The 55,884-nt window shown below is 62.5% G+C and carries 55 protein-coding genes and 2 pseudogenes (1 of these 57 cut by a window edge); 25 read left to right on the top strand and 32 right to left on the bottom strand.

What is annotated here, in order from left to right:
• The 5 genes from RX328_RS27900 to RX328_RS27880 all read right to left on the bottom strand — a co-directional run.
• Nucleotides 1-1,171, bottom strand: partial view of a methyl-accepting chemotaxis protein gene (locus RX328_RS27900; RefSeq protein WP_213247682.1) — the 5' portion only. It extends 938 nt beyond the left edge of the window; 1,171 of the gene's 2,109 nt are visible here — the first part of the coding sequence; its start codon is at nt 1,169-1,171; its stop codon lies off the left edge, out of view.
• Between the two features lie 270 nt (nt 1,172-1,441).
• Nucleotides 1,442-2,230 (bottom strand): carbonic anhydrase family protein, encoded by a 789-nt coding sequence (locus RX328_RS27895; RefSeq protein ID WP_317258516.1) that lies wholly within the window; start codon nt 2,228-2,230, stop codon nt 1,442-1,444.
• Nucleotides 2,231-2,235: 5 nt separating this feature from the next.
• Complete coding sequence (locus RX328_RS27890; RefSeq protein ID WP_213247678.1) at nt 2,236-3,465, bottom strand: HlyD family secretion protein; 1,230 nt, start codon at nt 3,463-3,465, stop codon at nt 2,236-2,238.
• A complete protein-coding gene (locus tag RX328_RS27885) occupies nt 3,458-3,919 on the bottom strand; it encodes a DUF3302 domain-containing protein (RefSeq protein ID WP_213247676.1) in 462 nt (153 codons plus the stop codon). The genes RX328_RS27890 and RX328_RS27885 overlap by 8 nt, the downstream gene beginning before the upstream one ends.
• 207 nt (nt 3,920-4,126) lie before the next feature.
• Nucleotides 4,127-4,363: a hypothetical protein gene (locus RX328_RS27880; protein WP_213247674.1), complete on the bottom strand. Its 237-nt coding sequence runs from the start codon at nt 4,361-4,363 to the stop codon at nt 4,127-4,129.
• Nucleotides 4,364-4,375: 12 nt separating this feature from the next.
• On the opposite strand from RX328_RS27880, the gene RX328_RS27875 reads away from it, so the two are divergent.
• The 3 genes from RX328_RS27875 (at nt 4,376) to RX328_RS27865 (ending at nt 7,572) form a co-directional block, all read left to right on the top strand.
• Nucleotides 4,376-5,482 carry a TRAP transporter substrate-binding protein gene (locus RX328_RS27875; protein WP_213247671.1) on the top strand — a complete coding sequence of 369 codons (1,107 nt, stop codon included), beginning with the start codon at nt 4,376-4,378 and terminating at the stop codon, nt 5,480-5,482.
• A 105-nt stretch (nt 5,483-5,587) separates the two neighbouring features.
• Nucleotides 5,588-6,151, top strand: a complete 564-nt coding sequence (locus tag RX328_RS27870; protein WP_213247669.1) for a TRAP transporter small permease subunit — start codon at nt 5,588-5,590, stop codon at nt 6,149-6,151.
• Nucleotides 6,148-7,572 carry a TRAP transporter large permease subunit gene (locus RX328_RS27865; protein ID WP_213247667.1) on the top strand — a complete coding sequence of 475 codons (1,425 nt, stop codon included), beginning with the start codon at nt 6,148-6,150 and terminating at the stop codon, nt 7,570-7,572. Before RX328_RS27870 ends, RX328_RS27865 begins: the two co-directional genes overlap by 4 nt.
• Before the next feature lie 104 nt (nt 7,573-7,676).
• Here the strand turns inward: RX328_RS27865 and ppx are convergent, their stop codons facing one another.
• From ppx to RX328_RS27845, 4 genes are all read right to left on the bottom strand, one after another.
• Nucleotides 7,677-9,179, bottom strand: a complete 1,503-nt coding sequence (gene ppx / locus RX328_RS27860) for an exopolyphosphatase (protein WP_213247665.1) — start codon at nt 9,177-9,179, stop codon at nt 7,677-7,679.
• A 12-nt stretch (nt 9,180-9,191) separates the two neighbouring features.
• Nucleotides 9,192-11,390, bottom strand: coding sequence for an RNA degradosome polyphosphate kinase (locus tag RX328_RS27855; protein ID WP_213247663.1), 2,199 nt, complete (start codon nt 11,388-11,390; stop codon nt 9,192-9,194).
• 145 nt (nt 11,391-11,535) lie between these two features.
• Nucleotides 11,536-12,213: a DnaA ATPase domain-containing protein gene (locus RX328_RS27850; RefSeq protein ID WP_213247661.1), complete on the bottom strand. Its 678-nt coding sequence runs from the start codon at nt 12,211-12,213 to the stop codon at nt 11,536-11,538.
• A 122-nt stretch (nt 12,214-12,335) separates the two neighbouring features.
• Nucleotides 12,336-12,878, bottom strand: a complete 543-nt coding sequence (locus RX328_RS27845) for a CDP-alcohol phosphatidyltransferase family protein (RefSeq protein WP_213247659.1) — start codon at nt 12,876-12,878, stop codon at nt 12,336-12,338.
• 148 nt (nt 12,879-13,026) lie between these two features.
• Between RX328_RS27845 and purM the strand changes: the two genes are divergently transcribed.
• The 3 genes from purM to RX328_RS27830 all read left to right on the top strand — a co-directional run bounded on the left by purM (nt 13,027) and on the right by RX328_RS27830 (nt 15,546).
• Nucleotides 13,027-14,100 (top strand): phosphoribosylformylglycinamidine cyclo-ligase, encoded by a 1,074-nt coding sequence (purM, locus tag RX328_RS27840; protein ID WP_213247657.1) that lies wholly within the window; start codon nt 13,027-13,029, stop codon nt 14,098-14,100.
• Nucleotides 14,097-14,750 carry a phosphoribosylglycinamide formyltransferase gene (gene purN, locus RX328_RS27835; RefSeq protein ID WP_213247655.1) on the top strand — a complete coding sequence of 218 codons (654 nt, stop codon included), beginning with the start codon at nt 14,097-14,099 and terminating at the stop codon, nt 14,748-14,750. The genes purM and purN overlap by 4 nt, the downstream gene beginning before the upstream one ends.
• A gap of 64 nt (nt 14,751-14,814) precedes the next feature.
• Nucleotides 14,815-15,546: a glutathione S-transferase family protein gene (locus RX328_RS27830; protein ID WP_213247654.1), complete on the top strand. Its 732-nt coding sequence runs from the start codon at nt 14,815-14,817 to the stop codon at nt 15,544-15,546.
• Between the two features lie 63 nt (nt 15,547-15,609).
• On the opposite strand, the gene RX328_RS27825 is transcribed toward RX328_RS27830, so the two are convergent.
• Nucleotides 15,610-15,813, bottom strand: a complete 204-nt coding sequence (locus RX328_RS27825; RefSeq protein WP_171580371.1) for a cold-shock protein — start codon at nt 15,811-15,813, stop codon at nt 15,610-15,612.
• A gap of 539 nt (nt 15,814-16,352) precedes the next feature.
• On the opposite strand from RX328_RS27825, the gene RX328_RS27820 reads away from it, so the two are divergent.
• Entirely contained in the window at nt 16,353-17,312 is a 960-nt protein-coding gene (locus RX328_RS27820) for an autotransporter outer membrane beta-barrel domain-containing protein (protein WP_409410730.1), read from the top strand.
• 134 nt (nt 17,313-17,446) lie between these two features.
• On the opposite strand, the gene rnd is transcribed toward RX328_RS27820, so the two are convergent.
• Nucleotides 17,447-18,595: a ribonuclease D gene (gene rnd / locus RX328_RS27815; RefSeq protein ID WP_213247652.1), complete on the bottom strand. Its 1,149-nt coding sequence runs from the start codon at nt 18,593-18,595 to the stop codon at nt 17,447-17,449.
• 714 nt (nt 18,596-19,309) lie between these two features.
• Nucleotides 19,310-20,782, bottom strand: a complete 1,473-nt coding sequence (locus RX328_RS27810; RefSeq protein WP_213247651.1) for a protein adenylyltransferase SelO — start codon at nt 20,780-20,782, stop codon at nt 19,310-19,312.
• A gap of 193 nt (nt 20,783-20,975) precedes the next feature.
• On the opposite strand from RX328_RS27810, the gene aspS reads away from it, so the two are divergent.
• Nucleotides 20,976-22,751: an aspartate--tRNA ligase gene (gene aspS, locus RX328_RS27805; RefSeq protein WP_213247650.1), complete on the top strand. Its 1,776-nt coding sequence runs from the start codon at nt 20,976-20,978 to the stop codon at nt 22,749-22,751.
• A 12-nt stretch (nt 22,752-22,763) separates the two neighbouring features.
• Here aspS and RX328_RS27800 read toward each other — a convergent pair whose 3' ends face one another.
• Nucleotides 22,764-24,746: a hypothetical protein gene (locus RX328_RS27800; RefSeq protein WP_213247648.1), complete on the bottom strand. Its 1,983-nt coding sequence runs from the start codon at nt 24,744-24,746 to the stop codon at nt 22,764-22,766.
• A gap of 257 nt (nt 24,747-25,003) precedes the next feature.
• On the opposite strand from RX328_RS27800, the gene RX328_RS27795 reads away from it, so the two are divergent.
• Both RX328_RS27795 and RX328_RS27790 read left to right on the top strand, forming a co-directional pair.
• Complete coding sequence (locus RX328_RS27795) at nt 25,004-27,313, top strand: NADP-dependent malic enzyme (protein ID WP_213247646.1); 2,310 nt, start codon at nt 25,004-25,006, stop codon at nt 27,311-27,313.
• Between the two features lie 290 nt (nt 27,314-27,603).
• Complete coding sequence (locus RX328_RS27790) at nt 27,604-28,056, top strand: DoxX family protein (RefSeq protein ID WP_213247644.1); 453 nt, start codon at nt 27,604-27,606, stop codon at nt 28,054-28,056.
• Nucleotides 28,057-28,063: 7 nt separating this feature from the next.
• Here RX328_RS27790 and RX328_RS27785 read toward each other — a convergent pair whose 3' ends face one another.
• From RX328_RS27785 to RX328_RS27775, 3 genes are all read right to left on the bottom strand, one after another.
• Nucleotides 28,064-29,482 carry a TRAP transporter large permease subunit gene (locus tag RX328_RS27785; RefSeq protein WP_213247642.1) on the bottom strand — a complete coding sequence of 473 codons (1,419 nt, stop codon included), beginning with the start codon at nt 29,480-29,482 and terminating at the stop codon, nt 28,064-28,066.
• A complete protein-coding gene (locus RX328_RS27780; protein WP_213247640.1) occupies nt 29,479-30,072 on the bottom strand; it encodes a TRAP transporter small permease subunit in 594 nt (197 codons plus the stop codon). Before RX328_RS27780 ends, RX328_RS27785 begins: the two co-directional genes overlap by 4 nt.
• A gap of 79 nt (nt 30,073-30,151) precedes the next feature.
• A complete protein-coding gene (locus RX328_RS27775) occupies nt 30,152-31,273 on the bottom strand; it encodes a TRAP transporter substrate-binding protein (protein WP_317258515.1) in 1,122 nt (373 codons plus the stop codon).
• Between the two features lie 209 nt (nt 31,274-31,482).
• Between RX328_RS27775 and RX328_RS27770 the strand changes: the two genes are divergently transcribed.
• A complete protein-coding gene (locus RX328_RS27770; protein ID WP_312017951.1) occupies nt 31,483-31,851 on the top strand; it encodes a methyltransferase domain-containing protein in 369 nt (122 codons plus the stop codon).
• On the top strand, nt 31,851-32,303 hold the full coding sequence (locus RX328_RS27765; RefSeq protein ID WP_249726090.1) for a methyltransferase: 453 nt from the start codon (nt 31,851-31,853) through the stop codon (nt 32,301-32,303). The genes RX328_RS27770 and RX328_RS27765 overlap by 1 nt, the downstream gene beginning before the upstream one ends.
• A gap of 60 nt (nt 32,304-32,363) precedes the next feature.
• Here the strand turns inward: RX328_RS27765 and RX328_RS27760 are convergent, their stop codons facing one another.
• From RX328_RS27760 to RX328_RS27745, 4 genes are all read right to left on the bottom strand, one after another.
• On the bottom strand, nt 32,364-32,873 hold the full coding sequence (locus RX328_RS27760; RefSeq protein ID WP_213247797.1) for a dihydrofolate reductase: 510 nt from the start codon (nt 32,871-32,873) through the stop codon (nt 32,364-32,366).
• 66 nt (nt 32,874-32,939) lie between these two features.
• A complete protein-coding gene (locus tag RX328_RS27755) occupies nt 32,940-33,881 on the bottom strand; it encodes a polysaccharide deacetylase family protein (RefSeq protein ID WP_213247637.1) in 942 nt (313 codons plus the stop codon).
• Nucleotides 33,882-34,036: 155 nt separating this feature from the next.
• Complete coding sequence (locus RX328_RS27750) at nt 34,037-34,609, bottom strand: glutathione peroxidase (RefSeq protein ID WP_213247636.1); 573 nt, start codon at nt 34,607-34,609, stop codon at nt 34,037-34,039.
• A gap of 72 nt (nt 34,610-34,681) precedes the next feature.
• The gene (locus tag RX328_RS27745) at nt 34,682-36,247 is read right to left on the bottom strand and encodes a L,D-transpeptidase family protein (protein ID WP_249726089.1); all 1,566 of its coding nucleotides are present in this window, start codon (nt 36,245-36,247) and stop codon (nt 34,682-34,684) included.
• Nucleotides 36,248-36,594: 347 nt separating this feature from the next.
• Between RX328_RS27745 and RX328_RS27740 the strand changes: the two genes are divergently transcribed.
• Nucleotides 36,595-37,143: a CreA family protein gene (locus RX328_RS27740; RefSeq protein ID WP_213247634.1), complete on the top strand. Its 549-nt coding sequence runs from the start codon at nt 36,595-36,597 to the stop codon at nt 37,141-37,143.
• Nucleotides 37,144-37,201: 58 nt separating this feature from the next.
• Here the strand turns inward: RX328_RS27740 and RX328_RS27735 are convergent, their stop codons facing one another.
• Nucleotides 37,202-37,495, bottom strand: a complete 294-nt coding sequence (locus RX328_RS27735) for a hypothetical protein (RefSeq protein WP_213247633.1) — start codon at nt 37,493-37,495, stop codon at nt 37,202-37,204.
• 386 nt (nt 37,496-37,881) lie between these two features.
• Between RX328_RS27735 and RX328_RS27730 the strand changes: the two genes are divergently transcribed.
• The 3 genes and pseudogenes from RX328_RS27730 (at nt 37,882) to RX328_RS27720 (ending at nt 39,133) form a co-directional block, all read left to right on the top strand.
• A complete protein-coding gene (locus RX328_RS27730; protein ID WP_213247631.1) occupies nt 37,882-38,043 on the top strand; it encodes a hypothetical protein in 162 nt (53 codons plus the stop codon).
• Nucleotides 38,044-38,087: 44 nt separating this feature from the next.
• Nucleotides 38,088-38,503, top strand: a pseudogene (locus tag RX328_RS27725) (hypothetical protein).
• Between the two features lie 180 nt (nt 38,504-38,683).
• Nucleotides 38,684-39,133 (top strand): ester cyclase, encoded by a 450-nt coding sequence (locus RX328_RS27720; protein ID WP_213247629.1) that lies wholly within the window; start codon nt 38,684-38,686, stop codon nt 39,131-39,133.
• A 15-nt stretch (nt 39,134-39,148) separates the two neighbouring features.
• Here RX328_RS27720 and RX328_RS27715 read toward each other — a convergent pair whose 3' ends face one another.
• Both RX328_RS27715 and RX328_RS27710 read right to left on the bottom strand, forming a co-directional pair.
• The gene (locus tag RX328_RS27715; RefSeq protein ID WP_213247627.1) at nt 39,149-39,409 is read right to left on the bottom strand and encodes a DUF6719 family protein; all 261 of its coding nucleotides are present in this window, start codon (nt 39,407-39,409) and stop codon (nt 39,149-39,151) included.
• 87 nt (nt 39,410-39,496) lie between these two features.
• Complete coding sequence (locus RX328_RS27710) at nt 39,497-41,002, bottom strand: PLP-dependent aminotransferase family protein (RefSeq protein ID WP_213247625.1); 1,506 nt, start codon at nt 41,000-41,002, stop codon at nt 39,497-39,499.
• 72 nt (nt 41,003-41,074) lie between these two features.
• Between RX328_RS27710 and RX328_RS27705 the strand changes: the two are divergent.
• Both RX328_RS27705 and RX328_RS27700 read left to right on the top strand, forming a co-directional pair.
• Nucleotides 41,075-41,788: pseudogene (locus tag RX328_RS27705) on the top strand (pyridoxamine 5'-phosphate oxidase family protein).
• Nucleotides 41,789-41,842: 54 nt separating this feature from the next.
• Nucleotides 41,843-43,120 (top strand): ArgE/DapE family deacylase, encoded by a 1,278-nt coding sequence (locus RX328_RS27700; RefSeq protein WP_213247623.1) that lies wholly within the window; start codon nt 41,843-41,845, stop codon nt 43,118-43,120.
• Nucleotides 43,121-43,238: 118 nt separating this feature from the next.
• Here RX328_RS27700 and RX328_RS27695 read toward each other — a convergent pair whose 3' ends face one another.
• The gene (locus tag RX328_RS27695) at nt 43,239-44,024 is read right to left on the bottom strand and encodes a cobalamin-binding protein (RefSeq protein WP_213247796.1); all 786 of its coding nucleotides are present in this window, start codon (nt 44,022-44,024) and stop codon (nt 43,239-43,241) included.
• Nucleotides 44,025-44,147: 123 nt separating this feature from the next.
• On the opposite strand from RX328_RS27695, the gene RX328_RS27690 reads away from it, so the two are divergent.
• A complete protein-coding gene (locus RX328_RS27690) occupies nt 44,148-44,546 on the top strand; it encodes a PaaI family thioesterase (protein ID WP_213247621.1) in 399 nt (132 codons plus the stop codon).
• A gap of 1 nt (nt 44,547) precedes the next feature.
• Here the strand turns inward: RX328_RS27690 and RX328_RS27685 are convergent, their stop codons facing one another.
• From RX328_RS27685 to RX328_RS27675, 3 genes are all read right to left on the bottom strand, one after another.
• Complete coding sequence (locus tag RX328_RS27685) at nt 44,548-45,597, bottom strand: phenylacetaldoxime dehydratase family protein (RefSeq protein WP_213247619.1); 1,050 nt, start codon at nt 45,595-45,597, stop codon at nt 44,548-44,550.
• A gap of 32 nt (nt 45,598-45,629) precedes the next feature.
• Nucleotides 45,630-46,643 (bottom strand): carbon-nitrogen hydrolase family protein, encoded by a 1,014-nt coding sequence (locus tag RX328_RS27680; protein ID WP_213247617.1) that lies wholly within the window; start codon nt 46,641-46,643, stop codon nt 45,630-45,632.
• 166 nt (nt 46,644-46,809) lie between these two features.
• Nucleotides 46,810-47,763 (bottom strand): helix-turn-helix domain-containing protein, encoded by a 954-nt coding sequence (locus tag RX328_RS27675; protein ID WP_312017950.1) that lies wholly within the window; start codon nt 47,761-47,763, stop codon nt 46,810-46,812.
• 256 nt (nt 47,764-48,019) lie between these two features.
• On the opposite strand from RX328_RS27675, the gene RX328_RS27670 reads away from it, so the two are divergent.
• A complete protein-coding gene (locus RX328_RS27670) occupies nt 48,020-48,652 on the top strand; it encodes a GNAT family N-acetyltransferase (RefSeq protein WP_213247613.1) in 633 nt (210 codons plus the stop codon).
• 79 nt (nt 48,653-48,731) lie between these two features.
• Here the strand turns inward: RX328_RS27670 and RX328_RS27665 are convergent, their stop codons facing one another.
• Together RX328_RS27665 and RX328_RS27660 are read right to left on the bottom strand one after the other, a co-directional pair.
• Complete coding sequence (locus RX328_RS27665; RefSeq protein ID WP_057851384.1) at nt 48,732-49,034, bottom strand: hypothetical protein; 303 nt, start codon at nt 49,032-49,034, stop codon at nt 48,732-48,734.
• Nucleotides 49,035-49,176: 142 nt separating this feature from the next.
• Entirely contained in the window at nt 49,177-49,863 is a 687-nt protein-coding gene (locus RX328_RS27660) for a DUF2161 domain-containing phosphodiesterase (protein WP_213247611.1), read from the bottom strand.
• A 249-nt stretch (nt 49,864-50,112) separates the two neighbouring features.
• Here RX328_RS27660 and RX328_RS27655 point away from each other — a divergent pair, with 249 nt between their 5' ends.
• Nucleotides 50,113-50,766: a hypothetical protein gene (locus RX328_RS27655; RefSeq protein WP_249726116.1), complete on the top strand. Its 654-nt coding sequence runs from the start codon at nt 50,113-50,115 to the stop codon at nt 50,764-50,766.
• Here the strand turns inward: RX328_RS27655 and fabG are convergent.
• On the bottom strand, nt 50,763-51,443 hold the full coding sequence (gene fabG, locus RX328_RS27650) for a 3-oxoacyl-ACP reductase FabG (protein WP_213247606.1): 681 nt from the start codon (nt 51,441-51,443) through the stop codon (nt 50,763-50,765). The genes RX328_RS27655 and fabG overlap by 4 nt on opposite strands.
• A 257-nt stretch (nt 51,444-51,700) precedes the next feature.
• On the opposite strand from fabG, the gene RX328_RS27645 reads away from it, so the two are divergent.
• Both RX328_RS27645 and RX328_RS27640 read left to right on the top strand, forming a co-directional pair.
• Nucleotides 51,701-51,901 (top strand): hypothetical protein, encoded by a 201-nt coding sequence (locus tag RX328_RS27645; protein WP_028346392.1) that lies wholly within the window; start codon nt 51,701-51,703, stop codon nt 51,899-51,901.
• 82 nt (nt 51,902-51,983) lie between these two features.
• A complete protein-coding gene (locus tag RX328_RS27640) occupies nt 51,984-52,664 on the top strand; it encodes a hypothetical protein (RefSeq protein ID WP_213247604.1) in 681 nt (226 codons plus the stop codon).
• Nucleotides 52,665-52,681: 17 nt separating this feature from the next.
• Here the strand turns inward: RX328_RS27640 and RX328_RS27635 are convergent, their stop codons facing one another.
• Nucleotides 52,682-53,428, bottom strand: a complete 747-nt coding sequence (locus RX328_RS27635) for a tyrosine-protein phosphatase (RefSeq protein ID WP_213247795.1) — start codon at nt 53,426-53,428, stop codon at nt 52,682-52,684.
• Nucleotides 53,429-53,514: 86 nt separating this feature from the next.
• Here RX328_RS27635 and RX328_RS27630 point away from each other — a divergent pair, with 86 nt between their 5' ends.
• On the top strand, nt 53,515-53,832 hold the full coding sequence (locus RX328_RS27630; protein WP_247511479.1) for an MliC family protein: 318 nt from the start codon (nt 53,515-53,517) through the stop codon (nt 53,830-53,832).
• A gap of 93 nt (nt 53,833-53,925) precedes the next feature.
• On the opposite strand, the gene RX328_RS27625 is transcribed toward RX328_RS27630, so the two are convergent.
• Entirely contained in the window at nt 53,926-54,129 is a 204-nt protein-coding gene (locus tag RX328_RS27625; RefSeq protein ID WP_213247602.1) for a DUF2735 domain-containing protein, read from the bottom strand.
• A gap of 567 nt (nt 54,130-54,696) precedes the next feature.
• Here RX328_RS27625 and RX328_RS27620 point away from each other — a divergent pair.
• Nucleotides 54,697-55,734 carry a glutamine synthetase beta-grasp domain-containing protein gene (locus tag RX328_RS27620; RefSeq protein ID WP_213247600.1) on the top strand — a complete coding sequence of 346 codons (1,038 nt, stop codon included), beginning with the start codon at nt 54,697-54,699 and terminating at the stop codon, nt 55,732-55,734.
• Nucleotides 55,735-55,884: the final 150 nt, after the last annotated feature.

The raw sequence follows: 55,884 nt of genomic DNA, 5'->3' as shown, positions 1-55,884 counted from the left end.
CCATCTCGCCAACTTCATCAGCCCGCGCCAGCGCAGGAACGTCGATCGCCAGATCGCCGCCGGCAAGGCGCTGCATGGCGGCCGTCATGGCGGTCAAGGGGCGGATCACGCGCCGGGACAGCACCCAGATCGACCCCATGCCGACAACGATACCGAGCAGCGTGACGAGGGCAACGAGGATGAGTTGAGTTCTTGCCGCCGCAGCCTTGGCGGCCGCGTGGAGGTTGGTGACTTCGACCGCGGCATCCTTGATCCGGACGATGGATTCCAGCGCAGGGTTCGACGCGTCGTACCATTGCTGGACCGTCATCGGATAGCCGGCGCCCGCGATGCCTGCCTTGTAGACCGTATCGGTTTGAATCTTGAAATTGCCGAGGAAGTTTTGCTCGGCCGCGGCAACGGCAGAGACAAGCGGCGACGCCGCACCGGCGGTTAGATCGCGTATCGTCTGCCAGTTCGACTGCACCTGCCCGCGCCAATTGGCGATGTCGCGCTGCTGCTCAGCCGACAGCGCGCGGCCGGCCGAGATGTTGCCGGCATGAACGGCGCGCTCGCGGCCGGCATATTCGCGCATCAGAAACGCGCTCTGCTTGATCATCGTAAGCTCGCCGACAATGGCGTCTTCCCTGCTGATCTCGCGCGAGGCTATGGTCCAGAGCGATTGAATCCGGGTCAGGAAGTCCGAAACAGTCGGGTACCAGGACTTCAGCAATTCGGCATCGCGCTGCTCCTTCGCAGACTGAAGGGCGGAATCGGCGCTGCGGCGGAGCTGCTTGACGCGTTCATAGGCCTGCTCGACTTCGGCAATCAGCTTCTTGCCGTCAGGCGTCGCGGTGGCGGCAATCTGCCGGAGCGCCGGGGCCAGCGCGGCATCGCCTTGCGAACGGCGCTTCTGGATCACTTCGCCGGTCTGAGCATTTGCCGGGGCAGGCGCCTGCAGGGCCGTATTGGTCTGACCACGTTCAAGCTGAATGTTCTCCAATCCTTTGAGCAGGTGATCGGCGTTTGCATTCACCTCGGCAACGCGGACGGCGGCCGTGTAGCTGCGCCAGGCATCTGCGCCCGTAATGGCGCAGGAGATCAGGAGCAGCACCGCGAGCACCCCGACGATGACGGCGAGGGTGGTCTTGACGGTGAGCGTGCCCGAAAGGGCCTCGCGCTTCGAATGCATGAGGATACCTTCCGGCTGGCGGCCCCTTGATGATGGCCTCTCCGTTACTACCAGCCGGCCGTTACCAAGCCGCTAATCCTGGCGCGCCGGGTTGCAATACCAAGGCTCTGTTTCAAAAGCCTTTTCGACATTTTCTGATACCAGTGCGTACGCGCCTCATACTCAAAGTTGCAGGCGCGGGGGCGGGAATGCCGAACTGCAGCGCGGGATAACTTCACAGCTGCGCACGATCCAAGACGGCCCGTATCTCAATGCTAGCTGCCGGAACTCTCAAGCGAAGAACTCCACCGCGCCCGTCTCAAGGTTGTACATCGCGCCAGTCAACTTGATCCCGCCCTTTGCTTCGAGCTCCGCAAGTACGAAGCTGTCCTTTCGGATATCGGCAACGGTCATCTCAACGTTCTTTCGCGCGACAGCATCTACGAAGCCGTAGTTCTTCGCCGAGCGCTCGCCTGTATAGGCCGTCGCCTCTATCGCGGGTCTGATCTTGGCCAACAATCCCGTCAGATTGCCCAACTCGGCATTGTCGATTGCGCCTTTGATGGCGCCGCATGCCGTGTGGCCCATTACGAGCACCACCTTGGCCCCAGCCAATTTGCACGCGAACTCCATGCTGCCGAGGATGTCAGCATTTTTGACGTTACCCGCAACCCGACAGTTAAAAATGTCACCGATTCCAAGGTCCATGATGACCTCCGCCGGCGCGCGTGAATCGATGCATGTCAGCAACACGGCCGCGGGATACTGTCCCTTGGCGCTCGCTTTTTGCTCGCGAAGGTAATTGCGCTCTTTCCTCTCGCCCATGCGAAAACGCTTGTTCCCGTTCTTCATCGCCTGGACAATTTGCTCGGGTGTCATCTTGTCGCGCAGCTCCTTCGTGAGAGCGTCTGCATGTGCCCGATCTGCAAGGAAGATGCTGCTTCCGCTCATTGCGATCGCCGTCGCACCGCCCGCCACCTTGAGAAAATTTCTGCGGCCCAGGCAATTGCAATCGACAAGATGTCCGGATTTCTGACGCATGTCGCTCTCCCGATTAGGAATTGCATCGTCAAGAAGCACGAAGTCTAGTGTCCGCTCAGCACCAGCGTTTTGACTGGAAGCAGCAGCGCCTGGATACGCAACAACATCGCGTGAACAATTCCGACGGCGTCGATCGCATGCAGCGCGAACCCCTTGAGTGCACCGACTTCCTTTGAGGCGATCCGATCATGGTTGCTGGTATAGGCATTGACGATGCAACTGCTGCCGGGCGTCACGCCTTCAAGGCCGCCCGGGTAGATGGGCTCCAGGAAGGTGACAATGGTCCCGGGAGCCCGCACCTGCTGCGGGTCGATGAGTTGCTCGCCGCCCCGGAACTGGCCCGCCGCGATGTAATCCTGCACGCCGGTGACTACCAGTGGAATGATTGTCCATGGCTTCGATATGCACGTGGCCTCGGCGACCATACCGATCTTCATGACTTGCGCCTCGATTTGTCCAAAGCCGGCGGAAAGCGTCCGTCCTACGTTGGCCGGGATGAGAACGCCGGCAGGCCGCATCACGGGATTGACGATATCTCCCGCGCGCAACGTAAACTGTTCCACGCGCCCATCGACTCCGGCGCGAATGGTGGTCCTGTCCAGATCCACCTGTGCCTCGGCCAGCGCCGCCTCGGCGCTCGCCTTCTCCGCGGGGAGCAGTGCGGTTACCTTCGTCGTCGCGGATTGTTTTGCAGCCGTTGCCGAATCAAGCGCGCCCTGACGACCGGCGAGCAGCACCTCGAGCTTTTCGATGTCGCGCTGGGGGACGATACCGGGATTGCGCTTCTGCAGTTCGCGCTTGGTGTCGAGTTCATCTGACGCCTGCTGATAGGCGCCCTTGGCTTCCTGGATCTGTCCTTCCGCCTTGAGAATATCGGCCTGCGCGGTCAGGAATGCGGCATCGACTTCGGCAATTTTGCGCCGGGCCCTTTCCAGTGCGGCTGCCTGCTTGGAACTGTCCAGCTTGAAGATCACGTCGCCCTTCTTGACGGGCGCGCTGAATTCGACGTGGACTTCCGACACCCGGCCGTTGATTTCCGGAACGATCGGAACGGACCTGTAGAACAGAGTCGCCGTCGTGGTGGATGGATGAAAGTAAAAGATGAGCGTGATCAGAGCGACGGTCAGCATCAGACAGGTAATGATGCCCCATCTGAGTTCGAACCACACCGAGTAGAATGTGATCTCTTTTCCGAGGCGCTTTCCCTGCCGGTAGCGGCGATAAAGATAGTCCGGCAGGATCGTCAACATGGAGCAGAGCAGCAGCTCAAGCATGGCTCGGCACCTCGCTCTTGGCAGCGCTGGCTTTCGTCGTATCCCGCGCTTCGGCGGTGACTGCGTGGGCGGTGCCTTCACCGGTCGGCTTGGCCGCTTGGTCATCCGGCGGAGCGCCGGCGATTTTTTCGACCGATCCCGCGATCCGGCGCAGCGGGGTGCCGAAATCGGGCAAATCAATCATAGCAAGCAGCAGTGCTGCGATCCAGAAAAGGTGGATGTGCGTAAACAGCGCCAGCAAGCCCAAAACTGCCACGATCTCGAATTGCAGCTTTTGCGACTTGTGTGCCATCCGCTCCGGCAAGCTATGCAAACGAAGATAAAGATTACCGACCATCAGAACGGCCGCGATCAGCACGATGCCGACGACGACCATCAGGATATCGGTGTCACCGGGAGCGGTGATGAAACCAGGCAGATGATGGGGAGCGCTTGGATGATGTGAATTGTTCATGACGAACTCCAATTCGAATGCGACGCGTGCGCCGCACTGGCCAGCCTGGCAGGCGGCAATCGGTTTCGCCAGATGGTTGCATATTTGCACAATGCCAGAAGTTGGCAAGGCTGAACTGGCCGGCCAAGCCATGGCCCGCTGCCCTTCAAGGTTTTTGGCTGCTCTGGGCGTCAACACCTCGTTCGAAGGGGGCGCAATTTGATGAGATCAGCTCCGCACGACCGAGCCGGCGCGGCCGACGAGCCGCGCCAGTTGCTTGAAGCGGCTACCCCGACGCGGTCGGCAAACAAGATTTGAGTTCGCGCGCAGCATGCCGGCTCTGCTGCGGCCAGAAAGCAAGATGACAACTTGAGGCGACGGTGGCAGAATGGTGGCAGACGTGGTTTCAAGCTTGGCGATTAAGAAGAAACCGAGAAAAGCGATCGCCAAGGTCACGTCGTCCAAGGGAGGAGACTCATGAAACGCTTGTTTCTGGGATTGGTCGCCGTTGCCCTGATCGCTTCGGCGTTTGTCGGATCCACTACTACAGTCATGGCGCAGACGAAGGTGCTGAAGATGCAGGCCTCATGGCCGGCGGCGCTCACGCTCTATGACAACTTCACCTACTTCGCCGAGCGGGTGAACAAGCTATCTGCCGGCACCTTGAAGATCGAAGCGATGCCCGCCGGCCAGGTCGTGCCGGCGTTCGAGGTGCTGGACGCGACCCACAAGAAGGTGCTCGACGGATCGCATGCGTGGGCCGGTTACTGGACCGGCAAAAACAAGACCGCGATCCTGTTCACCGGCGGTCCCGGCGGCACCTTCGGCATGGACTACATGGACGTGATGGGCTGGTTCTATCACGGCGGCGGCCTCGATCTGTACAACGAGTTCTATCAGAAGGAGCTCAAGCTCAACGTCGTCGTGTTCCCTATCCTGCCCGCAGGACCGCAGGCGTTCGGCTGGTTCAAGAGGCCGATCCAGACGGTCGAGGACATGAAGGGAATGAAATGCCGCCAGACCGGGATGGCCGGCGAGGTGTGGCAAGCGCTCGGCTTCACGGTGGTCAACATGCCGGGCGGCGAGATCATTCCCTCAGCGCAGCGCGGCGTGATCGATTGCGCTGAATGGGTCGGCGGCATCGAGGACATGCAGCTCGGCTTCCACAACGTCTGGAAGTACCACTATTCGCCCGGCTTGCACGAGAACGTGACGGTCGGCGAAATCGTGATCAACGGCGATGTGTGGAAGGAGCTCAGCGCTCAGCACCAGGAGATCATCAAGTCGGCGGCCAACGAGACATTCCTCGTCTGGTGGACCAAGTGGCAGCGCCAGAACGCCGATGCGCTGATTGAGATGCAGCAGAAGCACGGCGTGCAGATCCTGCGCACGCCGACGGAGATCCTGTTGACCTTCATCAAGAAGTGGGACGAGATCGCGGCGGCCGAGGGCGCCAAGAACCCGTTCTTTAAGAAGGTGCACGACTCGCAGAAGGCCTATGCCAGCGCTGTGGTGCCGTACAAGCGGTCCTATTTCCCGCCATACTCATTCATGGCGAACTACTACTTCCCGGTCGAGAAATAGGGCTTCGTCCGAGGGCGGCCGGCTTGGCCGCCCTCCGTTCGCGCAGGGCCGGTCTGCGTCGCGCCGCAAGGCGCGCCGCGCGAACGATGCGCGTTAGGTGGGAGGATGGCAAACACAACAGACAGGCAGTCGCCGGCGCTGCTGGCCATAATCCGGATCATTGACGGCTTCACGGATCGGACCGGCACGGTCATCTCGTGGCTGGCGGTGCCGCTGGTTCTGGCCGTCGCCTACGAGGTTGGAGCGCGTTATCTGTTCAACGCGCCGACCATATGGGCCTACGACGCAACCTACATGCTCTACGGCTCACTGTTCATGCTCGGCGCCGCTTACGCGCTGCACAAGGGCGCTCATATCCGCACCGATTTCTTCTGGGAGAAGTTCTCCACCCGCAGGAAGGGCTTGATCGACACGATCTCCTATATCGTTTTCTTCTTCCCAAGCCTGATCATGCTGTTCCTGATCAGCTGGAACGAGTTTCACTACGCCTGGCAGATCAACGAGCTTTCCGACCAGACGCCGTGGCGGCCGGTACTATGGCCGTTCAAGTTCGTCGTGCCGCTTGCCTGCCTCCTGCTGCTGATCCAGGGCGTGTCCGAGTTGATCAAGAGCATCTACATGGTGCGCACCGGCGTTGAGCTTGAGCACAAGGAGAAGGTCGAGATATGACCGCAGAAGCGCTCATCGGCCTCATCATGCTTCTGGTCCTGCTTGGAGCGATCTTCATCGGCGTGCCGATCTCGTTCACGTTGCTGTTTCTAGCCTTTGCGTTCGGCTACTGGGGCATGGGCGCAACGGTCTTCGACCTTGCCTACTTCCAGACCATCGGCCTGATGAAGGAGGAACTCCTGGCCGCCGTGCCGCTGTTCATCTTCATGGGCTTCATCACCGAGCAGGCGGGCCTTATGGAGCGCCTGTTTACGGCGTTCCGCATGCTGCTTGCGCCGGTGCGCGGCGCACTCTTCCTCGTCGTCATCCTGACCTCGACCGTGTTCGCGATGGCGACGGGCATCGTTGGGGCAGCCGTTACCGTTCTTGGCATCATGGCCTCGCCGATCATGACGAAGGCGGGGTACGACGCCAAGCTTTCAGCGGGCACGATCACTGCGGGCGGCACGCTCGGCATTCTCATTCCGCCGTCGGTGATGCTGATCGTGATGGGGCCGGTGCTCGGGGTGTCGGTCGCCGATCTCTATGCTGCAGCCTTCGGGCCGGGCTTTCTGCTGGCCGGTATGTACATCGCCTATCTGATGGGCCGCGCTTTCTTGAATCCCAAACTCGGGCCGCCGGTGCCAATGGACGAGCGGATCTACTCGGCGCCGTACATTGCGCGCGAGGTGGTCATCGGCACGCTGCCCCTGCTCGGCCTCATCACGGCGACGCTCGGCTCGATCATCGGGGGGCTTGCGACGCCGACGGAGGCCGCCGGCATCGGCAGCGTCGGTGCGCTGATTCTGTCGATCGCCTACGGCAGGTTCTCGATGAGTGGACTGCAGCGTGCGCTGATCTCGACGATGGCGACGTCGAGCATGGTGCTGCTGCTCGCGGTCACGTCGAATATTTTCGGTGCGGTGTTCGCCCGCCTCGGCTCGGCGAACTGGATCACCGAGACGATGCTCGGCCTCCAGTTGCCGCCCAGCCTGATGCTGATTGTCGTGCTCGTGCTCATTTTCCTGCTGGGTTGGCCGTTTGAATGGCCGGCCATCATCCTGGTGTTCCTGCCGATCTTCTACCCCGTCGTGAAGGGCATGGGCATCGACCTCATATGGTTCGGAGCACTGGTTGCGGTGGTGTTGCAGACCGCCTTCCTATCGCCGCCGGTCGCCATGTCAGCGTACTATCTCAGGCAGGTGGTCAAGGGCTGGAGTCTCGCGACGATTTACGCCGGCATGTTCCAGTTCATGATCCTGCAGGTGATCTGCGTTGGCCTGATGATCGCCTTCCCCGGCATTGCGACCTGGTTCCCGCACACGCTGCACGAGGCATCCCGCAGTCAGGTCATCCCCGAAGAGTACAAGAAAATCCTGGAACAGCAGAAGCGGGCACCGGGCCTGGAAGACGAAGACTGGCTGACACCAAAAAAGAAGTAAAGTGGCCGGACCTTGTGTACCGGTTGACGTCGCGGCTCCAAAAGCAAGCTGTGGCGGAAAGGACGACAAACGGAAAAGCGCGTTGCGTACGCTGGCTTTCCGTCTTACTTCCGTACGATCGAGCCGGCGCGCCCGACGAGCCGCGCCAGTTGCTTGAAGCGGCTGCCGACGCGGTCGGCGACGAGATCGACCATGCGATGCTCAAACACCAGCATCAACTTGCGGCCGTTGGTGCGGAAATGCGTCGCCGGTAACACGCCGGTGCGCGCCGCCGATATCAGGTGCGCGACGCGAAAGGCCGCGCCGAGAAGGCGGGCGCGCTCGTCCATTGCCGGCGGCACCAGGTCGCGGACGCGCTCCGGCGGCTCGTTCTCTTCGCTTAAGCCCGCGTAGCGATAGAACACCGACAGCGCGACGAAGGCACGGCCCTGATGGCTGATCGAGCCGAAATTGCCGTTGGTGATCAGGCTCAGCGTTTCCTCGCCGCGGTGGTCGGGATGCACCCGCCAGCCGATGTCGGAAAGCAGACAGGCGGCATGGCGCAGGCGGCGGTCCTCCTCGGTCTCGCGCAGCTTCACAACCCTCACGAGGCGATCGGTCCATGAGACCAGTTCCTCGGCGTGGCGTGCGGAGCGCGACAGCAATCCGTTCAGGGTTTGGGCTGCGCAGATGAATCCGTCCTTGGCGCGCTCAGGCGGCGGCAGCATCTCGTAGAGCAGGCCTTCGCGGACGCCGAATGTAGAAAACACGATCGTCTTCGGCCGACCGACGCGGATGATGTATTCGAGCACCAGCGCCGCATAAGTTAGGAGCGGGCGCCGTGCATCCGCGACGATTTCGATATCGGCGAGCAGGTTGGCGGCCACAAGCCGGCGCAGGCGGCGGGCGAAATCGAGCGCGTCGGCGGCAGGTATTGAATAGCCGTGCATCACGCGCAGCGGATAGCCGCTCTGGACGATGTGGATACGCGCGAGCGCGCGCCAGGTGCCGCCGACCGCATAGAAAGTACGGCCATGGCCAGCCTTGAGTTGCGCGACGTTGGACAGATCATCGCGAACGATGCGCTCGGCGCGCTTCAGGGATTTGTCCGAGAGATCCTGCAGCGCCAGGCTTCCCAGCGGCAGCGTGACGCCGCTGCGGACCCGGTTTTTCTGCACGTCGATCAGTTCGAGCGAACCGCCGCCGAGGTCGCCGACGATGCCGTCGGGATTGTGGATGCCGGAGACGACGCCGAGCGCGGAAAGCTTTGCCTCGCGCGGACCGGACAGGATCTGAATCGGCGTGCCGCAGATGCGCTCGGCCTTGGTGATGAAGTCGGGACCGTTCTTGGCGTCGCGGCAGGCAGCGGTGGCGATGGCGAACACGCGGCTCACCTGCTGGATGCGGCACAGCGCCCGGAAACGCCGCAGCGCGGTCAGCGCCTTGGTAACGGCGTCCTCCGCTAACAGGCCGGTGCTCTGCACCTCGCGGCCGAGTCCGCACAGCGCCTTCTCGTTGAAGATGGTGACGAGACTGCGCGCCATCGTCTCATAGACGACGAGACGAACCGAGTTCGAACCGATATCGATGACGGCGACGCTGGAAGCGCGCTTGCGCGGCCGCTTCACAGCCAAGACCCCTTATGATGATTGCTGACGCTCGGTACGGCGCGTAAGGCGGCGCGGCGAAGATTCCTTGAGTGACTTTCCACGGCCTGAGAGACTCGGATTCGTCATGAAATAGTTGTGCAGGTTGAAGGGCTCTTCGCCTTTCGCGGCCTTCATACGCGTTGACGATCCATCCGGCAACAATTGCCAGCTCTGCTCTGTATCCTTCAGGTTCGCGACCATGATCTGTTCGAGAACCTGCTGATGTACCGTGGGATTTTGCAATGGACAGAGGACTTCGACGCGGCGGTCGAGGTTTCGTGGCATCATGTCGGCGGACGAGATATACACAGCCGCCTTCGGCCCGGGCAGGCCTTGCCCCATACCAAAGCAGTAGATTCGGCCGTGCTCCAGGAAGCGGCCGATCACCGATTTGACGCGGATGTTGTCTGATAGCCCGGGCAGGCCGGGCCGCAGGCAGCAGATGCCGCGCACCACCAGTTCGATCGACACGCCGGCCTGTGAGGCCTCGTAGAGCGCGTCGATGATGTCGGGGTCGACCAGCGAATTCATCTTCATCCAGATCGCGCCCGGCTTGCCGTGCCTTACGTGATTGGTCTCGCCCTTGATGTGTTCGATAATGCGCTTGCGTAGCGTCAACGGCGACACCGCCATCCGCTCGATGTCGCTCGGCTCCGCATAGCCGGTGATGTAGTTGAACACTCGCGCCGCGTCGCGGCCGATGATCGGGTCCGAGGTGAAATAGGAAAGGTCGGTATAGATGCGCGCCGTCACCGGGTGGTAGTTACCGGTGCCGGTATGGACGTAGGTCGTCAGGCTGCCGCCTTCACGCCGCACCACCATCGACAGCTTGGCGTGGGTTTTCAGTTCGAGAAAGCCGTATACGACCTGCACGCCGGCGCGTTCGAGGTCGCGCGCCCAGCGGATATTGGCTTCCTCGTCGAACCGCGCCTTCAGCTCGATGAGCGCGGTCACCGACTTGCCGGCTTCCGCGGCCTCGGCGAGCGCCCGCACGATCGGCGAATTGCTCGAGGTGCGATAGAGCGTCTGCTTGATGGCGACGACGTCGGGGTCGCGGAGGGCTTGCTGCAGGAACTGGACGACGACGTCGAAGGATTCGTACGGATGGTGGACGATCAGGTCCTTCTGCCGGATCGCGGCGAAGATGTCGCCGCCATGGTCGCGCACCCGCTCGGGGTGGCGCGGCACGTAGGGCATGAATTCGAGATCGGGCCGGTCTAGCCGGGTGAGCTGCGAGAGTTCATTCATCGCCAGCACGCCATCGACCAGGAACACCTCGTCATCGGCGGCGGAAAGCGCCTGCTGCACGAACGTGCGCAGCGCTTCCGGCATTTTGTCTTCCATTTCCAGCCGGATCACCGAACCGCGCCGCCGCCGCTTCAGCGCGGTCTCGAACAGGCGGACCAGATCTTCGGCCTCTTCCTCGATTTCGAGTTCGGAGTCGCGGATGATGCGGAATGCGCCCTGGCCCTTGACGGTGTAGCCGGGGAACAGCCGGCCGATGAACATTCCGGTGGCTTGCTCCAGCGGGATCAGGTGCACCGCGCCGTCCTTGGTCGCCGGCATCCGGATGAAGCGGTCGATCTTGCCGGGCATGCGGATCAGCGCGTTCATCGCCTTGCCGTCGGAAGTTCGCAGCAATTGCAGCGCGATGGTGAAGCCGAGGCTCGGGATGAACGGGAACGGGTGCGCGGGATCGATCGCCAGCGGCGTCAGCAGCGGGAAAATGTTGCGGAGGAAGTGATCCTCGAGCCAGCCGCGCTCCGCCTTGGTGAAGTCGTGACCATCGACGAGCTTGATGCCGGCATCCGACAGGGTGGTGCGCAGATCGCGCCAGATCGCCTGCTGGTCGGAAGCGAGTTCCGAAACCGTCCTGTTGATGAGGGTGAGCTGCTCGGACGGCGTCAGGCCGTCGGGGCTGCGTTCGGCGATGCCTTCACGGACCTGCGCCTTGATGCCGGCGACGCGGACCATAAAGAACTCATCAAGGTTATTGGCTGAAATCGACAGGAATCGCACTCGTTCCAGCAACGGATGGCCCAGATTGACCGATTCCTCGAGCACCCGGCGGTTGAAATGTAGCCAGGATAGTTCCCGATTGATGAATCGCTCCGGGCTCGCGGCGATCGTGGGCGGAGCCTCGGCAATCGGCTCTTTTTCTTTTAGTTCAACAGCTTGTACCAATTCCATAAGGCTTTGATCCATCGCGAGCGAGGCAGGGCCGACTTTAAGGGAATGCGGCCCACAGCATGTGATACGCCGATGACGTTTCAATGACATTGATGTTCCGCGCGGAGCCGCGTCAAGGCGGCAGGACGCAGCAGGAGCTGTCCGATCAGGCGTTGCGCAAGAGTTCCGCGGCCAGCGCCCGGGTGACCGGCCGGCCGAGCCGCAGCGCCTCGGTATCCAGGAGCTCAACCGCCTGGCGAGCAGCGGCATAGGAGCGCTCGATCCGGGTGGCGAGGTAGCTCACCACCGTCTCGTCGATGCTCAATTGGCGGTCTGCGCAGAATTTGACGATCAGGCCACGAAACAGCAGGTCATCCGGCGGCAATAGCGAGACGACGGGTGCGGCGCGCAGCCGCGACCGGAGATCGCGCAGTTCGATCTCGAACGCCGCTGGTGGAACGCGTCCCGTGATCAGGACGAAGGCTCCATCCTCGCGCGCCAGGTTCAGGAGGTGAAACAGGGCGCGTTCGTCGAAGTCGGCAGGCCTCAGATCCTCGACCACCAGCGCCCCGGTGGCGAGTGCGCCGGGAACGGCAGCGGCGTCAAGCGCATGTGCCGAGATCGAGCGCGCGCCTGCCTGTTCGGCCCAGATGGCGGCGAGATGGCTCTTGCCGGAGCCCTCCGGCCCGGCCAGCAGCATGATGCGGTTCGGCCAGTCGGGCCAGCTTTCGATCAGCGAGAGTGCGGCTTCATTGGCCGGACCCTCGAGGAAATTGTCGCGCGTCAAGCTCTCCGCATGCGGCAGCGCAAAGGCAAGCTGACGAGGTTGAACGCGAACTGCCACGCAAATCTCCAGGCCGGGATCTTGCAGCCTTCATAGCGTTTTCGAGCGAAAGGCTGCACCGGATTTGATCCGGGGTGGGCACCGGCTTGCGAGAAGAAAGCGCGTTAAAACAAAAGAGCAACCTAGCGCGCTTCGATCGTGCTCATGTGCCGCACCCACTCGATGAGATAGAGCGAGACGGAAACCAAAGTAAAGACCGTAACAAAACCCATCAGGATCACGTCGTAGGGCGCCGGCTTGAAGTTGAAACCGAGCGACGCCAGTACCAGCGCCGCGAACGCCACCTGTGCCACCGTATTGAGCTTCGACACCATCAAGGGCTTCATCGGGATCGGCTTGTCGAACAGCCATGACACGATCACGGCTGTGACGATCATGATGTCGCGCGACACCACGAGGATGACAAGCCAGCGCGGCACCGCACCCCAGATGCCGAGCGCCACGAAGATCGAAACCAAAAGTGCCTTGTCAGCAAGCGGGTCGAGCAGGGCGCCCAGTTCACTCGACATGTTGAAGCGCTTGGCGAGAAACCCGTCGACGGCGTCGCTGACCCCTGCAATGACGAAGATCGCGAAGGCGATTTCCATCTGGCTGGAAACGATCGCCCAGACGATGACTGGCACCAGGATGATGCGCCCCAGCGTAATGATATTTGGAATGCTCAACTCGGTCGCTTCCCGGCTCCCGGCCTAGATCCGGCCCCTGGCGGGTTTAGCCGGCTGTTATCTACATAGTATATGCGCCGAGCGCTTGCGAGCCATTGCAGGATCGTGGAATTCCTCGTAACCAGCCGTCATCATACTGGAATTGGGCATGAACGACCGCAAAAACGGGCTGACCTACGCGGATTCGGGGGTCGATATCGATGCGGGCAACCGCCTGGTCGATCTCATCAAGCCGATGGTGCGCGCCACCGCCCGGGCCGGCGCCGATGCCGAAATCGGCGGTTTTGGCGGCCTGTTCGACCTCAAAGCGGCGGGTTTCAAGGATCCGGTGCTGGTGGCGGCGACCGACGGCGTCGGCACCAAGGTCAAGATCGCAATCGAGACCGGCCTCCATGGCGGTATCGGCATCGACCTGGTCGCGATGTCGGTCAATGACCTCGTCGTGCAGGGCGCGGAACCGTTGTTCTTCCTCGACTATTTTGCCTGCGGCAAGTTGGACCCCGAGGCCGCGGCGGCCATCGTGGCCGGCATCGCCGAGGGCTGCCGGGAGTCCGGCTGCGCCCTGATCGGCGGCGAGACCGCCGAGATGCCGGGGCTCTACAAGGATGGCGATTACGACCTCGCAGGCTTTGCGGTCGGGGCTGCCGAGCGCGGCACGCTCCTGCCGAGCGCGGACATTGCCGTGGGCGACGCCGCGATCGGACTGGCTTCGTCCGGCGTTCACTCCAACGGCTTTTCGCTGGTCCGCAAAATCGTCGCACAATCCCGCGTGGCTTTCGATGCGCCGGCGCCGTTCTCGCCGGTCATGACGCTGGGTGGCGCGCTGCTGGCGCCGACGCGGCTCTATGTGAAATCTTGCCTCCGCGCGATCCGCGAAACGGGCGCGATCAAGGGGCTTGCCCACATCACCGGCGGCGGCTTCACCGACAACATCCCACGCGTGCTGCCAAAGCACCTCGGCGTCGGCATCGATCTGGCGCGGCTGCCGGTGCTGCCGGTATTCAAGTGGCTGGCGGAGCAGGGCGGCATCGCCGAACTCGAATTGCTGCGCACCTTCAACTGCGGCATCGGCATGGTCGCCATCGTCAAGCCTGATGCTGTCGAGAAGGTGACGGAGATCCTGGCTGAAAGCGGCGAGACCGTCGCCTTGCTCGGCGAAGTGATCCCGGCTGCTGGCGAACATCGCGTGGTCTACAACGGCCATCTCGATCTCGCGCAATGAAGCGCCGGGTCGCCATCCTGATCTCGGGGCGCGGGTCGAACATGGCCGCGCTGATCGATGCGGCGAAGGCTGCGGATTTTCCGGCCGAGATCGTCGCCGTCATTTCCAACCGGGCCGATGCGCCTGGGCTGGAGAAGGCAGCCGCGAGCGGCATTCCGACGAGGGTCATCGAGAGCAAGCCGTTCGGCAAGGATCGCGCGAGCTTCGAGGCGGTCCTGCAGCGGACGCTGGAGGAAGAAAATGTCGAGTTGATCTGCCTGGGCGGATTCATGCGGCTGTTCACCGCTGACTTCGTGCAGCGCTGGTACGGAAGAATGCTCAACATCCATCCCTCGCTGCTGCCATCCTTTCCGGGTCTCGATCCGCACGGGCAGGCGTTGCAGGCCGGGGTCAAGATCTCGGGCGCGACCGTGCACTTCGTGATTCCCGAAACCGACGCCGGCCCGATCGTGATGCAGGGCGCGGTGACAGTGACCGACGACGATACGGCAGAGACGTTGTCGCAGCGCATTCTCGGCATCGAGCATCGCATCTACCCCGAGGCGCTGCGTTTGCTTGCGAGCGGAAAACTTCGCCTCGAAGGCGACATCTGCAAGGTCGCGGACGGGGCCGACCGCGACGGTACCCTGATTTCGCCGCGGACGATCTGATATTATCCGCCGGTGTGCGCGAACGAGCGCGACAACCGCGCTCCGCAAGATACATCGAGGTTCCATGATCACGCTCTATGGCTCCGGGCCCAATTTCGGCCTTCCCGACGCAAGCCCGTTCGTGACCAAGGCTGAGACCTTGCTGCGAATGTCGAAACTGCCGTTCAAAAAGGCGTTGATGAGCTTTTCGAAAGCGCCCAAGGGCAAGATTCCCTACATTGAGGATGATGGCCAACTGCTCGGCGATTCCACGCTGATCCGCTGGCATCTCGAAAAGAAATACGGCATCGATTTCGACCAGGGCCTCAGCGCCGAGCAGCTCGCCATCTCCTGGGCCTTCGAGAAGATGGCGGAGGACAATCTCTACTGGGCCAGCGTTTACTTCCGCTGGATGATTGAGGACAATTTCCGCAAAGGTCCGGTCAATTTCTTCAAGGGGGTGCCGGCGCCGGTCAGGCCGGTCGTCGTTTCGATGATCCGCCGCCGCCTGCGCAAGACGCTGCACGGCCAGGGAATCGGCCGTCACTCCGAGGACGAGATCACCGCGATCGGAATCCGCTCGATCGACGCGATGGCGGCCTATCTCGGCGACAAGCCATTCTTCATGGGCAGGGAGCCCGCCGGCATCGACGCCACGATGTTTGCTTTCGCGGTCAGCGCGATTTGTCCGCTGTTCGAGTCGGATTTGCAGCGGGCGGCTGCAAGCCATGCCAACTTACGGCGGTATGTCGGCCGAATGACCGCGCGATTCTATCCGGAACTCCGCGAGATCGCTGGCTGCGAGGCGGCGGCGTGAATTCCAGGGCAAGGCGCAAACAAATCCCCCGGCGATGCCGGGGGTAATCAGCGTGGATGAAGTCTAGGTGACCTTGAGGTTTTCCGCTGATGTCTTGCCGCGGTTTTCGACAAGGTCGTACTCGATGTGCTGGTTCTCGTTGAGAGTACTGAGTCCTGCACGCTCGACGGCCGAGATGTGGACGAACACGTCCTTCTCGCCGACCGCCGGCTTGATGAACCCATAACCCTTGGTGGGGTTGAACCACTTGACGGTGCCCTTGTGCATCGCCATCGCCTGTCTCCAAGTTTGGTCTAGATACAAAAAAGACGCGGTCACGTTTTCCACGTGCCACGCCACAAACGGGCTTCCCGGTAGCTGCTAGATTTCCTGCTCGCGAAACGCACAGTCGAACGGCCTGAATCCGATTGCGCTTGGGATTGCAACACGAAATTTGGACGTTCGCAAGGTTCTGGCGGGCTTCCGGAAATCGTTCTGGTGTCGCGGGCTGTGGCAGCCGAACCACAGCAGCGCGTATTCGGCAGCGCGCCGATTGACCGGTTGCACGAACTAGGGGCAAATCGTTACGGTTTATCGGCATTTGCGCATTTTTCGGGCTGGCGCTTTCGCCCTCTGGAATGGACTACATGCGCGGCTCACGGCGGCCTTCGCGAGCATGGACAATCGGAACCGGGCAGGCGCTTGCATGTCTGGCCGCGATTGCGTTCGCTGTCATCTCCGCCATGTCCGCCGCCCACGCGCAATCGCCGACGCCCACGCCCACCCCGACACCCACGCCTTCGCAGACGCCTAGCCCGACTCCGACCGTGATCAATTCGACGGTCTCATCGGGCGCGACGCTGACCAATCTCGGCAGCAATTTCCTGGAACGGCTGGGCAGCCAGTCGAGCAACGGCTTCAATCGCCTGCAGCGAACCAATCCCGGCGGCGGCGGCGCCTCCGAGAGCATGGAAGCGCCGCGCTACCAGACCTGGTTCGAAGGCTACGGCAACTGGACCAAGAACGGCGCGGTCGGCGAATTCGTCGGCGACAGCAGAAAGACCTGGGGCGGCGTGGCAGGCATTGGCGCGCGGGTGATGCCGGGCATCAATGTCGGCTTTTCCATCGACCAGAGCAGCTCGGCGATCGACATTCCGCTGGCGCTGCAATCGGCCACCATCGACCTGACTCAGCTCGGGTTCACGGCCTCCGTCGATAGCGGGCCGTGGACCTGGGCCAGCGCGGTCGTGCATGGTTTTGGCAACATCAATTCGCGCCGAGACACGGGGCTCGGGATTGCGGCCGCCGGATACAATGCGCGGCTCGACGGCGTGTTGAGCGAGATCAGCTATTACTGGTCCAAGGACCAGGGCCGCGTCGTGCCCAAGGCCGCACTCGAATATGTCCGCGCGCGGACCGGATCACTGCAGGAGATCGGAGGCCTCGATCCCGTGGCGGCAACAGGCGCCACCGTGCAGCGCGCGCGGCTGCTGATCGGCGCGGAGATCGGCCATTACTGGATCTTCGACGGCAAGATTCTCGACCTGTCGGGCTACGGCAAGTTCGTCGATAATGTCGTGCAGAATTTCTCCGACGTCACCGTCACCCTTGGCGCCCAAAGCCTCACGCTGCAGGGCATCGGCGAGAGCCGGTACGGCGCCGATGCCGGCGCCTCGGCATCGCTGAGCCTGACCAATACCGCGCGGCTCTACGTCAACTACGACGCCAAGCTCCGGGCCGCGGTGCAGTCGCATCAGGGCACGGTGGGGCTTGAGTTGAAGTGGTAGCCCAGTTCGTGTCCCGGACGCGGCGCAGCACGCAGTGATGCGCCGCAGAGCCGGGACCCATGGCTCGCGGCATATGGACCCCGGATCAGCAGCGCACCGCTTCGCGCTGCGCAGCATCCGGGGAGCGCGAGAGTCTACGCCCGGTCGACCCGGATAACTCGGCCTTTTTCTATCGCGAGCGCCAGCCGGCCGTGCTTCAGCGCCAGCGCCGCTTCGCCGAACAATTCGCGGCGCCAGCCGTGTAATGCAGCGACGTCGGCATGGTCGTCGGCGGCGATCTGGTCGAGATCGTCGACGGTAGCGATCACCTTGCTGGCGACGGCGTGGCGTTCGGACGTCATCCGCAGCAGCACTTTCAGGAGCTCGACGGTCGCGGCGCCATTCGAACTGCCGCGCGGTTTTTCGATCTTTGGCAAGGTGGAGTGATCGCGGGCGAGGCCGCGCTGCACGGCGGCGATGATGTCGCTGCCCCATTTGGAGCGGTCAAAGCCTTTCGGCAGCGAGCGCAGGCTGGCGAGACGCTCCAGTGAGGTCGGCGCGTGGGTCGCGATGTCGCCGACTGCGTCGTCCTTCAGCACGCGTGAGCGCGGCACGTCGCGGCTTTGCGCTTCCTGCTCGCGCCAGGCCGCGACTTCCATCAGCACCGCAAGCTCCTTCGGCTTGCGGACCCGGCTCTTGAGCCGCTCCCAGGCGCGCTCGGGGTGGAAATCGTAGGTCCTTGGCGAGGTCAGGACTTCCATCTCCTCGCTGACCCAGTCGCTGCGGCCGCGCTTCTTCAAATCGGTATCGAGGGCGGCAAAGACGTCGCGCAAATGGGTGACGTCGGAGATCGCGTAATGCATCTGCTCCGGCGTCAGCGGCCGGCGCGACCAGTCGGTGAAACGGTGGGTTTTGTCCGGCCGGTGGCCGGTGACGCGCTCGACGAGCTGGTCATAGGCGATGCTGTCGCCATAGCCCAGCACCATCGCGGCCACTTGCGTATCGAAGATCGGATGCGGAATGGTGCCGGACTGGTGCCAGACGATCTCGATATCCTGGCGGGCGGCGTGGAATACTTTCAGCACCGCCTCGTTGCCCATCAGATCGAAGAACGGCTTGAGGTCGATGCCGGGCGCCAGCGTGTCGATCACGACGGCTTCGTCCGCGCTCGCCATCTGCACGACGCAGAGCAGGGGGTAGTACGTCGTCTCCCGCAGGAACTCGGTATCGACGGTGATGACCTTGTGTTGGGCGAGCCGGGAGCAGGCGGCGGCGAGGTCGGAAGTGGTGGTAATCAGATCCATGAACAATCCATGACGCGTCGGACAGGCGTTCTGCCGAAAACGCTGATATGTCAAGGGTGTCGCGGAGGATTTGAGCCTTGCATTTGAGCCTGAGCACGGCTTTTTTGCGTCGTCTTGAGGGCCGGCGACGCCCGGCAACGCATGCGGCACGGTTTTGATCGGTCGACCGGGCGGCGGCGCTGTGTAGGATGGGTGGAGCGAAAGCGATACCCATCATATCGGGGCGACGGTGATGAGTTTCGCCAAGGGCTCAACCACTCTACGTGATCACTCGTAGCGCACGTGCCGCGACCGCCGACGGCCCGACGGGATCGCGAGCACGACGAGGCAGAGCGCAATCATCACCAGTCCCACGAATTCGAAAGCAAAGGCGTCCACGGCAATTCTCCCCAGTAAACCGTTAGAATTGCGGGGAGCGCGTTGAGCGTTTGTTAATTTGTGGAACCGTGCAGGGAAGCGCGTCGTCGGATGGTGGATGGCTGCTTAAGGAGTTGGGTTAACGGCAGTGTGTGTAGGATGGTAGAGCGAAGCGAAACCCATCAGCATCACGCGAGCTAGTGATGGGTTTCGCTCTACCCATCGTACGGTTCTGTTTGGCGGGCCGTGAGCTCTCACCACGTCATTGCGAGCGAAGCGAAGCAATCCATAGCGCCACAAGGAGATAGATTGCTTCGTCGCTGCGCTCCTCGCAATGACGTGGAAAGATCAGCGTCTTTACGTCCCGCAGAATGTCCGCAGCACGCGTTGGTCCGGTAGTGGCGGATCGGCGTAGGCCGCGAACTCGGGCTGATCCTCGTACGGCTTCGACAGCACCGTCAGCAATTCCTCGAACGGCGTATAGTCGTTGTTCACGGCGGCGGCGATTACGGCTTCGACGCGATGGTTGCGCGGGATGAACGCCGGATTCACCGAGCGCATTGCGGCCTGCCGCTCGGCGGCGGATTGCGGCTCGTCGGCGAGGCGTTGGCGCCAGCGTGCGGCCCACTCGTCGTACGCGGCGGGATCGGTGAACTGATCGCGCACCTTGTTCTCGGCGGGATCACCCGCAGCATCAGCGAGGCGACGGAAGGTGAGGGTGAAGTCGGCGGTGTTCTTCGCCATGGCGTCGAGCAGGTCCTGGATCAAGGCTTCATCGCCGTCGCGCGCGGTGAACAGGCCGATCTTTTTGCGCAGGCCTGACTGATAGGCGGCGGTGAATTTGTCGGCGAATTCGCCGAGGATGAACTGCGCCTGTTCGATCGCCTTGTCTTGCTCGTCGGCAAACAGCGGCAGCAAGCATTCGGCGAGCCGCGTCAGATTCCACAGCGCGATGCGCGGCTGGTTGGCGTAGGCGTAGCGGCCCATCTCGTCGATCGAGGAGAACACCTGCGCGGGGTTGTATTCGTCCATGAACGCGCACGGGCCGTAGTCGATGGTCTCGCCCGAGATCGAGGTATTGTCGGTGTTCATGACGCCATGGATGAAGCCGACCAGAAGCCAGCGGGCGACCAGATCGGCTTGGCGGGCGACGACGCCTTCGAGCAGCGCGTGATAGGGACGCTCGGCCTCGGCGACATCAGGATAGTGCCGCGCGATGACGTGGTCGGCGAGCTTGCGCACGCCGTCGGTATCGCCGCGCGCTGCGAAGAACTGGAAGGTGCCGACACGGACGTGACTGGCGGCGACACGCGTGAGCACCGCGCCGGGCAGCATGGTCTCGCGCATGACATTCTCGCCGGTGATCACGGCGGCGAGTGAGCGGGTGGTGGGAATGCCGAGCGCAAACATCGCCTCGCTCACGATGTATTCGCGCAAGACCGGTCCAAGCGCGGCGCGGCCGTCGCCCCGGCGCGAAAATGGCGTAGGCCCGCTGCCCTTGAGCTGGATGTCGCGGCGGACGCCGTCCTTGTCGATGACTTCGCCGAGCAGGATGGCGCGGCCATCGCCGAGCTGGGGCACGAACTGGCCGAACTGGTGGCCGGCATAGGCCATGGCGATCGGGTCGGCGCCCTCGGGCAGGCGCTTGCCGGCGAGGATTTCCGCCCCTTCGGGACTCTCCAGCACATCGGGATCGATACCAAGGTGGACGGCCAGCGCCCGGTTCAGCTTGATCAGCCGCGGGGCGGCGACCGGGGTAGGGGCCACGCGGGCGAAAAAGTTCGCCGGCAACGCCGAATAGGTGTTCTGGAATGGGAAATGAATGGTCATGGCTTAAAGATAGGCGCGGCCCCGGAATAGGCAAACGGTCCAGATGCGGGCTCGCCGAAATGGCCGTTTTGACCCGAAAACAGCCCCGCCATTGGTTGCCGCCCCCGGCTGCGTCGGGTAAACCCCTCCGCAACTTCGGGCCGGCTTTGGCCCCCGATTATCAACCTCCGACATCTGTTTTTTTGGGACTTCCATGCATCGCTACCGGTCACATACATGCGGCGCGCTCCGCGAGAGCGACATCGGGCAAACTGCCCGTCTTTCCGGCTGGTGCCACCGTATCCGCGACCATGGCGGCGTGCTGTTCATCGATTTGCGCGACCATTACGGCATCACCCAATGCGTGGCCGACCCGGATTCGCCGGCGTTCAAGGACGTGGAAAAGTTCCGCTCGGAATGGGTGGTGCGGATCGACGGCAAGGTGCGCCGCCGCCCTGAAGGCACCGACAATCTGGAACTGCCGACCGGGAAGGTCGAGGTTTACGTCAGCGAGATCGAGGTGCTGGGTCCGGCCGGCGAATTGCCGCTGCCGGTGTTCGGCGAGCAGGAATATCCTGAAGACATCAGGCTCAAGTACCGCTTCCTCGACCTTCGTCGCGAGAAGCTGCACCAGAACATCATGACCCGCGGCGCCATCGTCGATTCCATGCGCCGGCGGATGAAGGAGCAGGGGTTCTTCGAGTTCCAGACCCCGATCCTGACGGCATCCTCGCCGGAAGGCGCGCGCGACTTTTTGGTGCCGTCGCGCATTCATCCGGGCAAGTTCTATGCGCTGCCGCAGGCACCGCAGCAGTACAAGCAGCTCCTGATGATGAGCGGCTTCGACCGCTACTTCCAGATCGCGCCGTGTTTTCGCGACGAGGACCCGCGCGCCGACCGCCTGCCGGGCGAGTTTTATCAGCTCGATGTCGAGATGAGCTTCGTCACGCAGGAGGACGTGTTTGCGGCGATGGAGCCTGTTGTCACCGGCGTGTTCGAGGAATTTGCCAAGGGCAAGCCGGTGACCAAAGGCTGGCCGCGGATTCCGTTTGCGGAAGCCTTACGCAAGTACGGCACCGACAAGCCGGACCTGCGCAACCCGATTGTGATGCAGGACGTCTCCGAACACTTCCGCGGCTCCGGCTTCAAGGTGTTCGCGCGGATGCTGGAAGACCCAAAAAACCAGGTCTGGGCGATTCCCGGACCAACCGGCGGTAGCCGCGCGTTCTGCGACCGCATGAACTCGTGGGCGCAGGGCGAGGGTCAGCCCGGCCTCGGCTACATCATGTGGCGCGAGGGCGGCGAGGGCGCGGGACCGCTCGCCAACAACATCGGCGCGGAGCGGACGGCTGCGATCCGGGGGCAGCTCGGCATGAAGGAGGGCGATGCCGCCTTCTTTGTTGCCGGCGACCCGGAAAAATTCTGGAAGTTTTCAGGTCTGGCCCGCACCAAGGTGGGCGAGGAATTGAACCTGATCGACAAGGACCGGTTCGAGCTTGCCTGGATCGTCGACTTCCCGATGTACGAGTACAACGAGGAAGACAAGAAGGTCGACTTCTCGCACAACCCGTTCTCGATGCCGCAGGGCGGCCTCGATGCACTTAACGGGCAGGATCCGCTGACCATCAAGGCGTTCCAGTACGACATCACCTGCAATGGCTACGAGATCGCCTCCGGCGGTATCCGCAACCACAAGCCGGAAGCGATGGTGAAGGCGTTCGAGATCGCGGGCTATGGCGAGAAGGATGTCGTCGAGCGTTTCGGCGGCATGTATCGCGCGTTCCAGTACGGCGCCCCGCCGCATGGCGGCATGGCGGCCGGCGTCGACCGCATCGTGATGCTGCTCTGCGGCACCACGAATTTGCGCGAAATCTCGCTGTTCCCGATGAACCAGCAGGCCGTGGACCTCCTGATGGGCGCGCCGTCGGAGGTCACCACAAAGCAGCTCCGCGAGCTTCACATCCGGCTCAATCTGCCGGACAAGGGATAGGCACGCGACGGCTCAGAGCGCCGTCGCGGCCTCCAGCCGAAACTGCGACAAGGCAATGAGCGGATCGGTCTGAAGCAGATGGAATAGCTGCATAGCCGGAATCTTGCCGAGCGGTGTAAGCTTGATCGTGAGGGTTGTCCCCGGCGTCTCGATGAAGCGCGCCAGCGAATCCACCACCGCCTCTGCATCGGGATTACTGGCCGCCGTTTTGGCACCGCTGTCCCTGACATCCTTGACGATCGCCTGCCGCGCCGCGTCGCGGCTGATGTTCTGCATCCGGGCATAATGGGCGACCGCGCGATCAACGACACCGAGATCGCGCACCGTGAGTTCGATTCCGCCGGCCTCGATTTGCGTCGCCATGGCGGCTGCCTGAAGCGGATTGATCGAGAACACCTCGCGCGGCACGTTGGCGAGCGAAATTCTTGCCGACGCTTTCAGCATGCCACCAAGCTCGACCGTTGCCGGCTCCAGCACGAATGAGCGTGATGCTTCGGTCCACGCCGTACCGAGATCGAGATCGAGCGCCAACTTGTCGAGGCCCGCGGCAATCAGCATTCGCTGGCCGGGATGCGTCGCGTCGAGCGGACCGGACATCTTCGCGATCAGCCGTGCCTTGCTCGGAATCGGTCCGACGAACTGCCCCCAGTCCAAGCTAACGAGGTCGACATTGATCGGCTTGCCGGTGTTCTTGTAGGGGGCAGCGAAGCCCTTGAGCTCGGCGCCCTCGAGCAGCGCGATCATGCCGAGCGCCTGGTCGGCCGGCGGCTGTTGCGTCGGGTTTGAGAACTGCGCGGTCATGCGCAACAAGCCGGCGACATCGACGCTCTTGAGCGCGAAGCGGGCGAGCTTGACCGGACCCTGCGGCGTCCGGCCGTCAAAACCCTCGACTGCGAATTCGCCCGTCTTTCCGTTCTCCAGACTGAAGCGCATCGACGCGAGCTTGAAGCCGCCCTCCGGTATATCCATCGAAATGCCGCGTATCTCGGCATTTCCGATGCGCACGCCCTCGTAGATTTTGGCCGCCTGCTCCATCATTTCGCGCGCCTGCGCCGGCGTGGGCTGGGCAGTGCCGGACGGCATCGTTGCCAGCAGCGCAGCCAACTGCAATCGCGAGGGCCGCGCCCCGATATCGTCCGCCGTCAGCCCCTCGATACGCAGCGCCGGACCTTGCCCTGAGTTGATCGTATAGGCACCGGCACTAATCTGCCGGTAGACGCGGTAGTATTGGTCGTCATTGGTGCGCTGCGGATCGAGGATGGCTGCGGCGGCTAGCGTATCGACGTCCTGCGCAGCAAGATTGGCCAGGTCTCCGGTCACCTTCTCGGGCTTACCCTTCGGTTGCGTGGTCCCTGTGAATGTCATTCGGTCGATAGTGACAGCGGCGATCCTGCCGGCCTTCATGTCGCGCAGCGTAAGGTTGGAATAGGCGAATTCTCCCTTCCCCAGCGCCGGGTTTCCGGAGTTCATGGTACCCGCAACGGTGGGTGCCGTGATCGAGGAGGCGGTGACCGCACCAAACTGTTCGATAAGCAATCGATACAGATCTATCGTCGAGGAGGACGCCGGTGGCCGCGGCAGGCTTGCCGGACCGGAAAAATCCTTCGCCGCGATCCGCGGCACCTTATAGGTGACTTGCCAATCTGCCCCTGCCGGCATGCTGGCATTGATTTCGAGGTCGATCGCGTCAATCGCATCGGCCGAGAATCGCGTCGCATCCGGCTGATCGACGCCTGTGGCTGTGATGCTGGCAATCTTCACGCGAACCGGGGGCTGCGATGCCGATTCAGTCGCGATATCGTCTATCCTGAGCGTTCGGCTCTTCAGGTCGAACGACACCTTGCCGTGGCTGGCCTTGCCGCCGGTGGCTCTGATCTGCTCGAACGCGGCCTCGACCTCGCGCGCGATTCGATGCTGGGTGTAGAACTCGAAGCCGAAGAAGCCGCCCACCGCGATCACGACCGCGGCGACCAGACCCAGCAATATCTTTACCATTAGTTGTGCTCCGGTCGCCGACGTGGCGGGGGGGCAGATTTGCCATACTGTCGGCCGGGGGGATGGGGTAGGGAGACGAATATGCTACCGGATTTGCTGCTCTGCGTCGATGAGCCCCTGTTGACGGCAGCGTTCTCGGATGTTGCATCCAAGTGGTCGCCCGTGCTTCACATCCCCCTCATTTTGCCGGCAAACTGACCCCTGATCTGGAAGTATCAATAAGGCAAGAGTTCGGGACCGGAAACGCGGGAGCCTACATGTCGTCCTATTCTGAAGATCTGCGTTCTGCGGCGCTCGCGTATCATCGGCTGCCGCGGCCCGGTAAACTCGAGATCCAGGCGACCAAGCCGCTCGCCAACCAGCGCGACCTCGCGCTGGCCTATTCACCGGGCGTGGCGGCGGCCTGCACCGAGATCGCCAATAATCCGGCCGAAGCGGCGTCGCTGACTTCCCGCGCCAATCTCGTCGCCGTGGTCTCCAACGGTACCGCGGTCTTGGGGCTCGGCAATATCGGTCCCTTGGCGTCCAAGCCCGTGATGGAAGGCAAGGCGGTCCTGTTCAAGAAATTCGCCGGGATCGATGTGTTCGACATCGAGATCGCCGCCGACACTATCGAGCGCGTGGTCGAGACGGTAGCGGCGCTCGAGCCGACCTTCGGCGGCATCAATCTCGAGGACATCAAGGGACCGGAATGCTTTGAGATCGAGGCGCAGCTCAAGGAGCGCATGAAGATCCCGGTGTTCCACGACGACCAGCATGGCACGGCGATCATCGTAGGAGCCGCCATCGTTAATGGCTTGCTGTTGAACGGCAAGAAATTGCCCGAAGTGAAGATCGTCTGCTCCGGCGCTGGTGCTGCCGCGATCGCGTGCCTCAATCTGTTGGTATCGATGGGCGCACAGCGCAAGAACATCTGGGTCTGCGACATCGACGGCGTCGTGCATGAGGGGCGCAACACGCTGATGGACCGCTGGAAGGCGGTCTATGCGCAAAAAACGAGTGCGCGCGTGCTGGCTGACGTGATCGGCGGCGCGGATATTTTCTTAGGTTTGTCTGCGCCCAACGTGCTCACATCAGAGATGGTCAAGTCGATGGCTGACCAGCCGCTGGTGATGGCGCTGGCCAATCCGACCCCGGAAATCATGCCGGACGAAGCCAGGAAGGCGCGCCCCGACGCGATGATCTGCACCGGGCGTTCCGACTTTCCGAACCAGGTCAACAACGTCCTGTGCTTTCCGTTCATCTTCCGCGGCGCGCTCGACGTCGGCGCCACCGGGATCAACGAGGAAATGAAACATGCCGCCGTCGAAGCGATCGCGCAGCTCGCGCGCGATCCGCCGTCGGATGCGGTGGCGCAGGGTTTTGACAGTGGTGAGACGCAAGGCTTCGGCCCGGGCTCGCTGATCCCGAGCCCATTCGATCCGCGGCTGATCCTGCGCATCGCGCCGGCAGTGGCGAAGGCTGCGATGGAATCCGGCGTGGCGACACGCCCGATCACGAATTTCGAGGAATATACCGCGCTCTTGGAACGCTTCGCCTTCCGCTCCGGCCTCGTCATGAAGCCGGTGTTCGCCAAGGCCAAGACCCAGCCGGTTCGCGTGATCTATGCCGAGGGCGAGGACCAGCGCGTGCTGCGCGCGACGCAGGTCGTGCTGGAAGAGAAGCTGGCGCGGCCGATCCTGGTCGGGCGGCCTTCCGTGGTCGAAGCCAGGATCAAGCGGTTCGGCCTCTCGATCAAGGCCGGGCAGGATTTTGACCTCGTCAACCCGGAAGACGATCCGCGCTACCGCTCCTACGTGCAGACCTATATCGACGTGGCTGGAAGGCGCGGCGTCACGCCCGAGGCTGCGCGCACCGTGGTTCGCACCAACAACACCGTGATTGCCGCGCTCGCAGTGGTGCGCGGCGAGGCTGATGCCATGATCTGCGGCGTCGAAGGCCGCTATATGAGCCATCTGCGCCATGTCCGTGAAATCATCGGCTTCCTGCCCGGCGTCAGCGATTTCGCAGCGCTGGCGATGATGATCACCAGCAAGGGTTCCTATTTCATCGCAGATACCCAGGTGCGTCCGAATCCGAGCGCCGAGGAGCTGGCGGAGGTGGCGTCGCTAGCGGCAACCCATGTCCAGCGGTTCAACATGAAGCCACGCGTCGCCTTCGTGTCACATTCCGACTTCGGCAGTTATGATACGGATTCCTCGCGCAAGATGCGCCGTGCCACCGCGCTTCTGAAAGAAAAGCATCCGGAGCTCGAGGCCGACGGCGAGATGCAGGGCGATACCGCGCTCTCGGCCGCCGCGCGAAAACTCGTGCTGCCGCATTCGAACCTGGAAGGCGACGCTAACATCCTGATCATGCCGAACCTCGACACCGCCAACGTCGCCTACCAGATGATCAAGACGCTGGCGGATGCGCTTCCCGTTGGTCCGATCCTGATCGGCCCGGCACGCCCGGCGCACATCCTCACCCCGGGGGTGACGGCGCGCGGCGTCCTCAACATGACGGCGGTCGCCGCCGTCGAAGCCCAGGAGCGCGCCGGCCGCCAGCAGCCAACCTTGTTTGGGTAGATCCCGTTTCAGACTGAATCAAAATCGGGATGTAGCCTCTTGTTCTGACGTATTTTCTTCAAGCGAAGCGCCGCCTGTCCCGGATCAAACCCGGGGCAGGCTTGTGCTTCGAAAATGCGATGATCAAGAAAGCGCCTTGGTTCTGCTTCTATAGGAATGTCTGGTTGGGGCGCGCGCAGGCTCCTGCGCGGATGGTTTCGATTTGAGCGTTTGAAAAGCGGAGACGAAACGCCCATAATCGTTTCGCGCCGCCTGCTATCTTTTGCATGCCATTCAGTGAGGCCGATCCCATGCCAGCGTTAGTCACCTTCGGGCGAGTCCTGTTCGCCGTCCTTTTCATGTACACGGGAGCGACCAAGCTCTTCGCTATACAGCAGACGGCGGACTTTATCGCATCCAAGGTGACCATTCCCGCGATGCTTGCGCCCTATACGTCGCAGCTCGAGACCATGGCCGGCATGCCGATGCCGCAACTACTGGCGGTCGGCGTCGGCGGTTTCGAAATCCTCGCCGGCCTGATGATCGCGGTCAATTTCGGCGCGCGCTTCTTCGCGATCCTCTTGATCTTCTTCGTGCTCGCCACGACCTTCTACTTCCACGATTTCTGGAATCAGCCGGCGCCTGAGAATGCCAAGACGTTGATCGAGGCTCTGAAGAATCTGTCGATCATCGGCGCCCTGTTCATGATCGCGGGATACGGCAAGGGTCCGCGGCCGAACGAGCCGGCTTACGGGGACATCTAAGTCGCGGTCAGAAATTCCGGATCGCAACGCGCGGGCCATCGAGCGTCGCGGCCGCATTCGGCGGCGGCGCGACGTGCTCGATCTGTGCGGTACGCGCTGCCATCCTGCGCGCCTGCAGCCATTGCGGGAACCACATCGCGATCGCAGGGAAGGCCAGCACCAGGACCACGCAGACGCACTGGATAACCATGAAGTCGGCCATGCCCCGGTAGATCAGCCTCAGGTTCCATTCCTTGACGACCTGCTTGAGATAGTAGGCCGACATGGCGACCGGCGGAGAGAGGAAGGCGGTTTGCAGCACGACCGCGACGAGGCAACCGAACCAAACCATGTCGTAGCCGAGGCCCTTGGCCACCGGCGCCAGCATCGGTAGGAAGATGAACACGATGGCCGGCCATTCGAATGGCCAGCCGAGCAGGAATATCAGGCCCAGCAGCAGGGACATCGTGCCCCAGGCCGGCAACGGCGAGGCCAGCAAGGCATTGGTCATCCAGGTTGCGGTGCCGAGCCAGGAGAAGACTGAACCGAACACGTTGGAGGCTACCGCGAGGAGGAGCACCATGCTGGTCGTTGCAAGTGTGCCGTAGCAAGCATCCAGCAACCCGCGCCACGAGAACCGCCCGTAGGCAATGACGAGGACGATTGACCCCAGTGCGCCAAACGCTGCCGCCTCTGCGGCCGTTGTGATTCCGGCGAGGATGGCACCGAGCGTAAGGATCGTCAGTACTGCAATCGGCACAAGACCGACCAGACATTCCCATAGCACGATCCGCATCGAGTCGGGCCGGTCCTCGATCGGCACGGGCGGGCCGAGCTTCGGATTGAAGTGAGAGCGTATCAGGGTGTAGGCGATGAACATGGCGGACAGGAGGAAGCCCGGGCCGAAGGCGGCCGCATAAAGATCGATAATCGAGATATCCAGCACGGGCGCCATGACGACCAGCATCACCGACGGTGGGATCAGGATGCCGAGTGTGCCGCCGGCCGCAATTGCGCCGGCCGACATGCGCACGTCATAACCCGCCCGGATCATCATCGGCCCAGCCATGATGCCTAGGAGTGTAACCGTCGCGCCGACGGTTCCGGCGGCGATGCCGAACAGCGTCGCGGTGAGGATGACGACCACGTAGAGCGCGCCATTAATCGGTGCAAACAGGTCGCGGAACGCCTTGAATAGTCGCTCCATCAGTCCGGCCTGATCGCAGATGAACCCCATCAGAATGAACATCGGAACTGCGACGAGTTCGTCCTGCTTCATGAGGCCAATGGTCTGCAGGTAGGCGAGATTGAACACCCGCTCGCCCATGCCGACGTAGCCGAATATCAGCGCCAGAAACAGCAGCGTGAAGCTGATCGGAAGGCCGATGAAAATCGCTCCCAGCATCACCAGGAGCATGACAAGTCCGAGAAGTTCGACTCCCGTCATATCTCGATCTTTTCTCTGTGGACGAACTCGCGCCCGAACTGGATCTGGTACCAGCACTTCAGTACCTCGGACACGCCCTGGATCATGAGAAGAAGGGCTGCCAAGGGGATCGTGGCCCTGAAAGGCCACATGATCGCGCGCCAAACGCTTTCCTGCGATCGTTCGCCGGTGTCATAGGAGTGCAAGGCGTCGTCAATGCTGATCAGCATGAACGTGATCATGGCCGGATAGAAAAACAGCAGATAGGAGATCAGGTCGACGACGCCCTTTTTTCGCTCCGAGTAATTCTCCCAATAGATGTCGGTGCGAACGTGTGCGCCTTTCAACAGCGCATATGCGGCTCCGAGCATGAAGGCCGCACCATTGGCCATGAAGCTCGATTCATAAACCCAAACGGTCGGCGCGTTGAATCCGTAGCGCATGACGACCTCGTACGAGATCGTCACCATCAAAAACAGCATCGTTAGAGCGATGAGCTTGCCGGTCACATCGGTGAAGCCGTCGATCGCCCGAATGATCCCGTAAAAAGCGCGCGGGAATTCGCCGCCCGGATCGCCCGGCACCGAAGCACTGCTGGTGTCCGCCGACATGATCACTCCTATTTGGGCAGTGCGGTGCTGGCGTCCGGCAGTTGCGGACGCCAGCAGCTTCGCTACACGCGAAGCGAGATCACTTCTTGGTCAGGTAGATCTTGTTCTTCCAGTAATACTCGCCGGCAAAATTGTACGGCGGGAACCAGGAGAGCTTGAACGGCACGATCTGTTCGGCATAGGCCTTCTGGCTGTCGATCACCTTCTTGTAGAAGGGATTCTTTGCCGCGTGTTCGGCCTGGATCTTCTCCCACTCGTCGAGGAAGTTCTTCAGGACCTCGTCGGGTGTACGGTGCATCTGGACACCCATCTTGATCAGTTCCTGGCAAGCGTGCGCCGTCTCGCGATTGAACGCGAAATTGCGCGTGGTCGTGGCGTAGACGCTCGCCACCTTGATGATCTCCTGCAGGTCAGGCGTGAGCTTCTTCCAGACATCGCCGTTGATCATCAACTGGCCGCCGGTGACGGGCTCGTGCATGCCCGGCGTGTAGTAATGCTTGGCGACCTGATGCAGACCCAGCTTCTTGTCCTCCTCGCAGTTGATCCACTCGGCGCCCTCGATCACGCCGCGCTCCATGGCGGGCACGATCTCGCCGCCGGGAATGGTGACAACCGAGACACCGAGTCGCCCGTAGGTTTCCGCACCGATGCCGTAGATGCGGTACTTCAGGCCCTTGAGATCGGCCAGGCTGTTGATCTCCTTCTTGAACCAGCCCATTCCCTGCGGGTAATCGGTCGGGATCGGGAAGCCGACGACGTTCAGCTTGAGGACGTCGCGATAGAACTCGTCGAGCAGCTTCATGCCGCCGCCGTCATAGTACCAGGCCCAGTAGTCCGAGCCGTCCATGCCGTAGAGCGGACCGTGCGACATCGGTATGGTCGCGGTGTTGCGGCCGAGGATGTAGCCGAACGGTCCCATGCCGACATCGAGAACATTCTTGGAAGTGGCGTCGAATACCTCGAACGGCGGCACGATCGCTCCCGCCGGCAGCGTCTCGATCTTGAGGCGTCCGGCCGTCATCTTTTCGACGGTCTCGGCCCAAAGCTTGAAGATGAGATGGAAGTTCGAGGATGCAGGGTGGGTCGATTGACCCTTCAGCACTAACGGCTTTTCGGCGGTTTGGGCCTGAACTGGCCCGGTCAAAGCAGTGACGAACCCAAGAGTCACCGCTGCAAGCATAGTTGAAGCGCGCCTCAACATGTTGTGGTCCTCCCGATGATGATGTTTGCTTTTCTTTTTTCTTTTCAGGTTGGAACCGCGCCCGCGTGCTGTCAAGCGATCTCTGGCGGAGGCCGGGTTTGCGCGGGGCGAATTGGACGAAAGGGTTACGATCCAGTGGTAGACCTGACGCTTGGGTCGGCCCAGGGTCGGCTGGAGACGTGGCCCTGCGCGCTTGCTATGGACCTCCAATGCCTGGCCAAGGTTTAGCGAACATCGCGTCTTCGGAGCTCCTCCACGCAAAGGCGTGGGCCGAGGCATATGCGCTAATTGACCTCCAGCTTTCTCCCTTGGGGCTGAAGGCCATCGAAGCCCTGAGTCTCGGTATGGGAGACATTGTCGTCGATATCGGGTGCGGAGCAGGGCAGACCCTTATCCAGCTCGCTGAGCGGGTCGGAACTGAAGGGCAAGTGATCGGGGTGGACGTGGCCCCGTTGCTCCTTAAAATCGCCAAGCGGAGGACCGGGCCACTCAGCCAAGTGAGGTTGATCCAGGCAGACGCTCAGTCCTTGGAATTGCCGTCTGAGAGTGCGGACGCCGTGTTCTCTCGATTCGGTTGATGACCTTCGGCGATCCGGTCGCGGCTTTCGCCAACTTCCGTAGAATTCTGAAGCCGTCAGGTGCGCTGGCGTTTAGTTGTTGGCGTTCCCTCCAGGAGAACGAGCTGGATCACCTTCCGCTTTCGGCAGCGGGGCTCCAGTCGACCGTGGACGAGAGTCCGTTCAGTTTCGCTGATCCCGAACACATCCGCCGCACACTTGAGGCGGCTGGGTTCAGCGAGGTCATCATCCAATCGCATGATGAAAAGGTATCGAGCGGCGATCTCGATGCGATGACTTCGGTGCTTCTGAAAGTGGGGCCGCTCGGAAAGATCGTTCGCGAGAACCCCGCGCTGCGAGCGACGGCCGAGCCTCCATTGCGTGCGGCGCTAGCAGCCTTGGGCGACCCCTCCAGGGTGCAGCTCTTGGCGTCCGTCTGGATCGTGACTGCGCGAGCTGGACCAGCCCGGTAGCGGCTCTCAACATCCACCAAAGGTCGGGACCAACATTCCGCCTTGGTTGGATTTTCACCGCTACGCGCCGCGCCGCCACGGCGTGACGGTGACGTCATGCGCTGCATCAAGCATCTGAGGCTCGCCGGCGCGCAGCCCGTGCTCGGCGAGGATTTCCTGCGGCGAGCGGGCTGGGACTCCGGGGAAACAGGGTTCGCCTCCGGGTAGCCGGACGTGCGGCGCTAGCGAAAGCCAGAACACGTCGTAGCGGTCCATGAACATGCCGAACACGCCGGGGCCGCCGATTACGGCCACGGTGCCAGTATCCACGCCTGCATGATGGCAGGCGGCTTCGAACGAAGCGCCCGCGGGATTCCACAGCGTAGCTTTCGGATTGGACGGATCGGGCCCGATCGCGTCTATCTTTCGCGTCAGGATGACACGCTTGCGCCGCGGCGAATTCGGCTGGTCCTCGTAGGAATTGCGGCCGTGCAGGATCAGATCGGCGCGGTCGAGGGCGGCGGTGAAAAACGCCTTGTCGCCCTCGAACTTCAATTCCTCCGGCATGACGTTGCGCGCGTCCGCCAGCATGCCGTCCGCGGAGACGATGACATAGCCTTCGATGCGCAGCGCCGGCACGGGGCGTGTCGCGCCGCGTTATTCCGAGATCGTCTGCACGACGCTGGAAACCGGACGCGCACTCACGGTCGGCAGCTTCAGGTCCTTGACGATGTCCTCGTCGTATTGCGCAATCGTCTGCACCGGCGTCTTGGCGCGCATCGCGACCACCTTGTAGCCGCCGGCCTTCAGCTTCTGCAGAAGCTCGGGTAGGGCTTCGGCGGTGTGCTTCTGGAAGTCGTGCATCAGGATGATGCCCTTGCCGTTCTTCTCGACCTTGCGCATCACGGTGTCGATGATCGTCTGCGCCTTGCTCGCCTTGAAGTCGAAGGAATCGAGATCGCAGGAGAAAATCCCGATGTTGCGCTCGCCAAGATAGGTGACCATCTCCGGCGGGTGCTGCAGCGCGGGGAAGCGGAAGAACGGCGCCGGCGCCTTGCCGCCGAGCGCCCATTTCACGGCACTAAAACCCTTTTCGATTTCATCCTTGCGCTGCTGCTCGTTCAGCTTCTTGTTGACGAGGGCGGCATGCGACCAGGTGTGCGATCCGATCGAGTGGCCGGCCGCCATCACCTGCTTGAGGATTTCGGGATAGTAGGTGGCGTGCTTGCCGATCGGGAAGAAGATGCCGGTGGTGCATTCCTCCGCGAGTGTCTTCAGGACCGCAGGCGTATTCACCGGCCACGGGCCGTCGTCGAAGGTCAGCACCACCTCCTTGTCGCGAAGGAAGTCGAGCTCCTTGAAATGCTCGAAGCCGAAGCCGGGACCGCCGGTCGTGTCGATCTCGACGGTGCGGCCGATGCCGAGTGCGTTGGGATTGTTACAAGGAGGACGGGTGGGGGCGGGCGCCGCTGCAGGGATCGGTGCTGGAGCCGCCTGCGGAGCGGCTACGCCTTTGGCGGGTGGTGTCTGCGACCACGCTGCGCTCGATGCCAGCAGCGAAATCGCGCCAGCAAAAATCATCCCTGCCCGAATGCGCATCTTGCTTTCCTTGTTCGAATCCCGCTCCCGGGTCGCGGCTTTTGCCGTGGTCCGGTCTGCCTCCATCCGTTAACGGACGGTACCTTAGATGGAGGGGGCGCGCCAACGCAACGGCTGTCACGACCCCCAGCCGATTTGTCCTCGATCGGGTTAATTCAGGAGTCGGCGAGTGCCCGTGTGATGGCGGTCCTTACCCGTGAATCCACGGGGTCGACGGATTGCGGGAAGACGTCGGCGATGTGGCCGTCGCGGCCGATCAGGTATTTGTGGAAGTTCCAGCGTGGAACATCCTTCGGCCGCGCCTCTGCCGCCCATTTGTAAAACGGATGCGCGTTCGGTCCCTTGACGACGGCCTTCGCGGCGATCGGAAAGGTGACGTGATGGCTCTGTGCCGTCGCGGTGATTTCGATCGCGCCGCCCGGCTCCTGGGCGCCGAAATCGTTGGAGGGAACGCCGACGATCATCAGCCCGCGGCCACCGAACTCCGTCCACAATTCCTGCAGGCCGCCATATTGCGGGGTGAAGCCGCAGAGCGAAGCGGTGTTGACGATCAGGATCGGCCGGCCGGCAAATTCGGAAAGCCTGATGTCGCCGCCGGCCAATCCCGGAAACGAAAACGCGTAAGCCGTGATCCGGCTCATGCCGGCCTGCGCCAGGGATTGCCTGCTCGAGGCCATGCCTGCGACCGCGGCCAACGCCGCGGTCATCACGCTCCTGCGGTCCATCATGAAAAGCCTCGGGCTGCGTCCAACCGCACCAAGCATAGCGCAAGGCGCAAGCATTCGCCCCTCAACAAGCCGTTATGGCTGGACCATGCGCAGCGGGACGATGAAGTCGGTGCCTTCGCCGGTTTCGCCGCCCGTGTTGATGCCGTGATCGGACACCACGATCGAGCTGCCGGTGGTCAGCATCTCGGCGATCCGCGCAATCACCTCGGGAGCGACGGCGATGCGGTCCAGCGCCTCCGCCGGACTGCTTGCCGCCGGCAGCAGCTTTACCTCGCTGGGCGCTGCGCCGGCCATCCTGCCGCGCTGGGCGGCACGATCGGTGCTCTCGATTCGCGCAGCGTTGCGGGCCGCAACCGGCAGCGAGACCACCGACCAGCGCAACACGTTGGGGTCGTTCTTGTCGGCCGCGACGGTAAAGACGTGCGTGCCCAGCGGCCGGTCGCTCGGCGCAATCGTCACCGGCAAATCGAACTGCGGCTTGAAATTCTCGCGGACGTACAGCTTGGAGTCCTTGCGGCTGACGAACACCGCGATCTGGCCGGGACGCCTGGGTGGCTCGGCCCTGGCGGCCTTCTCCGCACCGGGCAGACGTGCGGTATCCTTCTTAACCTCAGGCGCAACAACCGACGCAGCCGGTGTATCAGCGACCGCCTTGACGGGCTCGGCAGGCTTGTCGGCGTTTTTGGTCTGTTCGAGCTTCGGCGCCTCAACTTTGGCTGGCTCCACATTGGCAATCGCTGCGGTCGTGGGCTCGCCAGATGCCGAGATAGCTGGCTCGGATTTAGGCGCGTCCGCCTTTGCCTCCGCGATCGACGTATCGCTGAAAGGCTGGACCTTGGCTGCAGACGGCGTTGCGTCGGACATGGTCGCGACGGCGCTCGTCGGCAGCGCGCTGCCGGCATCCGCCGTGTGGGTCCGTTCGCGCAACGGCGCAGCGTGGCCGACGGTCGATCGGAGTTCGAGACTTGGCTCCGCATGGCCTGCGTCCGCGCCCTTGTCGCCCTTCACCGCGGGCGCATCGCTCGCGGGATCGTCTGCGATGAGCGGCGGCGGGACGACTTTCTGCGTCACCAGCAACGGGTGCGAGAAACTGGCAGGCGTGATCTGGCCGGGCGTGATGATGACGCGCGCCCCCATCCGGGTCCAGTTCCACATCTTTATGGCAAAGGTCGTCGGCATGCGAATGCAGCCGTGCGACGCCGGATAGCCGGGCAACACGCCGGCATGCAGCGCGATGCCCGACCAGGTGATGCGCTGCATGTAAGGCATCGGCGCGCCGCTGTAGATGTTGGAGCGGTGCATCTTGTGCTTCTGGATGATGCTGAACACGCCCATCGGGGTCGAATGACCCTTCATGCCTGTCGACACCGGGCTTTCAGCGAACAGCCCATTGGCGTCGTAGACGCGGACCTTCTGCTGCTCGATCGAGACCGCGATGATCAGCGGCCCCTGCGGCTTGGCGTTGGTTTCCTTGATGGCGGCTTCGGTCTTGGCTGACGGCCGGCGCACCTTCGGCTTGCGCGGCTGCACCGTCGGTATCGGCCGGTAATAATAGCCGGGGTCGGAATCCTGCCAGTAGAACATGGCGGCGGCATCGGCCTGGGAAGCGGCGGCGACGGTGCCGGCCGCGGTCAACATCGCAATCTGCCAAAATCGCCGTTTCGAAATCGTCGCGCCCGCAATACTCGCACTGAAAGCTCGATGCCCGCTCACGCGCATAATCCTCAAATCCAGATACTCGACTGTACCGTCCTGCTAATCGGTTGGTTGTCGCAGAGGCGAAAAGCGTTCACCAGCATAGGCCTTCTAATTGCAGCGCTTTTTCGCCCCAATCGTAGCAAAAAAGCCTCACATTCCGTTAAACGGCGCCTGCTCAATCAGACGCCATCCATAAGGCAGTACTGCGGCCTTCCAAATCCTCCGGCAGTCTTCCTGTGCGGCCTTCCGCCACTACATAGACGCTGAGCCCTTCAGCGGAGATATCAATGACATCCAAGGCCATCGTTAAGTGTGACAGGAAGTGGAGAAGTCTGGCCTTGGTGGTGCTCGCGCTGACATTTTGGCAGGCAGGTCCGGCGTCGGCCGCGGACGAGCCCGACCTGATCTTTCGCCGCTCGACCGTCTTCAAATGGCTGAGCCCCAACGACAAGCTCGCCACCTACGCCCTCGACGATCCCGAGGTCGAGGGGGTGGCCTGTCACTTCACGGTGCCGGAAAAGGGCGGCTTCAAGGGCTGGCTCGGACTTGCCGAGGAGGTCTCGGATATTTCGCTTGCGTGCCGCCAGATCGGCCCGATCAAGTTCAAGCATAGACTGGAGCAGGGCGACGACATGTTCCGGCAGCGCCGCTCGCTGTTCTTCAAGAAGATGCAGATTGTTCGCGGCTGCGACGCCAAGCGCAACGTGCTGGTCTACATGGTCTATTCGGACAAACTGATCGAAGGTTCACCCAAAAACTCCACTTCCTCAGTGCCGATCATGCCTTGGGGCGCCACTGAGGCCGCGGTTCAGAAATGCGGTGAATTCATCCAGTAAGTCCGAGACCGGCCGGGATCCGAGATTCAAGATCGGATCTGGGATGAGGGCTTCGGGCTTACCGCTTGAGCGGATTGGGATATTGGCGGGCCTCCAGGCCGGGTCCGACCTTGCGGTCGCGGCAGCCGACCAGATGCACGAATTTCTGCGGCGCAGAGACATTGCCGCGAAATTCGCCGCCTTGTTGCGACATCGCGCCACAAAGGCTCACAGGATGCTCTGAGGCTTTTCCTTGGCGCTCTGTCTTCAGGGAAGGATTGATCCGCCCTTCGGAGCCGTTACTTCCAGACAAACTTTCAAGCACCGGCTGGCCGGGTTTGCGGGTCGGGGTTGCACGGTTGCCATTGCCCACGACTGCTGTCCTTTATTGAGGAAGGGTCACAACGCACAGGCACACGGAAAGTTGCGTGGCGTTCGATTGAGTCGACCGGATCGAAGCTTCGGTTCATCCCAGTCTGCCAGTAAGCGAGTCGGTTCTCGTTCGTTGGGCGAGGGCCAAGACGGCCCCCAAATGGCCAGCTTGCGGAGTTCAGCCTGAGCATTTCAAGTACGAGCGCCCGGGCTGAATTCATTGGGCTTTTCGCGCTATTGTTTCGTCCGACAGGGCCGACGAAACAATTCTCCTGCGCGACGAAACCATTTTTCGTTTTGGCGCAGATGTCTGGAAACAGCCGACAGTTATCAGGTGGCCAACGAGACGGCGGGCACCGCCGGCCACTGACAAGCGGAGACAGTCAGATGCGGACCATCAGCTTCATCCTCGCTTTGGCCTTCATTCTGGCTGGTCCCTCGATGGCTGGTTCTTCGGATCAGGGCCTGCCGGGGGTTGGCACCTTTGCTTATAACGGCTCGCCGGTTGCGGCCCCGGTGCCGCTATCGATGGTCGTGGCTGCCAACTGAGCGTAGCGGATCCTTTGCAAAGAGATCGCCGATAAAGGCTCGGTATGTTCGTACGCATCTGCTCTGCTGTAATCTTTGCGTCTCTTCTTCTCAGCGGCGCGGCGCAAGCCCAGACCCAAGTCCAAGCCCAAGTCCAATTCAGCCGCCGCAGACCTCGTTCCGTTCCCTGTTCAAGGTGCCCGATCCGCGCGGCGAGTTCGTGCGGCTCTGCGCGCCCCATATGGTCGGACGTTGGGCACATCCCGAAACCGTTTGCGGCTGCCTGCACGACTACGCCGCCGCGACCGTGGAAGATGCCGACTTGCGCGAAGCGCTGCTGCGCGGCATCAGCGAGACCGGAGTGCCGACGATCGAAAGCGCGTGGGTGCCGGCGTCGAAGCGATCCGAGATCGGTCCGACCTTCACCAAGATCGCCAAGCCGACGCTGCAATGCATGTTCGAGCCGGCGACGAACCAGTAAGCGCGGTCCTCAATTCTACGCAGCGCCCCTTAATTCTGCTGCGTCATAGCTGCTCAGAGCTGTTCGCTCAACGACTTCCTGGCGCACCGGCGCGCGAGCGCGATGCGCTGTGGCGTGGGGTCGTCGGCCGATACGGAAGCTGGTAGGTTAGGCCCGAACCGATTGCACAAAGGAGCTGTCATGAAATCTCTTTTTATCGGCCTGATCGGCGTATTGTCGCTGGCCATATCTCCGGCGGTCGCCGCCGACGCTGCGACGCAGGAGGCCAACAAGAAGGCCGTGCTCGAGTTTTACGATGCGGCTCTCAATCGGAAGGACTTTGATGCCGCGGCGAAGTTTTTCGGGCCGCATTATATTCAGCACAATCCGACGGCGCCGGACGGCATCGAGGGCTTCAAGGCATTCCTCGGTTTCCTACGCGAGAAATTTCCGGACTCCCGCAGCGAGATCAAGCGCGCTTTTGCCGATGGCGATTACGTGATCGTCCATGTCCACAGCGTGCGCGAGAAAGGCACGCGCGGCCGCGCCATCGTTGACATTTTCAGGCTGGAGAACGGCAAGATCGTCGAGCACTGGGACGTCGTACAGGAAATTCCCGAGAAGGCCGCTAACACCAACGGCATGTTTTAGCTCGGGCGGTCGCCGCTAACGCCTCTTCGTCCCCAGCCGCGGAATGCACTTGCGGGTGCGGAGCACGCCTGATGTCGTCATCTGCGAGCCCTGGACTTCCTTGATTTGTCCCGCCGGGCACGATCCATCATCGACCATGACGCGCTGGCCGAGTCTGAGGTCGACAATGTCCTGCTCGCGCGAGACCGTCTGGGCGAGGGCCGTCGTTGCATAGCCGAGCACGCCTGCGATCAATGCACCGATGACGAGATACGAGACTTTGCGATGGCCGCGCATTGGGTATTTCCGTTCGCGAAGTTGATTTGGGCATCGAGCTTAGTGACGCGCCCGCGATTCTGATAGGGTGCCGGCCGGCGCGAGTGGTCAAGTGGCGGCCTTCAGCCGTTTGACCTTGCCTGTTCCGCCCTTGTTCGGTTTGCGATTTGCCTGCAGCGCGACCAGCGACGATTTCGCGAGTCGCTCGGCCGATGCGATCAGTTGTGGCAGCGGGTGGCCGGCAAATCCGAGGACGTAGCCGGCAAGCGGGTGTGCGCGAAAATAAGTTTCCGCCAAGAGCCAGCCAGCGACACCGGCTTCGGACTTTGCCTGCGCGGCGATACGGGGATCGGTCGATGGATCGAACCGCGCGACCAGATGCAGGCCTTGCGAGGGCACCGGCACCGACAGTCGCTCATCCGATGCGGCAGTCAGCGTCGACGCCAACACGTCGCGCGCTTCGCGATAGATCGCGCGCACCTTGCGCAGGTTGGCCGCGAACGCGCCGGAATTGAGCATGTCTGCGACCGCGCCTTCGAGCAGCGTGCCGGGAAAACGGTCGAGCGCGGCACGGGCTGTCGTCACCGGTCCGACCAACCGCTCGGGCAGCGCGCAATAGCCGATGCGCAATCCGGGGAATAATGTCTTGGCGAACGTGCCCATGTAGATGACGCGCGAGAGGTGATCGATGCCGGCGAGCGACAGCAATGGCGCGCCGTCGTAGCGGAATTCGCTGTCATAGTCGTCCTCGAAGACGAAGGCATCCGCATCCCTGGCCCAGTCGAGCAATTCGAGCCGCCGCGGCATCGACATCTGCACGCCGAGGGGAAATTGGTGCGACGGTGTCACATAGGCCGCGCCAGCCGAAGGAGCGAGGGCCCGGCCTCTGGCCACGATCAGGCCTGAGGCATCGACCGGCACCGAGACGGGAAGCAGGCCGCAATGCTCGATCGCCCTTCGCGCGGCGGGATAGCCCGGGTCTTCGCACCAGATCTGATCGCTGGGCTTGAGGATCGCACCCAGCACGATCCGCAGCGCATGCTGCGTCCCGGACGTCAGCATGATCTGGTCGGGATCGCAGCGCAGGCCGCGCGCCGACAGCAAATGATCGGCGATCGCGGCGCGGAGTTCGCGGCTGCCCCTGGGATCACCGTACTGCAGGTGCTCGGTGCCGAAGGCGCGCATGCGCCGGCCGGCAAACGCCCGGAAGCGCTGCAGCGCCCTTTCGTCGATATGCGTGCAGCCGAGCGCCAGCGGACCCTGCTGCGGCCCTTCGATCGCGATCTTCGTCTTACGTGCGTTGTTGACGCGGGCCGGAATGCGCGCGGCGACGAAGGTGCCGGAGCCGACGGTGGCCACCGCAAAACCATCCGCGATCAGCCGCTCATAGGCCGAGGTGACGGCGTTGCGGCGAAAGCCGGTCTGCTTGGCCAGCATGCGCGACGGCGGCAGCGGCTCGCCGGGCTTTGCGATCCCGCCTGTGATGGCGTGGCACAGCGCCTGATAGAGCCGGTGCTGGGAGGAGGCGCCCGGCGTCACGTGCGGACCGGAAAGGTCGAGCGCCAGTTCTGGCTTGCGGCGTGCAGGCGGAGAATTGGTCGGAATTTTTCGCATGGAATTGGCACTATCGCAGACCAAATTGGCCGGTACAACTCTTAACGACCACTCACCGAAACAGGAGTTGCCGTGACCGACGCCGTGTATCCGCTATCGCCGCGCAACCAGGTGAAGCGCCGCCATGATCGCGGCTTCTACGACCACGCCACGGTGCACGGCCTACTCGATGCCTCGATGCTGTGTCACGTTTCCTACGTGATCGACGGCCAGCCCTATTGTACGCCGACATTCTTCTGGCGGGAGGGAAGCAGGCTGTACTGGCATGGCAGCAGCGCCAGCCGCATGCTGCGAAATCAGTCCGAAGGCCAAAGGGTCTGCCTGACGGTTGCGCATCTCGACAGCCTGGTGCTGGCCCGCTGCGGCTTCAATCATTCGTCGGATTACCGTGCCGTAATGGCCTTCGGCACCGCCTATCTCATCACCGATCCCGTGGAGAAGGAGCGCGCGCTCGTCGCCATGGTCGACCGCTTTTTTCCCGGTCGGACCGCGACGTTAAGGCAAAGCACGGCGCAGGAGATCAAGGCGACGTCGGTAATCGCGATGGAAATCGAGTAGGCATCCGCCAAGATCAGGTCGAAGGGCGTCGCTGACGACGATGAGGACTATGAGCTGCCTGTTTATGCCGAGCGTATTCCGGTCCGCACGGTGCTGGGCCGGCCGGAACCCTGTCCGCGGCTTCTCGACGGCGTCGAGCGACCGGCCTCCCTGAGCGGCTATTCGGAAGGCCGCCTGCTCGAAGATGCATTGCGGGATGCGCATTTTGCGCATTACGCCGGCGGCTGAGATCGGGGTAGGGTGCGCACTCTGACCTTGCCAAATTCCGATTGGAGCTGCCGCATGACGACCGATACGCAACAGAAAATCCTAGATGCCGTCGACGCCGGCTTCGATGCGCAACTGGCGACGACGAAGGATTTCGTTGCGATCCCCTCGACCCGCGGCGCCGAAGGACCGTGCCAGGACATGATCGGTGATCTCCTGCGCCAGCGCGGCTATGAGGTCGACGACTGGCATATCGACGTCGAGGATCTCAGGGATCTGCGCGGTTTCGGCCCGATCGAGCATGATTTTTCCAAGGCGCGGACGGTGGTCGGCACGTATCGGCCGGCGACCAATTCCGGCAAATCACTGATCCTGCAGGGGCACTGCGATGTGGTGCCGGCAGGTCCCCTCGACATGTGGGAGACGCCGCCGTTCTCGCCTGCCATCAAGGACGGCAAGATGTATGGCCGCGGCGCCTGCGACATGAAGTCCGGCACCATCGGCGCGCTCTATGCGCTGGATGCGATCAAGGCAGTAGGGCTGAAGCCAACGGCGCGCATCCATTTTCAGTCGGTGATCGAGGAGGAATCGACCGGCGTCGGCGCGCTCTCGACCTTGCAGCGCGGCTACCGCGCGGACGCCTGCTTCATCCCGGAGCCGACCGGCGAGACCATGGTGCGCTCGCAGGTCGGCGTGATCTGGTTTCGCCTGAAGGTGCGCGGCTTCCCGGTGCATGTGTTCGAGGCCGGCGCCGGCGCCAATGCGATCATGGCGGCGTACCACCTGATCCACGCGTTGCAGAAGCTCGAGGCGGACTGGAACGAGCGCGCCAAGGCGGACCGGCACTTCAAGGCGGTCGCCCATCCGCTCAACTTCAACCCCGGCATCATCAAGGGCGGCGACTGGGCTTCCAGCGTGCCGGCCTGGTGCGACGTCGATTGCCGCATCGCGGTCCTGCCGGGCTGGTCGATCGCCGAATGCCAGAAGGAGATTTTGGCCTGCGTGTCGGCGGCGGCGCGCGATCACAGATTCCTGTCCAACAATCCGCCGCAGGTGGAGTGGTCGGGCTTCTTGTCGGAGGGATATGAGCTGACGAACTCGGCCGAGCCGGAAGCCGCCTTCGCAAAAGCGTTCGACGCCGTCTATGGCGGCGTGGTGCCGGACCGCGCGTTCACCGCGCTGACCGATACGCGGTTCTATGGGTTGAACTACAACATCCCGAGCCTGTGCTTTGGCGCGAAGGGCGCCGCAATGCACGGCTTCAACGAGTATGTCGAACTGGACTCGCTGCGGAAGTCGACCAAAGCAACCGCACTTTTCATCGCGGAATGGTGCGGGGTGGAGAAGGTGTGAGTCACCGTGTCCCGGACGCGGTGCAGCGCTTCGCGCTGCTCCGCAGAGCCGGGACCTGCCGCCGTATGGACCCCGGAATAGCAGCCACCGCTCCGCGCTGCGCAGCATCCGGGGAACGTCAGCCAACAGGCCACAACGCCCTAACGATCGCATCCAACCCATCCGTCAGCGCCGCCGGTCCCGGCTGCAGGATGATCGTCGACTTGATCTCGACGATGCGATTATTGCGCACGGCGGGGATATCGCTCCAGCCCGGCCGCTGCCGGATACGCTCAGGCACGACCTTCTTGCCGCACCATGACGCGAGGATCACGTCGGGGGCCGTGTCGCGCACGACATCAGGCGAGATGATCCGGTCCTTGGCGGCCTGCTGAAACCGCAGCTTCGGTAGGGCGTCCTCGCCGCCCGCGATCTCGATCAGTTCGGACACCCAGCCGATGCCGGAGATAAGCGGATCGTCCCATTCCTCGAAATAGACTTTTGGTTTCGCTGCAGGCCGGGGCGTCGCGGCGACCTGCGCGACGCGCTTTTCAAAGCCGCGCGCTAGTTGATCGGCGCGCTCCGCCGCACCGACCATAGCGCCGAGCGTGCGAATCATCGCGAGGATGCCCGCAATGTCGCGCTGGTTGAAGACGTGGACAGCGACGCCCGCGCGCACCAGATCCGCCACGATGGCCGCCTGCAGGTCGGAGAAGGCCAACACGAGATCAGGCTCGAGCGCGAGAATCTTTGGAATATCCGCGGAGATGAAGGCGGCGACCCGCGGCTTCTCGCGGCGGACCTGTGGCGGCCGCACCGCATAGCCGGAGACGCCGACGATGCGGTCCTGCTCGCCGAGCAGATACAGCGTCTCCACCGTCTCTTCGGTCAGGCAGACAATTCGGCGGGGCGGGAACTGGCGCATGCCGATGATATGGCGGAATAACGCGGCCATGTCACGGCGGCCATTACCTCGGAGGTCATTGCCTGATTTACCGGCAGCCTTCATTCTGTTCAGGAAATCACTTCAAGAAAAGCCGGAGGACGAATGACGCCGCTCGAAAAGATCCAGTCGATGAAGATGCCGTTTGCGGAACTGAAGGGGGTAACCTTCACGGAAGCCGGAATGGATCGGGTGGTCGCCAAGATGCTGGTGCGGCCGGACCTCTGCACGCTCCGGAATACGATTCACGGCGGCGCTCTCATGGCGTTCGCAGATTCGGTTGGCGCCGCGGCGACTGTCATCAACCTGCCGGCGGACGCAAAAGGCACCACCACGATCGAAAGCAAGACCAATTTCATCGGCGGCGCCAAGGAAGGGACCACGGTGATTGCGACCGCAACTCCGGTGCATCGCGGACGTCGCACCCAGGTCTGGCAGACGCGGCTGGAGACCGAGGACGGCAAGCTCGTGGCGGTCGTCACGCAAACGCAGATGGTGCTGTAGCTCAGGCCATCTCCACCGTCTGCACGGCGTTCAGCATTCCGGTTTGCGGATGACAGTCCACATATTCGAAAAGCTGCTCGTCGGCGCGGGCGACGGTGACCTCGTGGTAGAGTCGCAATTTTGCGGCCGGCCCGAGCGTCGACAGATATTTCATGGCGGCGCCGAAAATCCTGACATGGGTCGGGTGCGATTCAGCCCAGCGCTCCAGCGCCGACAGGCTCTTCCACCAGCTCATGCCGTACGATTTTTCGACTCTCGCGCCGTCAGGGCCGATGACGGTCATGTAACGGTTGGCATAGCAGCCGATCGCTCGTCCCTGGTCGCGGAGGAAATCCATGCCTGCGCGCAGCACTGGTTCGACATCGCCGAGGTACATCTTGCGCTCAGTGGCCTCGGTATCGCCCCAATCCTGACCCGACCGGATCAGGCAGAGATTGTCGTGCGGGATGATCCGGATGCGCGCGCCGTCGCGAATGGCTCGCGCGGAACCTGAGGGAGCCATCTCGCTGGTCTGGGACAACGGGATGCGATCGCGCATGCCGCCCCAATAGGCGTGCTCCAGCACCTCGCCGCTCATGCCGTCGGCGAGAACGGCGACGCCTTCGGGCCTTCCGAGCGAAGAGAACAGCGTCTCATATCCTTCCACGGACGGGTAAAGCGCCTCAATGAAGGTCCCGAAGCCGTCATTCGTTCGCTGGCCGCCGGTCCAGCGCTCGCGCGCGGCCGGAAACCAGCGATCGAACTTTTGCCGCTCGTCCCAGTAGGCCACCGTGACGAAATTGGTGAAGCCGGCCTCGTCGACATAGCTCGCGCGGTCCCAATGGGACGGGCCGTCGGCGGCTGCGAAATCCGAAGCGAGCCGGGCCGACGCCTGCTCCGCGGCTACCGAGAGCGCACCGCGGGATTGGATGCCGAAATAGGCCATCACCACCCGCGTGACGCTTGGCTTGTGCCGCGCCACGAATGACGGGTAGGGCGGCGTATAGTCCTCGCCGACGCGGCGGTGACGCGTTCGCGCAGTTTGCAGATGTGCAGGGATCGCTGATTCCATGGGCCTGCTCCTTCTCGCAAAAATGAAGCGCGTCAAGCCTGCAGCCTGATTTCGCTCATGACCTCGGCATCGATGGGAAGCGAGAAATGCTCGACGCGGTTGGCGCGCGTGGTGTTGAGCAGCAGCCGCGTAACATCGGGCCGCGAATAATGCCCGGCCGGATCGGCGGCGTTCTTCGCCACGCCGATCATGCCGAGATCGATGTCGGCGTACAGAATGCCTTCCTGGTCGGGCGGCAGTTTCTCGGCCAGCGAACTGCCGTCCGGCCCGTAGATCACGGCGTGGCCACCGCCGGCATGCAGGAATGCGTGTTTTTCGGGAGTGTCGCAGAGTTCGTCGATCATGGCCTGCGAAACGACCGCGCAGGGGCCCAGGAAGAAGCATGAGCCCTCGACCGCATAGACCTTGCTGGCGGCATTATTGACCTCATGGCCAAGCGCATGCGCGAACGGATCGTACAGCGAAAAGCTCGGCCAGGCACCGACATGCACCTGTTCGTTTTGGGCGTACATCGCGTATTTCGACAGCGGCTGCAGGTGCTCCCAGCAGCACAGTGCGCCGAGCCGTCCGACGTCGGCACGATCGTGAACCGCAAGATCGCTGCCGTCGCCTTCGCCGAACACGGTGCGTTCGGCATGGGTCGGCCGCAGCTTTCGGCGCTTGGCGATGGTCTCGCCATCGGGACCGATCAGCCATTGCGCGATATAGAGGCTTCCACCATCGCGTTCGGACAGCCCGAGCACGGCCGTCAGCTTTGCGCGTTTCACGGCTAGGCGGATCTTTTCCGCCTGCAGGCTGTCGAAGGCTAGCGAATTGTCAAAATAGCGCTGCACGAAACCGCGGCCGATCGCCCAGGCAGGTGCGCCAAGCCAGATCTGCCACGGATATCCGGGGATGAAGGTTTCGGGAAACGCGATCAGCTTGGCGCCTTTCGCGGACGCTTCCTCGATCAGCTTGATGGTCTTGTCGACGGTCGCATCGAGATCGAGAAAGATCGGCGCCGCCTGAACCACCGCCACCTTGTATTTCTGATGAACCAGACCCATCGAACTCATCCTCTCGTGTTGAAGACCGGTGATCGCTGACGCCAGCCTACAGCCGTGGCAATGCGCACCGCTTGTCCGCGGCGGAACGAAAACTTGTCTAAACTGGCAGATGGTCGGGAGAACGCCGGACGCCCGCGGCGCGCCAAGAGGGGCCGGGCGAAAGACGTTACTTGTTCGGCTGCTCGCGCCATTCGCGCGGCGAGACGCCGAAGCGCTGTTTGAAGATGCGGCTGAAATGAGCGAGGTCGTTGAAGCCCCACGCAAAGGCAATCTCGCCGATGTGCCGGGCCTGGTGGGCCGGGTCGGCAAGATCACGCTTGCAGCGCTCCAGCCGCTGCGCCTGCACGTAGCTGCGGAACGAGGACCGTTCGGCGGCCATCAGATCGCTGGCATAACGCGGCGAGATTCCGACTGCCGCCGAAGCGCGCGGCAGCGATAATTCGGGATCGGAAAGATGCGTCAGGATATGGTTTTTGAGGCGATAGAGCAGCGCCGACCGGTGGGCCGACTGGTCCGGCAACCGGGCATGCAGCCGGTCGGCAAGCGTCATCGCCAGCAGGTCGAGCGCCTGGTCGAGTAGGCGCGTTGCGGCGGCGGGATCAACCAGCTCGACGGTCTTGCTCACATTGCGTGCGAAATCATACGTCAGCCGTTCGAGCGGACGATCGCCTGCAAACGTCGTCGCGGTCAGACCGTCGAACGAGCCGACGCGCTGTTGCAGCAATTTGCGCGGCATTTGGAAGATCGTCTGCGAGAAGCTGTCGTCGAAGCGCAGCTCGTAGGGTCGGGTGGTGTCATAAATGACGAATTGTCCCGCAGAGACGACTGCCTCGCGGCCGTCCTGGAACACGCCGTTCACGCCGTTGTTGCCCAGCGCCATCAGCACGAAATCTTCGCTGGCACGGGCTATGCGAGACGGTGTGCGGAATACCCGCTGTGCCGTGGAATCGACCTGCGTGAGCGCGATCTGCCCGATTCTGGATTGCGACACCGAGCCCCAAAACGCGCCACGCATGTCCGATTTGCAATCGAGCCCGACAAAGGTGTCGCAGACGATGTCCTGCCACACCGCAAGCCGGCGCTCCGGAAGGCAAGATCTGGTGTCGAGCACGACAGCCACAATGGATCTCCACGAAACATCCGGTGCATTGCCTGGGCTTGGCGCATCAAAAAAAGCAAGCTCCATGCCCAGTTTGCGCGGGGTGACGAACCTTAACAATTGGTTAATGGCGGGTCGGCTAAACTGCTGGAATGCTGCCGTTATTTAAGGCAGTATACGGAGCAGTCCGGTCTTGAATTCGATGTTGCGCCGCACAATATAGGTGGTCTAGGGATTCGACGCCTCCTCGAGGGTTTTCTCAGAGGAGTTTTGGACTATGTACCTCACCGTTATTGCGGCTGCGCTTGCCGATAGCAGCGTGCGCACGCTGAGCCAGCAGGAAGAACTGCCGCTATTGCGCGATCACCTGCTGCGGCTCGACCGCACCAGCCGCCGCGACCGTTTCCATGGCTTCATGGACGACAGCTTCATCGAGCGCTACGCCGAGAAATGCGCCAATGACGGCACGACGATTATCGCCTTCTTTGAAAACGGCGTGGTTCGCGGAGCCGCGGAGCTGCATCCGCCGGACCAGTCACCGGATTCGCTTCCCGAGATCGCCTTCAGCGTCGAAGCATCGGTGCGGCGGCGGGGCGTCGGCAGCATCCTGTTCCGCAAGCTGATCGCGGTGGCGCGGGCCAAGGGCTACAAGAGCCTGCGGATCACCACCGGCGCGCAGAACGAGGCGATGCGCGCGCTCGCCAGCAAGTTTGGCGCGCAGCTTGTCTTCCGCCACGGCGAATCTACCGGCACGATCGATCTGACGAAGTATGATCAGGCAGAACTTGCGACGTCCTGGATCGACAGCGTGCTGAAGGCGACACGTAAGGCCGTAGCTTTCAACCGCAGTTATCGGCGAATGCTGCTTCGTATGGCCGGGACCGCCCCGTCCGAGTGGGGCGCCTCTTAAGCCGATCCGTACGTTCGATCTCGAGAATTGCCCAAAACCTTGGGCAATTCTCTGCGCAATCAAGGTAATCGCCGGCTTGTCAGGTGCCGGTACGCTTGTCGTTGCCGAAGCGCCTGATGACACGGCGCTCGACCACGACCGAACGCTGCGCGCCTTGTTCGCCCGCAATGACGCGAGTGGCCGATCGCGCCAACGCACGGCCGGTCTTCTTCACTTCAGCCAGCACTTCCTCATAGGGCAGCCCCATCAGCGCGGCGGCGATTTCCGCCTGCTGCTGCTGATCGTCGGTGATCCCGACCGCGGCGAAGATTGCCTCCTCCAGCGTCGGCGGATCCCGCCGGACGCGTCGTGTGCCGTATTTCGTGTTCCAGTCTTCGCTCATGGGCGCCTCGCATCTGATTGCGGAGATACCTAGGGGCACCAATGTTGCATTGCAATATGAATTTCGCTCGGCAATACAGCCATGCGTCTAAAATCTCTCAAGTCCGGTAGCGCTGTACGGTTCGGTGTCACCGTGCTTGCCATTATGGCGAAGGATTGCCGGCGGCAGCCAGATCCAGCGGCTGTTGCGGCCAGCGCTTCAGCGCGGCATGGCCGGCATCAGTCAGCAGGTAGATGCCGCGCTCGGCGCGTTCGAACCAGCCATAAACGTTGTGCAGCAGGATTTTTCCGGCATCGGGAATCTCCGCCCGCAAATCCCGGACGCGCCGTGGCCCGCCGGACAGCGCGGAGGCACAGGCCAGCGCCTGCTGGCGGTACGCCGTCATGATCGGCGCGCGCGTCGATCCGCCCATGACGGGATCGCCCTTGCGCTTCTGGTGCTCCGCGATCAGCCGCGAGCGCTTTTTGGGATCGCGGCGCGGCGCTGACGTCGGTGGCTTGACGAGCACTTCGACATCGCCGGTGCTGGTGACGGCGAGCATGCCGAAGCCAAGCCGGCGGCAGAGATTGCGATACCGCGCGTCGCTTTCGCGGCCCTTGCCGCGGGCGGATAATTTAGCCGCAAGCCAGACCTCGTCGGCGGCGCCGGCGCGATCGACCGCCTGCAGGATCAGTTCCAGGTTGAAGGAAAGCTTCAGTTCACCGATCACCACGATCGGCGGATCGTCGCCACTCAGCGCCACAAGATCGCAGCCGCCGACCTCGCCCTTGACGGTGAAGCCGAGCTTTTCGAGGAAGCGTTTGACAGGAAGATAAAGGGCGGTTTCCAAGGCAGGCTCCGGCGGCGCAGGTGGCCGCGACTCAACGTGCCGACTCTAGCTGAATTCCGGCTAAGCGTTTGATCGGATGGCACCTCAGCGGCTATTCTGCAGCGGGGACAAGACCAACGGCAATTGAGGGAACCTGCGACCGGTAGATCGCAGGGCGCCGGCCGTTGCGAATTCCGGAGTAAGCAGGGCGTGCTGTCAGGACTATACAAATTCCGTTTCACAACGGAGCGCGGGGAAGGTTCCGGCGTGATGTTCGCGACCGCGGGCGGCAGACTTTATGGCGGCGATTCCGGGTCTTCGTTCGTCGGCCACTTCACCGAGGCCGATGGCGTCATTTCCGCCGAATGCATGATGTCGCGCCACTACCACGATCCCGGCTATGTCCCGATGTTCGATATCGACAATATCGCGATGAAATTCACAGGCGTGCGCCGCGGGGAGGAGGTTCATTTCGAGGGCGGCAGCACGGCGTTGCCGGGGATCCGGTTCGCGACGGTCCTGAGCCCGATCAATGACGCCGACGCGCCGCCGCCCGGTGCGGTCGGCCCTGACGGGATCGGCAACGGGCTCTACTCCATCCACATCCGTATGCTCGACGGGATCGATGCCGGCAACACCGGTGTCATGATGCTGCAGGACGGACGCATCAGGGGCGGCGACGCGTTCTTCGACTACATCGGCGCGTACACGGCGGCGAACGGCAAATGGAAAGGCGAACTCGTCAACCGCGAGCATACCCCGGCCCAGGGCGAGCGGCCGGTGTTCGGCGGCCATGAAGTCGGCATCGGCTTTTCCGGCACCTACGACCGCGACGGTGCGGAAGGCGAAGCCACCGCGCTCGCCGGCAAACGCAGCATCCGCTTCAAGGCGGTGCTGCGAAAACTGGTGGAGGTGGAGGGTTAAACCCTCCCATTCACCGGCAGCAGCGCGCCGGTGACGGCGCTGGCCGCGTCGCTGGCGAGGAATAGGATCACGTCGGCCAGTTCCTTCGGCGTCACCCATTTGGTGAAATCGGCTTTCGGCATGCTGGCGCGGTTGGCCGCGGTGTCGATGATCGACGGCAGCACGGCATTGACTGTGATCTTGCCCTTGAGTTCGGCGGCGAGCGCCTCGGTCAGACGATGCACGCCGGCCTTGGAGGCGGCGTAGGCGCCCGTGCCGGCGCCCGCCTGCAGCGCGCCCATTGCGCCGATATTGACGATGCGTCCGGCGCCTGATGAGGCGAGATACGGGATCGCCGCGCGCGAGGCGTTGAGCGCGGTCATCACGTTGAGCGCGTACATCCGTTGCCAGGTTTTGGGATCGCCATCCGCCACCGTCTCGAAGGCGAATCCGCCGGCGATGTTGAGTAGCGCGTCGAGCTTGCCGAAATGCGCGGCCGCGGCGTCGATCGCCTTCTTGGCTACCGCCGCGTCGGTGAGGTCGACGCCGCCGAGTTCGAACAGATCCGCCGTGGCCGGGGCTTGGGTCGGTGCATGGTCAACACTCGCAATCCTGGCGCCTTGCGCCAGCGCTTCGTCCACGACCACCCGGCCGAGCGCACCCAGCGCGCCCGTCACGACAATGACTTTTCCATCCATGAAGGGCCTCCGCATGCGGATGAGGGAGCGCACCCTATCAGGAGACTTTCAATCCAATGCGGCGAATTTCTGCATGACCGTCGTCTCGCCAGCCCAAATTGTCGCGGCCCAGGACTGGCCGGAGGTAGCGAGCTACGTAGGACTAAGGGAGACTACGGAATAGGGCGAAATCGATAAAATTTGCCGGAGTTCTGTAAGCCGTTTGCAGACTCCGTTCGATAGAACCGGACTCCAACAAAAAGGCAGGGGATTTTGTCATGGGTTTGCCGGATCATGGTTTACCGCTTGTTCAGCTTAAGGAGCAGCGGCGCGACCTAGTTGTAGCGCTGCAGAATCGCAGCGGTCCGGTCTCGAGCTGGGAATTGATGCAGATCGCAGCGATCCAGCAGGCGATCTCCGCGTTCGAGGACGTCATCGCCGATCTCGACGCCGAACTGGAAATGGAAGCGGCGGCCTGAGCCGATAGCGCGCAGCTTTCCTGACCGAAGGTTTGGTTTACTGCCTGCTTTACGGTTTGCGCACAGCGGATATGATCGCGGTATGCGCCGCGCTCTGGCATTTCCACTCGTTGTCATCGCACTCTGTGTGCTGCAAGCGGCTGCCGCGCATGCGCAGGCTTGCGTTGCCGATCAACATGGCGGCCTCGTCTGCGGCGAGGGGACGGCCGCGATGCGTGTCATCGCCGGTACCACCTCGCCATCGAACAGCTATGCGTTCGCCTGGCGGACCGCGCAGGGCCTGCCGTCCGGCAGCGATACTCCCAACGACGTCGAGAACGTCCTGATCCGTGTCACCGATGGCGTGGTGCTCGCTACGCTCGGCGGGACATATTGGGAGACTGGCGAGATGCGGGCGAACCGCTACGAGCTGATTGCGGCCTGGTCGCCGGACAGCCAGGCGGTCATCGAGGTCGCGAACAGCCGCTGGGACAGCGATTCCTTTGCCTACTACCGGATTGATGGAGCAACGGCGACCAAGCTCGATCTGCGTGCGCTAGTCGAGCCTGTCATGACGGCCAGGCTGCCGCCTCGAAATCGCCAAGGTATTTCCTTCCGCGTGCATGAGGATCTGCCGGTGACCCTCGATGCGCGCGGCCGCGTGCGCTTTACCGCGATGCTCTATGTGCCCAATGGCGAAACAGCAACGACTACAAAGTGCAGGTCAACGTCAGGGCGAGAGGCGGCAAGCTGTCCGCGCAGGTCGTGTCGATGCAGCGGGTAAGATGAAGGCGGATCAGGTTAATCCTGCAGATAGCGCGCTTCGAGGCTGGCACGTTCGGCTTTGCCGAGACCAAGACCATCGCGGAGATAGCTTTCGAGATCGCCATAGTCGGCGTCGATGGCCTCGAAGGCGGCGGCGAGAAACGAGGCCTGCACCGTACCCAGCACCTGCTTGACGTTCTCGGGCAGGTCGCTGCTGTGATTGGGGTCCCTGCTGTAGAAGCGGTTGGTCAGGAGATAGTCTTCCGAAATAATGTCCTCGGAAACACCGAGCGTATGCAGGATCAGCGCGCACGCAAAGCCGGTGCGATCCTTGCCGGCGGTGCAATGGATCACCAGCGGCGCGCGATCTTCCAGTAGATGTGCAAACAGCGTCCGGAAGTGCTGCGTATTCCTCTGCACATAGCTGCGGTAGGAGTCGCGCATCACCTCGACGGCGTGGTCCGTCGACAGCGGCGTGCCGGAAGCTGCGATGGCGCGCAGCGCCGCGACCACCGTCGGCTCGACCGGGAGTGAATGAACGGTGATTTCGGGCATGCCGCACAGGGCGGCGGCGCGTTCCTCGGTGCCGCGAAAGTCGAACGCGCTGCGGACGCCCAGCTCCCGCAGGACGCGGACATCGCCTTCGGTGAGATGGCCAAGATGATTGGAGCGAAAAATCTGCCGCCAGCGTACGATCCGGCCGTCGCTTGTGGGATAGCCGCCGAGATCGCGAAAGTTGCTGGCGCCGGCAAGATTGAGATGGCGGGCAGGGGAGTCTGACATCATGCAGCAAGGGTTGGGACGGAGGACAAGGGACGGGTGTCGTTCGGCCCCGTCTCGTCTATACTGAACTCGCAAGAGGGCGAAGCATGAATCGGCGGAACATCACGATTTTTGGCGCGGCGCTAGGCCTCGCCGCGGTTGCAACCATGCCTTCACAGGCGTCGGCGCAGTCCAGCTTCCGGAATTATCGTTGCGTCGACGGGTCGCAGTTCACGGTCGGATTTTTTCAATACGACAAGCGTGCCCATCTGCAACTCGACGGCAAGGCGGTGACGCTGCCCAAGCGCTGGGCGCTGTCGGGGGCGCGTTATCAGGGGAAGGGCGTGACCTTACGGATCACCAAAGCTGGGATCACCACGCTCAAGCACGCCAGAAGGCGGACCACGACGTGCGAGCAGACATGAAAAAGGGCCGAAACGATTTCGTCCCGACCCTTTTCTAGTTCTCCGTCCGCGCCTCATTTGCTCGGCGCGTCCCTGCCAAACACCTCACAGACATCAGTGATCCCGCTCGGTCTTGGCGTCCTCAATCGCCGCGGCGTGGTACCAGCTATCGCTGCAGTCCGCGAGGTTGACCGGTTGGGCCGCAAATTCGGTCACGGCTTTGGTCTCGCCATAGCGGCGTCCCCCGAGAGCCGCCCGGCCCCCGGCTGGGAATTGGTAGATCGTGGCTGACCCGTGATTCAAACTCGGATTTATCATTGCAGTCTCCTTTTTGTCGAAGCGCGAGCCTCCATGGTGCGCCCGACTCGTTCTCTAGCGGTTACGTAAGGCGATATTGTCGGTGCCCCGGGCAGGTGCAAGTGACCAAGAGAGCGGCACGTCTTGGCTATTTTGTAGGCATTTTTTGTGCTGCTTCCTGCGAGGCAGCAGCCGCATGACCAACGCGTGCGCTGACGGGATGGTTGCTCGGGTAAGTCGACGTCCCGCTCGGGGGTCTTAAAGGGTTGCCGCACCTTTAAGCGCTTAGCGGCAGGCAAACGAAAATGCCGGAGAAATGGGCTGGATTCGGCTCGCGAGCCTGCCGCCAGACCGTCCGATTTGCGGCTCTGCCGCGCTCCTATGTCGCAGCTTTTATTTCAGGCCGCCTCCAGTCGGCGCTGTGGATGGCCGTTGCCGCGGTGCGGCGTGTGGCACGCTACGTGCTTAGTAAGAGGTGGCCTGACGTGGCCGGGTACACGCATGCGGAAACCTCCAGGGGCTGGGCGTCAAAATCCAGAATTCAAGGCTTCGGTTTTCCGCATTTCATAGCAACTTAAGAGAGGCTCAATGACCAAGTACAAGCTCGAGTATATTTGGCTCGACGGCTACACGCCGACGCCGAATCTGCGCGGCAAAACGCAGATCAAGGAATTCGACAAGTTCCCGACGCTGGAACAGCTTCCGCTGTGGGGCTTCGACGGCTCGTCCACCATGCAGGCCGAAGGCCACAGCTCCGATTGCGTGCTGAAGCCGGTAGCCGTCTATCCGGATGCTGCGCGTGAAAACGGCGCGCTAGTGATGTGCGAAGTCATGATGCCCGACGGCAAGACCCCGCACCCCTCGAACAAGCGCGCGACCATCCTCGATGACGAAGGCGCCTGGTTCGGCTTCGAGCAGGAATATTTCTTCTATAAGGACGGCCGGCCGCTCGGCTTCCCGTCGGACGGTTATCCGGGTCCGCAGGGCCCGTACTACACCGGCGTTGGCTACAAGAACGTTGGCGATGTCGCCCGCAAGATCGTGGAAGAGCATCTCAACCTCTGCCTCGCCGCCGGCATCAACCACGAAGGCATCAACGCCGAAGTGGCGAAGGGCCAGTGGGAATTCCAGATCTTCGGCAAGGGCTCCAAGACCGCTGCCGACCAGATGTGGATGGCTCGCTACCTGATGCTGCGCCTGACCGAGAGCTATGGCATCGACATCGAATTCCACTGCAAGCCGCTCGGCGATACCGACTGGAACGGCTCCGGCATGCACGCCAACTTCTCGACCAAGTACATACGCGAAGTCGGCGGCAAGGAATACTTCGAGAAGCTGATGGCTGCCTTTGAGAAGAATCTCATGGACCACATTGCCGTTTACGGGCCGGACAACGACAAGCGTCTGACCGGCAAGCACGAGACCGCGCCCTGGAACAAGTTCAGCTACGGCGTGGCTGACCGCGGCGCCTCGATCCGCGTGCCGCACTCCTTCGTCAACAATGGCTACAAGGGCTATCTGGAAGACCGCCGCCCGAACTCGCAGGGCGATCCCTACCAGATCGCGTCCCAGATCCTGAAGACGATCGCAGAAGTGCCGACCGGCGCCAAGGCCGCCGCGGCCTAAGAGACGTGACGATATGACCCGGGGCGCGCGCCCTAGGTGCAAAGCTGATCCGCCAAGGCACTGCCTTGGCGGATCATTACGTTTTGATGACACCGCTGCCTTGACAGTTTGATTCAAATACGGCGGTTCAAGGCCGTTCCCCTGCGTTAT

Source organism: Bradyrhizobium sp. sBnM-33 (assembly GCF_032917945.1).
In the GTDB taxonomy this organism is placed as follows: domain Bacteria; phylum Pseudomonadota; class Alphaproteobacteria; order Rhizobiales; family Xanthobacteraceae; genus Bradyrhizobium.
This window is presented reverse-complemented; position numbering and strand designations above follow the sequence as displayed.

Bases quoted from the DNA above. Each gene is read 5' to 3' on its own strand.
- RX328_RS27630 (WP_247511479.1), top strand. From the start codon at position 53,515: ATGAATCGGCGGAACATCACGATTTTTGGCGCGGCGCTAGGCCTCGCC.
- RX328_RS27855 (WP_213247663.1), bottom strand. From the start codon at position 11,390: ATGGAATTGGTACAAGCTGTTGAACTAAAAGAAAAAGAGCCGATTGCC.
- rnd (WP_213247652.1), bottom strand. From the start codon at position 18,595: ATGGATCTGATTACCACCACTTCCGACCTCGCCGCCGCCTGCTCCCGG.
- RX328_RS27700 (WP_213247623.1), top strand. From the start codon at position 41,843: ATGACGACCGATACGCAACAGAAAATCCTAGATGCCGTCGACGCCGGC.
- RX328_RS27620 (WP_213247600.1), top strand. From the start codon at position 54,697: ATGACCAAGTACAAGCTCGAGTATATTTGGCTCGACGGCTACACGCCG.
- RX328_RS27890 (WP_213247678.1), bottom strand. From the start codon at position 3,465: ATGCTTGAGCTGCTGCTCTGCTCCATGTTGACGATCCTGCCGGACTAT.
- aspS (WP_213247650.1), top strand. From the start codon at position 20,976: ATGCATCGCTACCGGTCACATACATGCGGCGCGCTCCGCGAGAGCGAC.
- RX328_RS27710 (WP_213247625.1), bottom strand. From the start codon at position 41,002: ATGCGAAAAATTCCGACCAATTCTCCGCCTGCACGCCGCAAGCCAGAA.
- RX328_RS27680 (WP_213247617.1), bottom strand. From the start codon at position 46,643: ATGGGTCTGGTTCATCAGAAATACAAGGTGGCGGTGGTTCAGGCGGCG.
- RX328_RS27740 (WP_213247634.1), top strand. From the start codon at position 36,595: ATGACATCCAAGGCCATCGTTAAGTGTGACAGGAAGTGGAGAAGTCTG.
- RX328_RS27640 (WP_213247604.1), top strand. From the start codon at position 51,984: ATGCGCCGCGCTCTGGCATTTCCACTCGTTGTCATCGCACTCTGTGTG.
- RX328_RS27865 (WP_213247667.1), top strand. From the start codon at position 6,148: ATGACCGCAGAAGCGCTCATCGGCCTCATCATGCTTCTGGTCCTGCTT.
- RX328_RS27875 (WP_213247671.1), top strand. From the start codon at position 4,376: ATGAAACGCTTGTTTCTGGGATTGGTCGCCGTTGCCCTGATCGCTTCG.
- fabG (WP_213247606.1), bottom strand. From the start codon at position 51,443: ATGGATGGAAAAGTCATTGTCGTGACGGGCGCGCTGGGTGCGCTCGGC.
- RX328_RS27655 (WP_249726116.1), top strand. From the start codon at position 50,113: ATGTTCGCGACCGCGGGCGGCAGACTTTATGGCGGCGATTCCGGGTCT.
- RX328_RS27750 (WP_213247636.1), bottom strand. From the start codon at position 34,609: ATGATGGACCGCAGGAGCGTGATGACCGCGGCGTTGGCCGCGGTCGCA.
- RX328_RS27870 (WP_213247669.1), top strand. From the start codon at position 5,588: ATGGCAAACACAACAGACAGGCAGTCGCCGGCGCTGCTGGCCATAATC.
- RX328_RS27765 (WP_249726090.1), top strand. From the start codon at position 31,851: ATGACCTTCGGCGATCCGGTCGCGGCTTTCGCCAACTTCCGTAGAATT.
- RX328_RS27715 (WP_213247627.1), bottom strand. From the start codon at position 39,409: ATGCGCGGCCATCGCAAAGTCTCGTATCTCGTCATCGGTGCATTGATC.
- RX328_RS27685 (WP_213247619.1), bottom strand. From the start codon at position 45,597: ATGGAATCAGCGATCCCTGCACATCTGCAAACTGCGCGAACGCGTCAC.
- RX328_RS27670 (WP_213247613.1), top strand. From the start codon at position 48,020: ATGTACCTCACCGTTATTGCGGCTGCGCTTGCCGATAGCAGCGTGCGC.
- RX328_RS27810 (WP_213247651.1), bottom strand. From the start codon at position 20,782: ATGACCATTCATTTCCCATTCCAGAACACCTATTCGGCGTTGCCGGCG.
- RX328_RS27800 (WP_213247648.1), bottom strand. From the start codon at position 24,746: ATGGTAAAGATATTGCTGGGTCTGGTCGCCGCGGTCGTGATCGCGGTG.
- RX328_RS27690 (WP_213247621.1), top strand. From the start codon at position 44,148: ATGACGCCGCTCGAAAAGATCCAGTCGATGAAGATGCCGTTTGCGGAA.
- RX328_RS27830 (WP_213247654.1), top strand. From the start codon at position 14,815: ATGATCACGCTCTATGGCTCCGGGCCCAATTTCGGCCTTCCCGACGCA.
- RX328_RS27645 (WP_028346392.1), top strand. From the start codon at position 51,701: ATGGGTTTGCCGGATCATGGTTTACCGCTTGTTCAGCTTAAGGAGCAG.
- RX328_RS27760 (WP_213247797.1), bottom strand. From the start codon at position 32,873: ATGCTGGCGGACGCGCGCAACGTCATGCCGGAGGAATTGAAGTTCGAG.
- RX328_RS27825 (WP_171580371.1), bottom strand. From the start codon at position 15,813: ATGCACAAGGGCACCGTCAAGTGGTTCAACCCCACCAAGGGTTATGGG.
- RX328_RS27790 (WP_213247644.1), top strand. From the start codon at position 27,604: ATGCCAGCGTTAGTCACCTTCGGGCGAGTCCTGTTCGCCGTCCTTTTC.
- purM (WP_213247657.1), top strand. From the start codon at position 13,027: ATGAACGACCGCAAAAACGGGCTGACCTACGCGGATTCGGGGGTCGAT.
- RX328_RS27635 (WP_213247795.1), bottom strand. From the start codon at position 53,428: ATGTCAGACTCCCCTGCCCGCCATCTCAATCTTGCCGGCGCCAGCAAC.
- RX328_RS27885 (WP_213247676.1), bottom strand. From the start codon at position 3,919: ATGAACAATTCACATCATCCAAGCGCTCCCCATCATCTGCCTGGTTTC.
- RX328_RS27775 (WP_317258515.1), bottom strand. From the start codon at position 31,273: ATGTTGAGGCGCGCTTCAACTATGCTTGCAGCGGTGACTCTTGGGTTC.
- RX328_RS27770 (WP_312017951.1), top strand. From the start codon at position 31,483: ATGCCTGGCCAAGGTTTAGCGAACATCGCGTCTTCGGAGCTCCTCCAC.
- RX328_RS27745 (WP_249726089.1), bottom strand. From the start codon at position 36,247: ATGTTGACCGCGGCCGGCACCGTCGCCGCCGCTTCCCAGGCCGATGCC.
- RX328_RS27720 (WP_213247629.1), top strand. From the start codon at position 38,684: ATGAAATCTCTTTTTATCGGCCTGATCGGCGTATTGTCGCTGGCCATA.
- RX328_RS27730 (WP_213247631.1), top strand. From the start codon at position 37,882: ATGCGGACCATCAGCTTCATCCTCGCTTTGGCCTTCATTCTGGCTGGT.
- RX328_RS27665 (WP_057851384.1), bottom strand. From the start codon at position 49,034: ATGAGCGAAGACTGGAACACGAAATACGGCACACGACGCGTCCGGCGG.
- RX328_RS27755 (WP_213247637.1), bottom strand. From the start codon at position 33,881: ATGCGCATTCGGGCAGGGATGATTTTTGCTGGCGCGATTTCGCTGCTG.
- RX328_RS27625 (WP_213247602.1), bottom strand. From the start codon at position 54,129: ATGATAAATCCGAGTTTGAATCACGGGTCAGCCACGATCTACCAATTC.
- RX328_RS27795 (WP_213247646.1), top strand. From the start codon at position 25,004: ATGTCGTCCTATTCTGAAGATCTGCGTTCTGCGGCGCTCGCGTATCAT.
- purN (WP_213247655.1), top strand. From the start codon at position 14,097: ATGAAGCGCCGGGTCGCCATCCTGATCTCGGGGCGCGGGTCGAACATG.
- RX328_RS27695 (WP_213247796.1), bottom strand. From the start codon at position 44,024: ATGCGCCAGTTCCCGCCCCGCCGAATTGTCTGCCTGACCGAAGAGACG.
- RX328_RS27780 (WP_213247640.1), bottom strand. From the start codon at position 30,072: ATGTCGGCGGACACCAGCAGTGCTTCGGTGCCGGGCGATCCGGGCGGC.
- RX328_RS27785 (WP_213247642.1), bottom strand. From the start codon at position 29,482: ATGACGGGAGTCGAACTTCTCGGACTTGTCATGCTCCTGGTGATGCTG.